This is a genomic window from Paenibacillus sp. ov031 (assembly GCF_900143165.1).
GTDB lineage: Bacteria > Bacillota > Bacilli > Paenibacillales > Paenibacillaceae > Paenibacillus > Paenibacillus marchantiae.
The window spans coordinates 288,358-346,028 of sequence record NZ_FRDO01000005.1; the positions used below are offsets into that span (position 1 = coordinate 288,358).

Consider the following 57,671-nt stretch of genomic DNA (forward strand, 5'->3'; position numbering starts at 1 on the left):
CACAGCGATTGGGGAAGTTGGATTGCCTTATTACAACCGACAGGAAGCCGAACAGGCAGGACAGTACTTTGATCAGAGCGGCTATATCGATCTGTTGGAGCGATTTATCCAGCTAGCGAAACGGCACGGTAAACCGATCGTACTGCACGCTGTATATGAGGATGCCGATATCGCCTGTGACCTGCTGGAGCAATATCATCATCGCCGGGCACATTTTCACTGGTTCAAAGGCTCCAAGCGGACCGTCCAGCGAATGGCTGACAACGGATACTTCGTCTCATTTACACCTGATATCATATACGAAGAGGAAATTCGCGAATTAGCTCGCCAGTATCCTTCCGAGCAGGTTATGGCAGAGACTGATGGACCTTGGCCTTTCGAGGGACCTTTCCAGGGAAGAATGACGCACCCTGCCATGACCAGACAGGTCATTCAAGCGTGGAGTGAAGTGACCGGTATGGGAACGGAGCGGGCTGCGCGTCTCTTTTATCAGAATACGAAACGCTTCTTCGATCTTCCTTAGGTCCGAATTGACATCCATTCTTGTGCTGGTTCCTCAACTAAATAGATATAGTATGCAAAAAAAGAAGTCAGTCGGCATCTGCCGAACTGACTTCTTTTGGATTTACACTTAACGTTTCAAGAATCCTTTGCCTTCGAGGAATGGCTTCATCTGTAGACGTACCGGTTCTGTGAGGCGTTTCGCCATCATTTCGGACCACGGTGTAGAACGTTCCCCTTGAGTGCGCTCCTTCATGTATGCAGCAGTCGTTTCGTCATAGCTCTCGACGCCTTTGAGGGTCTGCTCGGCGTTATAGCGGCCATGGTGTAAGACCGCATCCAGTGGTAGACGCGGACGAATACCCGTATCCTGATCAGCAACACCAATGCACATTCCATATACTGGATAGACGCCGTCGGGCAAGCCCAATACTTCGCTCACTTCCTCAATACGGTTGCGCAGCCCGCCAATATATACAATTCCGAAACCTAGTGACTCTGCTGCAAGCGCAGCATTTTGCGATGCGAGTGCAACATCAATTGTGGCCACCATAAAGTTCTCAGTGGAGTCCTCATAGGATTCCTTTTCAGGCAAATGACGCTTGGCAGCATCACTCAGGCGATAAAGGTCAGCACACCATACGAGAAACACAGGGCATTCATTGACGCAAGACTGATTGCCTGCCAATTCAGCCAATTTGTCCTTCTGCTCCTGTTCGGTAACAGCAATTATAGTATAGGCCTGCACACTACTTGAAGAGGAAGCCATCTGCCCGGCCGCCACGATTGCTGCCAGCTGCTCCTCACTTACAGGGTCTGGCTTGAATTTCCGCACAGAGCGGTGTTTCATCATCAATTCAATGGTTTCGTTCATTGCTATTCACTCCCAATCCTCGTAGTACGAATTCAATGGTTTGCTCAGCCAGCTCATCTGTGTTCATATCCTGATAATCAAAGCTAAACCGCGAATTCTTAGCCCGTTTGTGCGCCAAAGCCACACCCATGACCTGAAGCATCGCATAAGATACGGACTCGATCTGAAACACGCCCTGCTCCTTGCCTTCTTGCAGCAGTTCTCTCACTCTGGTCCAGACGGGGTCCAAAAAACGAAACACGGTAGCTGTGCGATGGGTACGCAGTGTAATTTCAAGCTGCACAATATCGCTCATCTCCCGGTCCGTCATCGTGAATTTTACGACTTCACCTATGATTCGTCGGATACCCTCCACGGGGGAGGACATGGACTCTTCAGCCAACTCGTTCATCATATGATCAGGAAAAAAGTGCTCAAATAATGCTTCGAACACCTTTTCTTTTCCACCAAAATGATACGAGACCAGCGATACATTCGCACCCGCCTCATCACAGATTTGACGAACACTTGTCCCGTCATACCCCTGCTGTGCAAAAAGCTTCTTGGCTGCAAGCAAAATCCTCGTTTTTATATCCAATTCCGGTTCCGTCATTCCGTCCGCTCCTCTTGTCCGTTCTATTCATTTGCTCCAGCTCACCGGGCTGCAGCGAGACTACTCTATCGTTTCATTATGAAAGTTTGTGCATCAAAGCGCAAGGTGTGCCGCCTGTGGTTCTGCAAAGCTAGCCACCTCAACCTACTATTAAACCAAGCACCCCGGTGAAAATCACCGGGGTGCTTGATCATATCCTATGAAGAACAACCATGATGACTGGAATATTAGCTGTTCATTTGAGCCGGGCTTGGTGCCCCAGCTGGCATAGGTTGTTTTTTCAACAACGTCACCACCAGGGAGAGGGCTACAGCAACCAGCAATACAATGGTAATTGAGCCAGCCGCGGATTGAACTCCAGGTCCACCCAGTTGAGCGCTCAGAACACCTTGAACGGCATATGTGGCAGGCAGATACTGACCAATACCACTGTAAAAGCTGTTCAGCAATTCACGTGGCACCATTGCACCGGAAGATACCAGTTGCAGCGACAGTGAAATGATGTTGAACAAACTTCCCGCTGGTCCAAAGCAGATCAGGAAGAACTGGGAGAAGAACATGAACGTGCAGAGGAACAACGCCTGGAACAACCAAAATGCGATAAATCCTTGCTCGATCTGTCCGCCCAGCGACACGATCAGTGATGATCCCAGCAGGGAAACCACAAGAGCAGACCCCAGATTAATGACTACTCTGGCGCCAAACAAAGTCCAGCGGGAGTGAGTAGCCGACAGCATACCCATCGCTGTCTGCAGGTTCATACCCATAATCATGGCTCCCACATAAGAAGCGAGTACCATCATCATCGGCACCATCTGATTGTTCATACCGTTAACCGGATTAATGGAAGTGGTTGTACCTTCCACTCGTGTAGTCAGGTTGGCAGCAGCTTCAGCTGCCTGATCTGCAGGCGCTCCAGAAGCCGTCAACACAGCTTGCACACCTTGAGCGGTTGCTTGCTTGTTAATCGTGTTCGTCACGCTCTGCGATACACCTTGCATCATGCTTTTTATCGTAACCGGGTTCGCCTCGTTAATGGTGTACTTGATTTCGGCAGTGGAACCGGCTGTCTGAATCAGCTCGTTAAACCCTGCAGGAATATTCAGCACCATATGAATCTTGCGATGATTTAACTGGTCAAGTGCTTCGGCAGCACTCAGATTAGTTACGGTATGAAAAGGAAGCGTCTCAGCCATACGATCTGCGATCCCCTTGGACTGCTCTCCATCCTCATTGACAACGGCAACCGTCAATTCATTCATCCGGTCATTCACTCCGGAATATGCTGTCATCCAGATCACGCTGAAGATCACTTGGAACATAAGTGCCGTCACGATCCCCACAATTACTGGCGGTTTTTTCAACAATATACGCAAAGCCTGCAACATAAATGATGTCCTCCATTACTCATTAGTTCGAATTTGATGTAAACGATTGTTTGAATCAAACAATCGTTTTAAATTTTAAGTCTATATGTCTATATTGTCAATCTATTTCTGAAAGGTTCAGAAAGATAAAGATGTGTTTCGCAAACAATGTATTCCATTTCATAAGAGGACATCACTTCACATGCTCACCTTCTAATAACAAGGTAAGGACCATTCCCTTAACATATCTCAGACATCTTTCCATAACAAAAAAAAGCACGGTCCGCCGCAGCGGACCGCACCCTATGCTTACTTTTGAGCATAATGCAAAGTTGAATCACGTCCCTCAATGGACATCAGTCATTGCTTTTCAGTTTCATCCGTTGCAGACGCAGCGAATTCAATACAACCGACACAGAGCTGAACGCCATGGCCGCACCTGCCAACCAAGGAGCTAGGAAGCCCACTGCTGCAATTGGAATCCCAATCACGTTATAGCCAAGTGCCCAGAACAGGTTCTGCTTGATATTGCCCATCGTGCGCCGGCTCATCTCGATTGCATCTGCAATACTGTTCAGATCGCCGCGCATTAGCGTAATATCCGCTGCTTCCATCGCTACATCGGTTCCGGTTCCGATGGCCATACCAATATCGGCTGTAGCAAGGGCCGGAGCATCGTTGATACCATCTCCAACCATCGCTACCTTGAGGCCACTCTCCTGAAGTTTTTTCACTTCTGCCGCTTTACCCTCTGGCAGTACCTCAGCCAGAACTTTATTAATTCCGGCTTGCTCCGCTACAGCGCGTGCTGTCCGCTCATTGTCTCCCGTAATCATGATGACATCAATTCCCATAGCATGAAGCCGCTGAATGGCTTCCCGTGAAGTTTCCTTGATGGTATCCGCCACCGCAACAACCCCAGCCCATTGACCGTCCACGGCGACCAGCATCGCTGTGCGTCCTTGTTCCTCAAGGTTATTCATCTGTTGCATCGTTTCCTCGGAGACATTCACCTTCGCATCCGTAAGCAGTCGGCGTGTCCCGACCAGGACCTCTTGTCCCTGAACCCGAGCTCGCACACCATATCCCGGTATGTTCTCGAATTGCTCTGACTGGACCAGTTCCAGACCTTTACCTCGGATTCCTTCTACAATCGCCTCAGCCAAAGGATGCTCCGAACTCTGCTCTGCTGCTCCCACCCGTTGCAGCAAGTCTGCTTCCGTCCATTCTGGAGCCGTCACCACATCCGTAAGCACGGGCTTGCCTTGGGTAACTGTACCTGTTTTGTCCAGTACAACGGTCTGGATCTGCTGTGCCGATTCCAGATGTTCGCCGCCTTTGAACAACACACCATATTCCGCCGCACGCCCTGATCCAGCCATAATGGACGTTGGGGTTGCGAGTCCAAGCGCACAAGGACAGGCAATGACAAGTACAGCAATCGCCTTCTCCAGCGAACCAGCAAAGTCACCGGGACTGGCGAAAAAATACCAGATCAGGAACGTGACTGCTGCGATGCCTACAACAATCGGAACAAAGATACCTGAGATCACATCGGCAATCCGCTGAATAGGGGCCTTGGAACCCTGCGCTTGTTCAACCACTTTAATAATTTGGGATAACGCCGTGTCCGAGCCCACGCGGGTCGCACGCAGTCTTAATACTCCATTTTTATTCAACGTAGCACCTGTAACGGCGTCCCCTGGTTTTTTATCCACGGGCAGGCTCTCTCCGCTTAACATGGATTCGTCGACAGAAGACTGCCCCTCCTCCACGACGCCATCGACAGGAATGCTATCTCCGGGTTTTACCAGAACGAGATCACCTACCGCGACATACGCAGACGGTACAATAACCTCCTGTCCATCACGAATCACTCTGGCTTCACGCGGAGCCAGTTCGATGAGGCTCTTGATTGCCTGAGAGGAACGCCCCTTGGCTACGGCCTCAAACCATTTTCCCAATAGGATCAACGTAATCAGAATTGCACTCGTCTCATAATAAAGCTCCACGGTTGGCATGGCTGCTGTAGCCATTCCCGTCCCACCATGATCCATCATGGTCGAAGCTGCATTGCCACTGGTCAGGGTCAGATACAGACTGTAGAAGAAAGCCGCACTTGTACCCAAAGCAACCAGTACATCCATATTGGCACTGCCATTACGGAGCGCTTTATAGGCTCCCACATAGAATTGCCATCCAATCACAAACTGTACTGGCGTTGCCAACACCAGTTGGAACCATGGGTTCATGAACAGATCCGGTACCCAGATCCACGAGGTAAATGAAAAGTGACCCACCATGGCCCAAAGCAGTGGCAAAGATAACAGGGCGGAGATCATCCATTTCCACTTTTTACGCTGTAATTCACGCTCACGCACTGATTGGGTATCTTCCTGTGTCTTCTGCAACTCTGCTCCATAACCGAGCTGTTTGATCTTCGCCGTAATATCGGTTGCCTTCAGTACTCCTGCTGCAAATTCCACATGTCCCGTTTCCAGCGCCAGGTTCACGTTTGCACGGGATACACCCGGCAACCGGGAAAGACCTTTTTCGATTCGAGTAGAACAAGCAGCACAGGTCATGCCTGTAATGTCCAAATCCACGGATTCCGTTACTGTACCATAGCCAAGGGCCTCCACCTTATCCCGCAAAGCATTGATGTTCGTTGTCTTCGGATCATAGGATACCGTTGCTTGTTCTATAGCGAGGTTAACATTCGCCTGATTGACCCCTTCCATTCGGGACAAACCCTTCTCAATCCGGGTAGAGCAGGCAGCACAGGTCATGCCTGTAATTTGCAGTGTTGTCTGCAATCCCGCTGCTTCCTGTGAAGGTACGGGTTCTGATGCTGTTGCGTTTTCCGTTGTTGATGACTTATCCATGTTGTTAGCTCCTTTCTCTATGAAATATCCCTACACATTCAATACCCCCAAGGGGTATATAAAAGACAGAAAATCAGGCTTAAACAATGAACTCATTTAATGGAAAAGACCTGTTGAATTCCTTTCCATGCAAAGGGAAGTTCAGTTTAAGCCTGCGATGATTAGACTACGTCATACCCTTGATCTTCGATGGCTGCCTTGATCTGATCCACATTGACTTTTTGCTCGTCATATTCAACTGCGACAGTTCCTGCTGCCAGATCAACCTGACCATTCGCTCCCGCATTCTTCACAGCTTCTTCAACCGATTTCACACAGTGATTGCAAGACATTCCTGTAACGTTCAACGTAATATTAGACATGGGTAGTTCCTCCTTAGATATATAAATGATGAGTTCATTCAAAAATAATTACTTCATTAACTTTCTTACCGTTACCAACAATTCATCCACAACCTCATGCTCTCCGGCCTGAATGCGCTCAACGATGCAGCTCTTCATGTGGCCTTCCAGCAATAGCTTGCCTACTGAATTAAGAGCGGACTGAGCAGCCGCGATCTGTGTCAGCACATCATCACAATAGGTATCCTTCTCGATCAATCCCTTGATCCCGCGAATCTGTCCTTCAACACGGTTCAAGCGAGAAATCAGGTTGCCCTTCATCTCTTGGGAGTGATGGCTCTTGCGCACATGCTTTCCATCACTGCCTGACGTATGACATGCATTGGCTTGCTGATCATCTGTCTGTGAGACTTCGTTCACCTCTGTTACGGATGACTCCAAAGGTTCCTTGGGATGGCTCTGATGTTCCATCGCGAACACCCCTTTTCTTTCGTTCTGTAATAAGAGTAACATACCCCATGGGGGTATGCAAGACTATTTCTTTATTTTACTCCAAATGGATGTATTCCATGCTTCCTACGACTGCACTAACGCACCAGACATCTCATCAGTCTTCGTACAGGCACATTATAGTATGTATTCCATTCTGCTGCTGCGTACAGCCAGACCCATCTGCTCATAGAAAGCTTGAGCACCAGTATTAAATGTAGACACGGTCAGTTCAACACTGTCGACCTGCATTTCTTTGCCAAGTTCGATTAACTCCTTCATCAACAGTTTGCCTGCCCCATGTCCACGATGTTTACTACCAACGATGATCTCATGGATATATAACATCTTTCGATCCTTTAACAAATCCACTTTCTGAATAACATTCAACTGTGCGCTCGCATATCCAACAATCTCACCCTGTTCCAGCAATTCCGCAACATAGAGATAACGATGATCCGTTTCCAGTAGTTCTTCATATTCCTTATGACTCATTCTCGTCTGCAGCTCTCTGTATACGTCTGGCCTGGCCTCCACATGCAAGTGATGCAGTTCATCCATTAATGCAGATACTCCCGTGTAATCTCCGATGACAGCCCTTCTAATGTTAATCTCACTCATCTTCACATTCTCCTCTCACAAACGTTTCCCATGATTATACAATAAGACATCAGGAAGATGATGCTCCGAAACATGCTTAACCATTCTGATATAAAAAAGCAGATACCTTAACGGTACCCGCTTCTTTTAAAGCTATATCTGGTTCCTCTTATTCTTTGGATGATTTACCTTCATCAAATGCTACAGGTGACGGTTTAGCAGACCATTCGTCCGCTTGCGGCTCAATATCCACACCGCTCAAAATTTTCTTTTTCTCCATCAAGGAATCCCCGTCTTCATCCAGTTTGTTGCGAATTGCCGCCTCATCCTGAGGTTGATTGTTCTGTGTCATGCTGGAGTCCTCCTCTTCGTAATCATGGTGATGTTCCTATATATAACTTACCCATTTTTTGCATTGTCATTCTGAATGTATACAAGGGTTCAACAACCACTTGAAGAAAGTTCTCCGTATAACTTTATATTTTCGCGACTTTACTGCCTTTCACTTTAACATTCACAAGCAGGATGCTGGCAATAATCATAACCAGACCTGCGATCAGATTGACCGTAACCGACTCTCCGAGGAACAGCACACTGCATAACAGGGCGATCAGCGGAATCAGGAACGTAAACGATCCTACTTTGCTGGCTTCGCCGGAGCTAACCAGTTTGAAGAACGCGAGCCAGCCCATTGCAATGACAAACACCGAAATAAACAGCGTATCCAGTATAAAAGGAAGCACCCACTGCACATCAGCCCAGCTCTCTGTGACCGTACCTGTCAACGTCAGAACAACTCCGCCGATCAAAATCGGAATGGCTGTCATCCAGATTCCATCGACCTTCATTGAATTTCGCTTCATATATACGGTCCCGATCGCCCAGCTAATTGCACTGAACAGCCCAAGCATAACCCCTTCAGGGGATACTTTGCCTGTCATGCCGCCAATACTGATCGTAGCCACCCCTGCAAAACCGATCACCAATCCGGCAATCTTCAGTCCATACATGGACTCACCCAGCCACAACCATGCCCCGATTCCGAGCAGCACAGGCTGTAGGAACACTATGGATGAAAATAATCCTGCTGGCACTTCCGTCAGCCCCACGGTCTGAAAACCGTAGAAGAAGATGATGTTAAGCACCGCAGATATGGCATAAATATGCCAGGTTTGCTTCAACCGCAGCGTTTTGTAGCGGGGAAAAGCATACAGCCCCAGCACCAGACCCCCAATTAACAGGCGCATGCCTGCGAATATGAGCGGCGGTGTGAAATTTAATGCGTATTTGGTCAGGGGCCAGTTTACTCCCCACATGAGTACCAGAAAAGCCAGGACCCAGCCTGCTTTTGCACGTGATAAAGCCATATGTTTATTCTCCTATCCGGCACACATCTACAGGCGCAGTTTAATCAATCGTACACATTATCCTGCGCTCTTTCTGTGCCTGCAAACCATTTGGAATCCGATCCAGATCCGTTTTACATCCGTTCTTTGATCGTTCCGTGTCTTCATGATACAATAATGATCGAAATAATTGAAATGCATGTTAATCATAAGGAGCATACCATATTTGTTATGAACAACTCACAGTTGCAGTTATTTGTGAAAATTGCGGAGACGGGAAGTTTCACCCGTGCAGGCCAGGAACTGAATATGACACAGCCCGCAGTCAGTCGGGCCATCTCTTCGCTAGAGAATGAACTGGATGTCACTCTAATCATACGGGATCGCAGGAACGGCATCGTGCTTACGGATGTGGGACAGCGAATTCTGGTTATTTTCCGCCGCATTTTACAGCAATTTGATAAGGTACAGCAGGTCGTTGCGGCCGAAAAAGGGTTGGAGATTGGTACGATTCGTATTGGCTCTTTCCCTATGTCATCCGCCCATCTGCTGCCAAAAATCATCCGCTCGATTCGGGACCGCTATCCTCAGATTCAGTTTGAGCTGCACGAGGGGAACATCCTTGAAATTCAGGAGTGGCTAAGCTCACGCGCCATTGATGTAGCTCTCATTATTGCCACAGATAAAGAACCAGTAGATGTGTCTTATGAGACGCTTCCACTCTATAGCGAGGAGATGCTCGCGGTGTTTCGGGACGATGAACCTTTTGCGAATCAGGAAATTCTGCCGGTACAAATGCTGGACAAACACCCCATGATTATTTGCAAAGGCGGCTATGAGGTACCGATTGTTGATCTATTCAATCGAGCAGATGCAGAATTACATTTCGGATTTGTCGTGTATAACGTAAACACTTGCCTTAGCATGATCGAGCAGGGACTCGGGACCGCCATGCTGCCTGCGATCTCACTATCCTGGCTGCCTCCGGGTGTCAAAGCACTCCCCACAGAGCCGAAAGCCTACCGCAATATCGAGATTGCCGTTCCTTCACTTGTCGATGCTTCTCCCGCATCCCGGTTATTTATTGAGACGGCACAGCAATTGTTCGGACAACGCTAACGAATCGATTGCACCTTCCAATCTAGCGCCAGTCGCTTCTATCTCAAACTCAAAAGGGCATCCCAAAGTCATGAATATGACCTTATGGGACGCCCTTTTATATTGTCCACCTCAGATGAACATCATTTACGCGTTTAGCTTTTTACCAGCAATAGTACTACAAAATACCCTGATGATCTCAGCTTTTACGCCTGATCCTGACGAGCCAGTGCAGCCAGTGCACGCAGTGCCGCTTCGATCTCCCGCTCAACTGCATCAGCTACCGCATTTGTATGCGGATCATACTCGGCTGCCAGGTCGCTGTCTGCGAAACCGTCGATAGCGACAATAGCTCCGGCACGAGCGCCGCGCAGTGTGCTGACGATGTAAAGTGCGGCAATTTCCATCTCAGCGGCAAGAGCACCCGCCTGCTTGTACTTGCGGTGAGGAATCTCTTCAACGCCTGTGAAGAATGCATCCAGCGTAACGGTAATGCCCACGCCAACTTTACCCGCACTTGAAGCTTTCGCTGCACTTGCATGCTCACGAGTTGCCTCGATTAACGCTTGTGTAACACCAAGGTCCGCTACCGCAGGGAAACCATCTGGTACCAGCTGACGTGTCAGCCCGTCCGTACGCACAGCGGCCGTGCTGACGATTACGCTGCCCGCTGGATAATCCGTTGTGTACGAGCCCGCTGTACCTACACGAATCAGGGTCGTTACCCCTGCCCGGATCAGTTCTTCGAAGCAGACAGCTGCTCCTGGTGAACCTACGCCATGGCTGACCACGGCCATTTGTACACCTTCATACAATCCTACAAACGTGCGATACTCCCGACTGAACGCCAGTTCTCTCGCCCGCTCCAGCTTGCGGGAAATTTTCTCCGCACGTGCCGGATCACCACAGACAATGGCATATGCAGGCATATCTTCGGAATGAATTTGCAAAATAGGCATCAACATCTTAATCAAACTCCTTCTTCGTCCATTCGTCTTCCGGAATCGGAATATCTTCACCAGAGAAGCGCTGCTCCTTGAACGGATCGGCAAAATGATGGAAACCATTGACTTCCCAGAAGCCATTGCGATCTTCTTTCATGAATTCCAGACCCCGTATCCACTTCGCACTCTTCCAGAAGTAGAGTTGTGGAACAACCAAGCGCAGCGGATAACCGTGCTTCGGTGTGAGCGGCTCACCGTTAAATTTAAAAGCAAGCAATACATCATCATGCATTAGTTCTTCGAACGGAACATTCGTTTCATAATCATGATCCGCGTGGATCATAACATATTTTGCTTCCGGTTTGACGCCAAGTAGCTTGATGAAATCCGAGAACCGTATGCCTTCCCATGGTGTATCAAACTTCGACCAGCGGGTAACACAATGAATATCGCTCACCGTGTTCACTTGAGGCATCCCCTGAAGCTCGGCGAAGGAGAACACCTTCTCCTCTTCAACTTCACCGAATACCTTCAAATCCCAGGTGGAAAGGTCGTATTCCGGCACTTCACCTTCATGCAGAATCGGGAATTTCTCGGTCAGTACCTGCCCCGGTGGCAGTCGGTCTCCGTGCTCAGCACCCGCTTTGGGTGCCGGGCTTTTCGTTTTTTTCAGACGTTCAGCCTTATTATGCAAGCGTGATTCCTCCTTCTTTATATGCTTCCAGCATAACATTCAGGATTTAACGCGAGCTTCCGCCCGCTTTCAGTGCGTCTTGTGCATAAGTACGGTCCTTGAAGAAGAACATCGCCACCAGTGTCACAATATACGGCAGCATCATGGTAAAGTGAGTTGGCAACGCGAAGCCCTGTAGTCGGATACTAAGAGCTTCCATGAACCCAAACAGCACACTGGACCCCATAACGCCGAGCGGATTCGCTTGACCCAACATGGTCGCTACCAATGCGATGAAGCCGCGACCTGCGGTCATGCCCTCGGTAAACATCGTAACCTGACCGAGCGATAACTGTGCACCCGCCAAGGCGCACAATACGCCGCACATCAGAACTGCACCATATTGAATACCGCGCACCTTGATGCCGATACTTTGTGCCGCTACCGGGTTCTCACCCACGGAACGAAGACGGAAACCGGAGACACTTTTGAACAGATAAAACTGCAAGGCAATTACGATAATAATCCCGAGATACACGAGCGGGCTATGCCCTGAGATAACATCGCCTACCCACGGAATGTCCTTAATAAGAGGAATGTCCCATTTGGGGAGTCCCACCATATCCTTGTCATAGTAAGCACCTTTTACATCAAAAATCGCCCGCAGCGCAAAAGTCGTCAGTCCTGTGGCCAGAAAGTTAAGCGAGATCCCGACCACAATGGCGTTGGCTTTCAGATTAATACTGATAAAGGCAAATAGCGCAGAGAACAACATGACGATCACAATAGAAAATATTACAGCCAACAGTACATTGCCGAACAGATAGTTACCGACAATAGCGGAGAAAGCACCGATCAGTACGAGTCCTTCCAGACCCACGTTGAACAGACCGACACGAGAGCATAAAGCCCCACCGAGCGCTGCAAGCAGGATCGGCGTCATAATCCGCAAGGTAGAGCCAAACATGGCTGCATCAAACAGTTGTTGCATTGGACTTTTTCTCCTTTCTCCGCTTCAGGAATGAATATCCGATCTGAGCCGATACAAATAACGTCAATACTGCTTGGATGACACTGCCGACTTCCAGCGGCACATCCGTATTCCGTTCCATCCCCATGGCACCTGTCTGCAACGCTGCAAGCAGGATTGCCGCCACAGCTGTTCCTAGCGGATGCGAGCGGGCAAGCAATGTCGCCATAATGCCGCTCCATGCATAACTTGCAGATGACAACGATCCATCAAGGAAACGATACTGTGTCCCTAGCACTTCCCCTGCACCCGCAAGACCTGCAAGTCCACCACTGATGATCATGGACAGCATCATCATGCGAATGCGTCGCACGCCACCATACGTTGCAAACGAAGGATTGCTTCCCAACATGCGAATCTCATAACCAGTTACCGTCTTGTGTGTGAACCAGTAGATGAGAATCGCCGCCACAATAGCAATGATGAATCCAGCATGCAGTCCCATACCCTGGAACAGCTTCGGCAGCCAGACACTCTGATCAATCATTGGCGTCTGGGCCATTGCCGCTGATCCTGTACGGTCTTTAAACGGGTAGGATACCATGTATCCTCCAAAATAAATCGCAATATAGTTGAGCAGCAGTGTTGTGATCAACAGATTCATGCCAAAGCGGGCATCCAGCCAACCTGCAAACAGCGACCAGACCCCACCGGCGATGATCCCCGCCACAATGGCTGCAATACAGACAAACCAGCCTGGACCCGGCAGGTAGAGCGCCGTCAGCGCTGCACTAAGTCCGCCCAGAACCATCTGTCCTTCTGCACCCATGTTGAAAAATCCGGCGCGGAATGCCAGTGCTACGCCCAGCCCCGCAAGAATAATGGGCGTCGAACGTGCCAGTGTGTTAGTGAAGAAGTAGAAGTTGCCGAAGGCCCCTTTCCACATCTCCGCATACGTATCCACCACGGAACCGCCAACGATCAGAATGGCTACAGCACCTGCCAGCAAACCGATGAATACGGCAAGCAGCGGCTGTATGAGTCCGCGAAGTGTTTCTTTTACCCGATTCATATCCGCTCTTTCCCTCCTGCCATCAACAAGCTGATCTGTTCTTCTGTTGCTTCATCTGCCTTCAGTTCCCCGGCAATTCCGCCTTCATACATGACAATGATTCGATCCGATAATTGCAAAATCTCGGACAATTCCGAGGAAACGAGCAGAATACCCGCACCCTCATTCCGTTTGCGCAGCAATTCAGCGTGGATGGTCTCCATCGCTCCGATGTCTACACCCCGCGTAGGTTCAGCCGCAATCAGAAACGGCGTATCCTGGGCAAACTCACGCGCAGCAATCAACTTCTGCAAGTTACCGCCAGATAGGAACTGCGCCTTCGTTTCCGCAGAACCGGTTTTGATGCTGAACTGCTTGATCCAGTTCTCCACCATGGTCCGTGCTGCCTTCGCTTTAATGATACCGCGTGATTGAAGCCGGTGATGGTGGCCCATCAGTCCATTTTCACGAACGCTCGCATCTTTCGCCGCTCCCCACATATAACGGTCTTCCGGGATATGGGCAAGTCCATGCTCCCTAATGCGCCGCACTGGCCAATTGGTTGTATCCTGCCCTGACAGTAGGACGCGGCCGCTATCTGCCTTGCGTAGTCCCGCAATGATCTGGATCAGTTCAGACTGGCCGTTGCCGGAAATACCCGCGATTCCAACGACCTCGCCTTTCCGAACTTGCAAATGGATATCCTTGAGTGCAGAACGGTCCTCTGCCCCTGACAAGTTTACCGCTTCCACCTGAAGCACAGCTTCTCCCGGAACGGATGGCTGCTTGTCCATGCGAACCAGCTCACGCCCTACCATCAGGCGGGACAGTTCCTCTACATTCGTGTCTTTTGCTTCCAATGTACCTGTCACCTGACCATCACGAAGAACCGTGATCCGGTCTGCCACATCCATAACTTCCTGCAGCTTGTGCGTGATCAATACAAAGGTTTTGCCCAACTTGGCAAGGGATTTCATATTCGCGAGTAGTTCTTTCACTTCCAGCGGTGTCAGTACCGCTGATGGTTCATCCAATATAATGATGTCCGCGCCCTGATGCAGCACCTTGAGAATTTCAACACGCTGCTGCATGCCCAGAGGGCATTCAAATACTTTTTTCCACGGATCAACTGGCATGCCATACGTTCTGCCCAATTCATTCACCTGGGCCGCCGCCTGTTTGCGATCAAATACCCCTGCCGCAGACGGTTCACGGCCAATCACGATGTTCTCGGCAACCGTAAAGGAAGGAAACAGCATGAAATGCTGATGCACCATGCCGATACCACTTGCCATGGCCTGAGACGGAGTTGCGAAGCTGACCTCGCGTCCACGAACTTTGATTGTGCCTGATGTCGGTTGCTCCATTCCATACAACATACGCATCAGGGTTGTCTTACCAGCGCCGTTCTCACCCACGAGGGCATGAATCTCTCCTTCTCGCAAATTAAAACGGATGTCCCGGTTAGCGGTGAAGCCGCCGTATTTCTTCGTAATCTGCTCCATCTCCAACAGCATATCTCGCGTTCTCTCCTCTCGGTCTTAAATAGCAGCAAAACCGGCTGCCTGATCGGGCAGCCGGCTGATCAACTCAATTACTCAATCCTATGAAACAAACAATACTACTGTTGCAATGGATCTTTCACAACGATTTTGCCGGATACGATATCATCCTTGATTGCTTTAACCTTGTCGATAACTTCTTGTCCAACAAAAGCATTCAATGGAGTTTCGCTATCACGTGTTACGTAAGTCAGGCCTACGCCATCTTCTTTCAAGCCATAGTTCACAGCGCCCGCCTTGAAGTTTCCTTCAACGAAGTCTTTCACCGTCTGGTAAGAAACTGTATCAGTCGACTTTAATTGAGATAATACGATATGTTCCGGATCTTCAACGGTACGGTCCGTATCCTGACCGGAAGTATAGAAGCCTTTTTCTTTCGCGGCTTCGAACACGCCCAGATCCCCTACAGCGGATGCTGCGGCAATGAAGTCAGCACCTTTGCCGAATTGTACCAACGCAAGCTCTTTGGCTTTGGCCGGGTCGTTAAATCCACCAACGTAGTTCACAAGGAATTCCGCTTTCGGGTTAACCGATTCCAGACCAGCTTTGAAACCTTCTGTATATTTCTTGATCAATGGAACGTCCATCGCGGCAATCATACCGACTTTGTCTGTTTTCGTAGACAGTCCGGCAGCTGCACCAAGCAGGTATGCTCCTTCATATTCATGGAAACCAACGCTACGTACGTTCGGTAGATCCACCGTTGTGTCTACAACGGCAAAGGACTTGTCCGGATTTTCGGCAGCCACTTTTTTCAGTGCATCTTCTGCCTGGAATGTCGCTGTAATGATCAGATCATAGTTCTCAGCAACTGCAGCACGCAGGTTTTGCTCAAATGCTGCCGGGTCAGTCGATTCAATCGTTTTGGTATCTACCTTGAATTCCTCGCCTGCTTTTTTGAAACCTTCATCCATCTGTACGAAGAACGGGTTTACCCCGATTTTTTCAGGAAGTACAAGCGCCATGCGCAGTGATTTTTCACTGTCGCCATCTTGGGCCGATTGTTCGTCTTTGGAAGCAGAATTTCCACAAGCCGCCAGCAATATAGCCAACATGATGATCGATAAGACGAACGATAAACCTCTTTTCATTTTGAAAATTCCCCTTTTCACTATTCTTTTTTTATAATCCTAGCGGATACTGTCGATCCTTGTCAATAAATCTTTGAGCGTATACACTAAATGGAATATAATAGTTGATTTGCCTTCGACAGAGCCTCCGAAGCCTCTCTATACCAAGGTTTTTTCCGTTGACATCCAGAGCTGCTCCATGCTAAAGTCAATCCAATTATTATATTCAGATAGGATTTGTCAGAATTATAACGCAATCTTATTTATTTTCCAACCCTATTTTGAGGAGGCTATTCATTTGAAAAAAATCACCCAGATCACACTGGCCGCTCTGCTCGCCGCTCCGGTTACACTCGGCAGCCTCAGCTTGCCCGCTTCGGTATCCGCAGCATCCGCCACTTCCGCTGGACAAACGACCTCACAGGCTGTTAAAGGACCCGTAGCACAAGCTCCTTCAGTTTATACCGAGAGTGCAGCTGATTACGCCCAATTCCTGCAAGCTAAATACAATATCCAATTGCCGAAACAGTTAACGAAGGGTGACTTCATCAAGGCGATTGCTACCATTCTTGAAGCCGATCAAGCTGCTCCTGCTACAGATGAAGCAAGTGACAGTTTAGTTAAGGCCCCATCCTTTACTGATCTGAAATCGAATGATTCAGCTTATAAAGCTGCCGTTTCCTTATATAACAATGGTATCCTATCCGGTTCGGAAGTTCGTGCCAATGACAAACTGAGCACTTATGCCGCTGTCTTCATCGCAGTCAAAGCAGCCGGATTCAAAGAGCTGGCCTATACATATCCTGAAGACAAAACAGCAAAGGCACTTGCAAAACTGGGCATTAGCCCAAGCCGCGTGCAGGGACAAGCCGCGCAGGAACTGGCCGCTGCCATCGATACAGGTCTGATCCCGGAAAGTCTGTACCCCGCTCTCCGTAAGGGTGGCGAAGCGAGTTCCGATTTTGCCAACATTTTGCTTGGACGGGTATTGACCAGTCAGGGTAAATATAAAAATGAAATTGGCCGTTCCGGCGACGCTGACATTTACTCCAAATTGTACGCTGCCTATCGCACTGCTGATTTAATAGAAGCACCGGATCTTCGGACCATTGTGGATCAAGCTCTGCGGAATGATCTCGTCACAGGTTACAATCTTAAGGATAGTCGCTTTAATTCCAACTTCATCGATGAACTGACTTTAACTTACGGACATGATGATATTAAACATGCGGTGCAGTTAATTGGACTGTTGCGCAGTGAAGGCATCGATGCTGATGTACAGTTCCAGCCGAAGACATCTGCCTTCATCTATTTGAAGGAATGGGGAGAGCCCAAAGAAACACCGGATTACAAAGTAACCCAGATCGAGAATGGCAACTACATCGCCTACGCCAAAGAATATGACATTCAGTTCGAGTTCAATAACACAGCGGACAAAGCCCGTTTCAACGACATTATATTGAAGTATGCAAAAAAGAATAGCGATGACACCTCTGCCTTAATCCATGCTTCCTGGTGGCAGCCGCTGTATTATTCACCGACTGCTCTGGCGGAATATCCGGTCATTGCTAACAATAAAATTTCACTTGGCAACTATTACGCACAATCCTTCTCCCTTAAGGAGAATTCCAAGGCAATTCAGGAAGGATTCCGTAAGCTCGCCCCTGATGCGGATATTTCCAGTTACACCTTCTGGGTTGACCACCCGTTCTTCAATTATCTCAACGGGGAATCGGAATAAATCGAACATATGCTAGGTGCATTAAAGCTCGCATTTTGACATAATATAAAGCCGTCTTTACCGAACTTTTCAATGGATTCGACCCATTGGTTCGTAAAGGCGGTTTTTTGTTTATTTTTTTTGCAAATTTCTTCTCAAAAAAATATTTTCCATTGAAGGATTTACCAGTAAAAGGTCGAATAACATAGATACACAAACACGCAATCACATTTACACATATCTGTAAGACAGGAGTTAATCATGGTATACGACGGCATTCTGCTAGGCTTGATCGTTGGACTGTTCCGGGGAGGATTTCGGTATGGTCTCCACCAGTTTGCAGCACTCAAGCTGCGAGGCGGATGGATATTCCCGCTGTTGCTGCTGGCCCAGTTCTTCATCTTTTTCTTGCAGGAAAGGCTTGAGTGGGTTGCATCCATCAACGGGTACCTGTTTGCTGCCGTTTATGTCACAGGTCTAGCATTTTTGTGGCTTAATCGACATTACAAAGGTTTTACGTTGATCTGGATCGGTGTCTTTCTCAATTTCATCGTCATGGCAGTGAACGGTGGGCGTATGCCGGTTTCCGTGGACGCCTCTGCTGTTCTTGGGCCCTATTATGTAGATATGCTGCGCGAAGGCGGGGCGGTATCAAAGCACTATATGATGGATGCTTCCACACATCTTTCATTCCTAGGTGATATCATCCCGCTGTCCAGCCCTTATCCGCGGACCCAGGTGATCAGCATCGGCGATGTGGTCATGAACATTGGCATATTCCTGTTTATCCAGTACATGATGGTGAATCGAACCGGAGAAGCTTTGCAGCCAGTGAGTTCCATCAGGCCTGAAGACATTCGGACAGACTCCAAGGAAGGGAGGTCTTTTCCATGAAAAAATTCGAAGGCATTAAATATTCCCGTCTCGTCATCAACGCAATCATCGTAGCTTCTGTCGTTGTTGCATTGACTTCGGGATACAAGCTGGGCGGCTAGTACATATACTTCGCCAACCAAGACAAACAGGCTGCCAGCGGCCTGTTTTTTCTTTCTGGATTTTTGGGAGGTAACTTGTTATGTTATACATCAATATAGTACAAGCCGATATATTCACATCAAGAGCAGACTAAACCAAGCAGGAGAATTTTTATGAACTTTATTCGTAACCTTATCCATAAAGCAGATCGGAGCAGCATGTATGTCGTCTTGCTTAGCTGCACCGGCATCGGTATTTTTCTGTATATGAACAAGTGGTCTTATCTCCATCTATCCTCTGACGAATGGGTAATGGTATACACGATGCTTGGTGCGGCGCTGATTTTGGATTATTTCACGTTTCAAATTCCGCCCAAAGGCAATCAGCAATCCATGGACTCTTCCGTGTACCTCGCCTCTATCTTCATGTTTGGTGGTGCATTCAGTCTGTCTGTACTGCTGCCTGTTTCCCTCATTCTGTTAATCAAGGATCGCAAACTCACCTGGTGGAAACATATCGTCAATTTCAGCATTTACAGCCTCATGATTGCTGGAGCGGCTTATGTATTTACTTGGACTGGAGGAATTCCGGGAGCACTGGATGGATATAACCTGCTGCCCTATTTTGCGGCACTTGCAGCCTACTTCATCATTAATACAATCACGCTTGGCCTGTTTTTTCATTTCTCAACAAAGGATGCATTACAGCAGATGAAGCGTGTGTTCGTTACCGAATCGCTGCTCGTCTATTTATGTACATTGATTTTGGCACTCGTGCTGACCATTCTCGTTGTGCATAACGGCGTTCTCGGTCTGCTGCTCTACCTCAGTCTTAGCATTCTGCTATCACATGCGTTCAAACAGCTGTTTGTGATGTATCAGAGTATTGAGGAAAAGGCGAATACGGATCAACGCACAGGTTTGTTTAACCACAGTCATTTTGAAAGTATGCTGGAGACCGAGCTTGGTAACGCCCGTTCTCAGGGAACCCCGCTTTCACTGGGACTCATCGATATTGATGATTTCAAAAAGTATAACGACCGCTTCGGTCATCTCCAGGGTGACAGCCTGCTGGCTCTTCTCGGAGATTTCCTCAGTCGGAAGACGGAAGGCACTTCGGTCACCGCCTTTCGTTATGGCGGAGAAGAGTTCACCCTGCTCATGCCGAGCATGGGTCTGGACGAGGCTTATGCTTTCATGAACAAGCTGCGCAAGCAGCTGAACGACACACCTTTTGAAGGGGTTGAAGTGTTTCCGCACGGTTGTCTCTCCTTCTCCGCAGGTGTTGCGCGTTATGAAGTCGATATGTACAACAAGTCACAACTTGTGGATCAGGCGGATAAAGCGCTGTATTATGCCAAAAAGCAAGGCAAAAACAATGTGCATCGCCACGGCAGCAATGATGGCATGGAGCAAGAGATTGATCTGGTCCAGGATGTGCGTGACATTGAGCAACAACTCAACTTGTTCAGGTATAAGGATATGGATACATTCAAACATTCCAAACGCGTATATAAGTATGCTCTCGATATAAGTGAGTTGCTGGAACTCGATAATGTGGAGAAGCGGAATTTTGTACTGGGCGCACTGATTCATGACATCGGAAAGCTCGAAATTCCATGGTCCATCTTGAATAAGAAAGAAAAGCTTACCGCTGAAGAATGGGAAACGATCAAGGGCCATGTCACCTGGGGCAAAAAAATGGCCATGACGAACGAGCGTTTTGCCGATCTCATTCCCTATATTGAATTGCATCATGAACGATATGACGGGGCAGGCTACCCTTATGGTCTGAAAGGCTGTGAGATTCCACGGTTGTGCCGGATGCTCACGGTGATTGATTCCTTTGACGCAATGACGACAGAGCGACCGTATCAGGAAACGAAAAATGTCGATGAAGCAATCAAGGAACTACAGATGTGCTCCGGTTCTCAGTTTGATCCCGAGCTAGCCGAGCTGTTCATCCGATATATTCAGAAACGAACGGTGCAGCAACAACTTGTGTAACACCCACAGAATTCCCCCTTACAAAGCCAAAAGCGCTACCCCCGGCCTAATCGGGGATAGCGCCATTTTCATGTTCATCATGGAATGAATCATGCACGAGATTACTTCATTCTTGTGCAGATTCTGCGTTATCGAGTGGTATTCATCTCATGTGAAGTCTGATGCAGCTCTTTAATCATCTGCTGCAAAAACATGTTATCCTGACGACTGATTCCGTGCTGATTGTCTTGAAGAAGCATTTGATGAATGTTCTTCTTGAGCAACTCGCTGCGACGTTCCAATACCTCTTGATTCATGTTGTTGCGTTCACTCCTTAACATCTTTTGTAATGAATTTCTGTTCTATATAAGTATAGAGGACCTTCTCCAATAGGGAAAATGGATACAGCCCCGCTCATCTGTACTCACCAAGGCTCACCCTGCGTGACATAATTTCACCCCATGTTGTTCTTAGATATCCTTCTAAATGCTCCCTTATCCACCCGAGGTTCCCCCGAAGAAAGCCAGACTAGGGTCTGAAGCAAGCATGCGTTATAATGGTGCCAGCCCTTGAAACGGATACATATAAATGGACCTTATCTCAAAGGAGTTCTGTATTCATGTCATACAAACAGATTAAATGGATGATTCTGCTGGTTCCCACATTCACGGTTGGTCTCTGGGAATACATCCGTCACCAATTCCTAATGCCCTACCTTTCCATGGATGCGGGCAACTGGCTTACCCCACTTATCCTGTACCTCATAAGTGTCACCTTGCTAAGTCGCTTATTTAAGATGCTGGAAAGTGCCAGGGCTGCTCTGGAGCAGGAGCGTGCTTCCAAAGTGGCACTCGAAGCTCGGGATCAACTAGCCCGCGAGCTTCACGATGGTATCTCGCAGTCTCTTTTTCTCCTGTCGGTAAAAACAGACAAGGCCGAGCGCAGTTTGGCTGGAAGTGGTCACGAGAATGAAATTCAGGAAATACGCAAAACCGTACATGAGGTCAACGCTTACGTACGGCAGGCCATCGCCCAGCTCCGCTACGTCCCTGGACAAGCGGCAGTACCGGAGGGAACTTCCCTGTTGTCACAGGTAGAATTACTTATAGAGGAGACGGTTCCTTCGGCGCGTCTGGAATGGGATCTCGACAGCACCTTCTTCTCCCCAAAGGAGCAGGTAGAGCTGCTCGCCTGCATTCGGGAAGCACTGCTTAATGTACGTAAACATGCCCGGGCCACAGATATTCGGGTGATTGCAGAAGGAACCCCTTTTGTCTGGTCCATCTTCGTTCAGGATAATGGTGTTGGTGTGAGCGGGGATCCACTGCATCTGAAGGATCGGTACGGCTTGCGAATTACGAAGGAACGTGCAGCTCAGATGGGCTGGTCTTTCGCTCTTGATTCAAGGCCAGGTTACACTCGAATAACCATTGGAAAGGGGCATGCTTAATATGGAACTTGTACGGGTATTGGTTGTCGATGATCACGCGCATGCGCGTGAGGCGATCTGCAGTATTTTATCCGAGGACAGCCTGTTTGAAGTTATTGGTACCGCTTCGACTGGACTAGAGGCGCTGGAGCTTACCGGGCAATGGATGCCCGATCTTATTCTGATGGACGTGCAGATGCCGGATATGGATGGGCTGGAAGCCACCCGCCAGATTAAACTGCGCTTTCCTTATGTCATTATCGTCATGGTTACTGTATCGGATGATGTCACGTACCTGTTCGAAGCGCTGAAGCAAGGGGCTCAAGGATATTTGCTCAAAAATCTATCTCCGTCCACTTGGCTTGAATACCTTCGCGCCATCGTCAGTGATGATGCACCCCTGAGCAAGGAACTTGCCTATCGAATCCTTCAGGAGTTCCCAGCACCTCGCACGGAAGATGTACCTGATAATCCGCTGACTACGCGGGAGCTTGAGATCCTGCAATGGGTATCTGCGGGATATACTAACCGTGAGATTGCCGACCAACTTGGCATTTCGGACCAAACAGTGAAGAATCATCTGAAGAATATTTTACAGAAACTGCATCTCGAAAATCGTGTGCAATTAACCCGCTATGCATTGGAAAGCGGACTCGCAGGCCGTAAGCTGCGTAAATAGCGGCACATTCATGTTTTTGTCACAATTCCATGGATCATTTCGTTTTTTTATAGCCCAATGTAGTCATACAGTGTTATTTTGGACAAAGTTATAATGGTATAGATTGTGCTCGGTTAACAAAGAATGACTTACAATTCTAGACCTAAGGGTGATGATTTTTTGATTTTGAGTAGGTTCACCATGAAATTGGGCAAACGGCACTGGGCACTTATGGTCGCCCTGATGTTATTGTGTTGCCTTGTTATGCCACAATGGGCATCCGCCCATGCTTATATTGTGCAGGCCTCACCAGGTGAAAATGAACTTGTTGCGACAGCACCTGAACGCCTGACTCTGGAGTTCAACGAGTCTTTACAGACGGCCTTTTTTGATATTAAAATCACCGGACCTGACGGAACACAGGCAGATGACGGCAATGTGCATGTCGACGAGAACCGTCCTCATATTCTGGAGACCGGACTGCGGACCGGACTTGGAAACGGAACCTACGCCGTGAATTGGAAGGCCGTGTCTGCTGATGGTCACCCCATTCAAGGGGCCTATGTGTTTCATATTGGGGAACCATCTGGCGCTCCTGCTGGTCTCGCTGATTTAACCTCAGGTTCAGGCCAGGTTGGCGGACCGTTAAAATGGATTTTGTCGCTGACAGACTGGATTCAATATCTGGGGTTGTCTGTGATTCTGGGCACACTTGCTTTCCTGCTGTTCCGAATTGCACCAGCTTCCATGGCGAGAGAACCACTGGAAGTGCCAAGGAGCTACAAGTTGTTATGGATCAGTTATGGCGCCGCTTCTGTTGCCGCTCTGATCAGTCTGCCCCTGAACACATTGTATGAATCAGGCGTCTCCATCGGGGAGTTCAGCTGGGCACTGATGGGCAGCGCACTCAAATTGACGTCATTTGGGCAGATCTGGATGGTACAGATGCTTATTGTGATGCTGCTGGCGGTTACCATCCTCTCCGGATATGACCGGGATCGCTCGCTGCGTATCCGTATCTGGTCATCATACGGATCACTGGTCCTCGTTCTTGGCTGGTTGTTTACCCATGCGATGACAGGACATCCGGCTGCAGCAGAACATCGCGCGCTCGCCATTGCAATGGACTTCGTTCATCTGATCGGAGCCGCTTTCTGGATCGGCGCTCTAACTGCCATGGCTGCCTGTCTGCCTCCGCTCGCGGATAAACTGCCTTCCACGGTGCGAGGTGAGGTCTACTGGACGGCGATCCGACGCTTTACAGCTTGGGGCATCGGCGCTGTTGCTGCTCTCGTCGCTACGGGGATATACAGCAGCCTGATCATTTTGCCTGCACCTATTCTTACGTCTTTGTTCACAACGGCGTATGGTATCGTGCTTATCGCTAAAGTTGTCTTGCTTGTGGCGATGCTTCTATTGGCCTGGCGTCATGCCAGAATGGCACGTGCAAGCAGCGGCAACCGACTGGCTGGCAGCCTGAAGGCCGAACTGATTGCTGGAGCCGTCGTGCTTGCGTTGGCCGCCGTGCTGACACACCTGTCTCCCGGACAACCGGCAGCCGCAGGACCCTATAAAGAAGTGCAGACCATGGACGACGGGACTACAATTACGCTTCAGGTAAGTCCCAATCGTACCGGAGAGAACCAGTTTAAGGTCGACGTGAAGAAACCGGACGGCAGTACAGTCAACGATCTGGAACAGATCACATTGTCACTGACCCACCTGGATATGGATATGGGCATTTACGAGATCACGATTCCGAAAAATGATACTGGCGTTTACGAAGCAGAAGAATATATCTCCATGCCAGGACGCTGGAACATCAAGGTTCATCTGCTAACCCGATCTCTGGATTCGCTGGATACCGAATTTGAGATTGACACCGCTAATCCGTAGGTATAAACCGATTAATGATTGGCCTTATATGTTCAACTAAACATTTACACAATAACGGAGAGGACAGAAAAAACCTGGAGAAGCGCAGCGTTCGCCTTTATCCCCGGATTTCCCCTTTGAAGAAGAGGATCAAAAAATCTGGGGATAACAGCGATCAGAAGGTTGTTCTGTCATTGTAGTGGCTAGTGTAAATATTCTTTAGTTGAGCTTATATATTAGAAGATTTGAGAGGGGTAAATTATTTTGAAGAAAACATCATGGACTTCCAAACTGACATCCAGCCTAACTGCTGGAGCCGCTGCGCTGATGCTGTTCGCGGGATTCGCCAGCGCACACGTTACCGTTAACCCAACCGTAGCACAAACAGGTGCATGGCAGACGTATAGCATCAAGATTCCATCCGAAAAAGAGCTGCCTACCACCAAAATCACGCTGAAAGTACCGCAAGGCGTTGCATTTAAGCAATACCAACCACTGTCAGGCTGGAAAATCACTACCGAAAAAAATGATTCCAATGAAGTAACATCAATCACTTGGGAAGTGGACGGAGATAACGAAGGAATTCTGGCTGGTCAATTCCAGCAATTCAACTTCGTAGCTCAGAATCCGGATGCCGAAACGGAAGTAGCTTGGGATGCGTTCCAGTATTATAGCGATGGCAGCATCGTGGAATGGACAGGCGGACCAAGTGACAGCAACCCGCACAGTATTACGGCAATCAGCCAAGATCCTGCTGCTGCAGGTAATGCTGCTGCAGGCGGAGGTCATGATAGTGCAGGCACAGCCGGCAATGCTGGCCATGATGATAAAGCAGCAACGGGCGATGATAAGAAGGCAAACGACGATACCACACTGGGTGACGCGTTAAACGACACCGTTACTGGTGAGCCAAACAACACGGATTCCGACCCAGGCACATTGAAGTTGCAACAGGCAACATTGATCGTATCCATTCTGGCGTTGATCCTGTCCTTCCTGGGTATCGCTCTGGCAACACGCCGCAAAAAACGTTAAGAGCTAACATAGAGTCTTGTATGTAGACTGAAAAAGAAAGGAGCCTTTGGCGAACGGGATCTTTCCCGATGTGCCGAGGCTCCTTTTTCTTATCTGTATGCATGAGCTAACTTCGATTTCAAACTTCCATGCTTAAGTTCACTGATTAAGAACAGCGTCCCTTACAACTTTTCCCCTATCGTCCCTGATCCGTCTGGATCATGATTTCAATATATTGCAGCAAGCTCTTCTTCTGTTGTTCAATCGACTGTATTCGTCCAGACAGACCCGCGAAAAACGCTTCGATCTGCTGCCTTGTATAATCGGCCGATTGTCCCTTCCAATCGTCGAGACGGTTGTATAGGCTTCTTGCCTCCTGCTCATCTGCCTGGAGACGGGCAAGCAGCTGGGTCAATTCTTTTTCAGCAATCCGAAGATCATTTAGCTCTACCAGCAATTGTCCGCTCACTCGTGTTCCCTCCCTTATGTAAGTTCCAATCGCCAGGCCCTTCACGCAAAATTCTATTTAAAACTGACCTGACTCTCATCCGCTTGACGGAATGCTTCCGCCTTCTCTTCGATAAAGTTCAAGAATTGACTCGTATGCTTCATATGCCATGTGCTCAATTCGTTAATAGACGCATCCAGATGAGTGACGATAGGCTCAAGTCTGCGACTACGGCTGGAATGCAGGTAATGCGCCATTCGGCTCCGTACCGTATTCAACTCTGCATTACACTGTTGTGCATTTTGCTTCCACCGGGCAGCGACACTTTTGAGTTCTTCGGGCGTTACCTGAATCAGGCCAGATGCTCCTGCTGCTGCGGCCATACCTCTTGCAAGGTTGCCTGCTTGCCCACCCAGGTTCCGCATGAATGCTGCGAGATCAGATAGGACATTGGATGGCTGACGTGGTGAATAACTGATTTGCTCGCCTGTAACCGGATCGTATAGATCGTTGGAAATATAGCCATTCTCGAATTTGTACTGTTTCAAACCGTGATACTCTTCACCACCAAAGGTGTTACTGATTTTATCGAACATGCCCATGTCATCATTCATATCCTTGTAGTTGGAATTGATGTAATACATGGAACCTACATGACGATCATATCCACCAAAAAATCCGCTGGTTACAAAATCTCCGGGATGTCCGTAGTTAATGATTTGGCTATCAAACCCACCCTCTTCAGCCTTTCGTTTTGCCTCTGGCGTGAGGCTGGAAATCACGGATGGCGCACTGAACGTCACCGCGGAAAGTCCCGTGTATGCGGCCGCATACTGGGCATTGCCCCCTCCAAGCGAATGCCCTGTCAGCGAAAAATCCAAATCCTTATATTTTTTCTGCATATCTTTGGCGTAATCTTCCGCTTCATACATTTGGTTGGGACCCAGCCCGATTGTCTTATCCAGCTTTTTGTCCAGTTCTCCCACAGCATTCTCGACTTTAGTGATTCCGGTCACATCTCTTACCTTCTGAATTCCATTAGCTAACCAATCTGGCGTAAGGTCAGTACTTTGTTCGATTTTTCTGCCAAGCTCAGGCAAACCGATTTGAGCATCCGCGTAATAATCAGGGGCGCTGCGATCCAATGATGCACTTCCCTCGGTGCCCCGATATGCGATAACCGCCTGTTTGGTCTCAGGATTGTAGAAGGTCACCGCATCAAAACCCGATTTTTTATTTCCATGAGTGTCCTCAAGAACTTGCCATCCGGGAAGATTGTCAAACTCAATACCTGATTTCAGATTCTCGTAAGCTAATTCAGACATCTTGTTGTATGTTTCATCATCAATTTTTGGTGATTTACTCACAACCGTTGCACCTCCAAGAAAATCAATCCTGAATTATGATTTATTTGTTAAACGGATCATACCCCTTAGCTATAATTGCTTCCTTAATTGCTGGACTCATGCCAAAGTTTTTGATTTTTTTATCCTCATAGTCGTACGAGATCGTAAATTCTTGCTCTTCATGTTCAACCACATGCCCTTCCATAGCAATAGAATCAAGCGCCATCTCAGGTAACAGCTCTTTATTTGTGATCACGACATCCAGTTCATATTTATCTTTCAGATATTTTACGGCTTCCGCTTCGGCTTCTTTAAAATAGGCCTGTTTTTCACTTTCCTTCATGTTCTGACACCCTCCCAAAATGAAAGTAGATAGTATGGTCAAAAAAAATATACATGCGAGTCGTCGCTTCAACCTCATATCAATCACCTTTTCTTTATCATTAAATATATTCGTATACCCACTCTTTTCTTCTGTTATCTGCATCATAGTACAAAATCAACATGATGACATCGGCTGTTGGCATCGTTTTTATGTAACTTTGTTCCTAAATGATTCCAATAGAGCATTCGGGTGTACATTACCCAATCCAACTGTTTTTGCATCATTTCTCTATTTATCATTTGCCCAGACAAAAAAAGAGCCTGCTCCAGAGAGCGGCCCTAATCTTGCCATTATCAATGAGTTATTCCAATACCATCCGCAGGGCGGTCAGTGCAATCCCGATTATAAATCCGGTAACGGCCCCGTTAATCCGAATCCACTGCAGATCCTGTCCTACCTTATCCTCAATCAAGGAGATCAGTGAGGCATTATCCATTTTGTCGACATTTTCGCGTACGAGGTTGCCGATTTTGGAATGGTTTTTCTCTAGCAGCGTCGTTACACCTTCCACAATCTTCGCATTCAATCCAGCCAATAAAGCATCGTCTGACCGCAAATCAGACAATACCCGCTCAATCGCGGGTAGAGCAAACGTCTCCACATACTGGCCATCTTCCATTGCAGCGAGCGCCTTTTCCCTCAATTCAGTGAGTTTGTTCAGCACGGTTTCCTCTGCGTTCCATCCATCCAGCATGTTGTTTTTCCAGCCGTTGACTCCATCCTGCACACTTTCACTCATCGCCAGCCGGATAGCCTGGGTTCGCAACAGATCTAGCACTTTGTAACGAAGAGCGCTACCCTCCCGCTTCATGTCCTCCACCCGGTCAAACAGATATCCTTGCAAAATACTGCCCAGACGCTCCTCGTTCAGATAACCCATGAACGCATTCATCGCAAATTGCATTAATCCGTTCATCTGGATACCACTGATTGCCTTTAGGCCGCTTTCACCCAAAAACATGATCGTCTCCGGCTTCACCAGCCATTCCTCTGCCTGCTTCAGACCATAGTCCAGTGCTTTGGCATCATAACCACGCTCACTCATCTGGATCGAAGCACGTTCCAGAATCGGACCCAGGTCGAAGGCTCCCGCCTGTGATTTGATCTCGCCCGCAACCAGTGGAGCAATCTGCTCCAACGGCAGGCCTGCAAGGATTCGTTTGCAGAGCGTATCGATCATGGTTTTGACTCCATCGTTGTGAAGTTCCCTTGTCATGGTATCCAGAACGATTTCTGCCGCCTTGAAGCCCGCAATTTTCTCGGTGATGCTATCCTTGTTCAGCAAGTTGTTTTCCACCGCGGAGACAAGGCCTTCAGTCAATTTGTCCCGATTCTTAGGCAGCAAAGCCGTATGGGGAATCGGAATACCCAGTGGATGACGGAACAACGCTGTTACGGCGAACCAATCCGCAAGTCCACCTACCAATCCCGCTTCAAATGACCCTACCAGCAGTTTGCCTACTACACCGCCTTGAAACGGCAATGATGCGGCAAATCCCGCTCCCATAATAACGAGAGACCAAGCTGCTGCTTTTTTGGTTTGTTTAGGTTTAGCCATTGTATTCTTACTCCTTTATCGTTAATCACACGGGTTCAATAACACCCAACTTTCCCGTGCTCTTCTGTTCTTCCTGTGATTGCTTCCATAGGAAAGCTTCGGTTTCCATATTTCGTATACTTCATCTTATCACCCGTAAGCGTCAAAACCAAACCTCTGGCTGGCGAAAAAGGATAAAAGAGGGGTTTTTCCTATCGAAATGGTCGTATTCTTTTCCATTACCAAAAAGGTTTTAGTATAATCAATACAGACGGCCCTCCATTTAGGATTGGCCGGCGGTCAGCAGGGTAATTACATAATGGAATAATGAATGAATCAGAGGAGGAATTTCGGACCATGAAACACGTGCAGGACACAACGACACTTTATAACGGAGTCAAAATGCCTTGGCTGGGTTTTGGTGTATTCAAAGTTAAAGATGGAGAAGAAGTGGTTGAAGCCGTCAAAACGGCTATCCAGGCAGGTTATCGCAGTATCGATACAGCGAAAGCGTATAACAACGAAACCGGTGTAGCTCAGGGTATTCGTGAATCCGGAATCGCCCGCGAGGATCTGTTCATTACCACCAAAGTGTGGAACGGGGACCAAGGCTACGAATCCACACTGGCGGCTTTTGAAGCAAGCATGGAACGACTCGAACTGGAATATCTGGACCTCTATCTGATCCACTGGCCTGTCAAAGGCAAGTATAAGGATACCTGGAGAGCGCTGGAGAAGCTGCATAAGGAAGGACGCATCCGCGCCATTGGGGTGAGTAACTTCCAGATTCACCATCTGGAGGACCTGATGACCGATGCCACCATTAAACCTGCTGTGAATCAGGTGGAACTGCATCCGCTATTGATTCAAACGGAGCTACGGGAGTATTGCAGCAAACATCAGATCCAGATTGAAGCCTGGTCTCCACTGGGTCAGGGACATCTGCTGGAGCATCCGCTTCTTCAGGACATCGCTGCCAAATACAGCAAGTCACCGGCACAGGTCATTCTGCGTTGGGATCTGCAAAATGGCATTGTGACCATACCTAAATCCGTTACACCACAGCGCATTCGCGATAATGCGGACCTGTATGATTTTGAGTTGACCACGGAAGAAATCGAGCGCATCAATCAATTGAACGAAAATAAGCGCTTTGGTTCCGATCCGGACAATTTTAACTTCTAACCTCAATATATAATCAAGCTAGAAAACATCAAAAAATCCCGATCTGGACGCACACGCACCTGGATCGGGATTTTGCTTATTCATTTATAGTTATATTAGCCTTTGGAAACCAGTTTGAAATCATCAAAATGGAAACCTGGTGCTACAACACACGTTACCAGTACAGGCTCATCACCCAGCGGACGTGCTGTTTGCCATACTCCGGCTGGAACGAGTACCTGCGGCGATTGCCCCGCAGCAATATCCATACCCAACACGAGCACTTCTTCATTTTCGGGGTTTTCCCCGTTGCCGCCCAATTTCAATTCTACTGGACTGCCGCTATGCCACAACCAAAGCTCATCGGACAAAACGGTATGCCATTCCGAGACTTCATGGGAGTGCAGCAGGAAGTACGTCGAACTTGCCGAGAATCGAGGGCCTGAGTATGTATCCGGCAGTACGGATTGTGGAATTTGGTACGATGCCTTCCATTCTTCCTTATACCAACCACCTTCAACGTGCGGCTGCATATTCAATGCAGCAACGAGTGGCGATAATTCATGTGTCGTCATATTCTGTTTCCTTCCTTCCAAATCGAATTGGAGACACCCCTATCCAGAGGTTAGTCTCACTCCCCCTACTGTAAAACATGAATAGACTTTTGTCACCTTTACAGCATATATAAGCTTGCCGAAAATCATTCCACCCGTATGCTATTCATTTCGTCTGGTCGGACCCCTATTCAAATGATAGCGTTTACAACAAACTGGATTTTCCGTTATGATATGGATATTAACCGTAAATCAGCTGGCGCAGAGGGGAGACGTGTTATGAGTGTTATAGAGGATCGGATTGGACCCAAATATCGAATTGGCGAGAGTTCATTCACCATTGAACACATGAGCAGACACGAAGGGAACGCCATGCCACAGCCTCACGCCCACCCTTTTTATGAACTGTATTATCTGCTTGAAGGAGAACGCGTCTATTCCATGAATGGTCAGCTTCTTACCGCCCGCAAAGGTGATTTGATCCTGATCAATCCCCATGATGTACATACGACGTCCAAAGGAAGTATTCCCGGCTTTGAGCGAATCCTGATCGGATTCTCGCCTTCTTTTGCCACCGGGATGGAGCTTGGAATATGTGGTCTGCTTCCCTTCGATCGTTCAAGGCTGCTGCACTTTCCTGATGCGGAACAGCCCGAGATCGAACGAATGTTATGGCAGATGCTGCAAGAATGCAGGGAGCGCCGACCTCATTATGACATCGTGGTGAGAAGCCTGCTTGCCCAGATCCTGATTCAGATCCACCGGGTTGAAGAAGATACTCGGCAATCCTCTCCGGTCCCGCATCATCCCATGCAGGATAAGATCAGTGAGATCGTCACTTATGTAAACAATCATTATACCGAGCCCCTTACGTTGGAAGAGGCCGCAGCGCGATTTTATATCAGTCCATCCTATTTGAGCCGGATGTTCAGCCGTTTTACCGGATTTCGCTTCAGCGAATATTTACGTGTTACCCGGGTTCGGGAGGCACAGAGACGTTTACTCTCCACTCAGGAACGGGTGCAAATGATTGCGGAGAAGGTCGGATTTGAGCATACAGCCCATTTTAATAAAACGTTTAAACAGGTGACCGGGACCACGCCGCTTCGCTATCGCAAAGAACATCGATAGATCTTGGAAGCGCCTGGGGAAGCCGGACACCTGTCATATGACATCCTATCATGACACCGCGCGCCAGGAGATGCCCGCGGTGATATGCTAAGCGTATACTAAGTTGAACCCTTCTTACCTGCGGATAATTACACCACTTCTTACCTCAGGACCAATGGAGATTTGGCGTCCCTCTGTATCTGCATCACTTTCCCGGCATACGATTCCTGCCGATTCATGTCCTGTCACCATCAGAAGCCGACCGTCCGCGCCTACACCCTCAATCGCTTCCAGTTCCGCACCCTTACACTGATGCAAATGAATTAACGATCCATCGGTAATATGTGCGTTCATTTCGGCGATTCGCAGGTGCTTCGCATGAGCGCATTGCACCCCATTACGAGCCGTCACCGTATATCCCTGAATGACCAAACCATCCAGAGGCATTTCCGGCAGTCCACTCACCAATAACGCGGTTTCCGCTCCTGCACAGACCACATCCGATATCCGAATATCCCGGAACACCGGAGTCTCCTCACTGACCTCCTGAGTCAAGTCGCTACCACGAGCGGAACCCTCCTGATTGGCATAGAAAAAGGAAAACGAAATAGCTTCCATAATGATATCTTTCATATAAATGCGCTCCACCTGAATATCCTCAACGACCCCGCCGCGCCCACGCGCGCTTTTAAAGCGAAGCCCAATATCCGTTCCAATAAACGTACAGTCCGAGACCCGGACATGCCGCACACCACCAGACATTTCACTGCCAATAACAAAACCGCCATGACCGTGATACACGGTGCAATTGCGAATCGTAATATATTCCGAGGGCAGACCGAGTTCACGACCTTCTGCATCCTTGCCGGATTTCAGGCAGATCGCATCATCACCAACATCGAATACACTCTGCTCCACAACGACATGACGGCAGGATTCGATGTCCAGCCCATCACCATTCTGAGAAAACCATGGATTCCGCACACTCACGTTACGAATCGTGACATGCTCGGATGCCCAGGGGTGCAGATTCCATGCAGGCGAGTTCTGGAACGTCGGTCCGTCCAAAAGCACTCGTTTACATTGACGCAAGCTGACCATGTTAGGACGCAAAAAGTCTCTGACTTCGTCATAAGCAGCCACATCACACACTTGCTCCAGATGCAGACGATTCGCAATCGCACCGCCTTCAAGAGCAGAAGTCGAGGGCCACCAAATGGCTTCGTCTCCGCCAGTCTGCTCCACCACACCGCCCGAAGAAACCAGTCGATTCCACTGCGAGGCCGTCATCTTGGATCGTTTCACCGGACGCCATGCCTCTCCACCGCCATCCCAAATCCCCTCACCCGTGATCGCAATATCCTCCAACTGCTCACCATCAATAGGCGACTGACACCGCACTGCCTGCCAACCTTCGAAGCTGGACGCAATCAGGGGATATTGATCGAAATTACGGCTGAACGTAACCAGAGCACCCGCCTGAACATGAAGCTCAATTCGACTGCGGAGAACAATCGGACCCGTTAACCAAACACCCGCCGGAATGACAATTCGGCCACCGCCCGCTTCTGCACAAGCTGCTATAGCCAGTCGAAACATCTCGGTATTATCGGTCAAGCCATCCCCTACCGCACCATAATCCGTAATCTGAAAATCCCGTGCAGGGATGACAGGTAAACTCACTTCATAAGCTTTCGTATGGGATTCAACACCTTCTCCTGTACCCAGTGGGGAGTAATATGTATTCATCGTTCAGAACATCCTCTCTACCTATAATTGGATCGGACTGTTTTTAATATTGCATTACTTACTGGAAAGCGCATTCTCGCTCCATCATATCAATGCCATAGGGCATAAGGTTGAGCTTTTTTGCCATGTACGATTCAGAATTTGATGTTATTTGTTTTTATGATCAGAGTCATAAAGTAAACATCCCTTCCAGTATACTCTATACATCTATTCCAATGGTTGTAAAACAACTAGGAGAATGGATTCATTTTTCTGTCAGGATTCGTCACAAAGAGGCTAGCAATATAACAAATATATAACATAATTACTGGCTATAGCCCTATAAAACCCATTACTTATGTCATGTTTTATCACAAACCAATTGCCTTCAGCAGGATGAGTATGTATGATTAAATAACTAGTTTCAATTTATTCCTTATTATTCCTTTTACAAACAGACGTTGCAGAAAGGATGGGGTCTCTTGATTGAATTTAGGGGTGTTCAGAAGCATTTTGGCCATTTTCATGTCCTCAAAGATATTCATCTTCACATTGAAGAAGGAGAAGTCGTTGTCATTATCGGCCCTTCCGGCTCAGGCAAAAGTACATTGCTCCGCTGCATCAATCGTCTGGAGACGATTACCGAAGGTGAACTTGTCGTCAGTGGTGTCCCTTTACATCAGAAAAAGGTGGACATCAACCTCTTCCGCCGTGACATCGGCATGGTATTTCAACACTTCAATCTCTACCCTCACAAAAAAGTCATCGATAACATTACCCTTGCACCCATGAAGGTGCGTAAACAGCCCAAAGCACAGGCAGCCTCTACGGCGATGAAGTATTTGACCCGGGTTGGCATTGCCGACAAGGCAGACAGTTATCCTTCCCAGTTGTCCGGTGGACAACAGCAGCGAGTAGCCATTGCAAGAGGTCTTGCCATGGAGCCCAAAATCATGCTTTTTGACGAACCCACTTCTGCACTAGATCCCGAAATGATCGGGGAAGTTCTGGATGTCATGCGGTCTCTTGCACATAACGGGATGACAATGGTCGTTGTTACACATGAGATGGGATTCGCCCGCGAGGTCGCAGACCGAGTCATCTTTATGGATGAAGGCCGAATTGTGGAAGAAGCCTCCGCCGCTGAATTTTTCGACAACCCGAGAGAAGAACGGGCCAAGCAATTTCTGAGTCGTCTGATTCACCACTGAGAATAATCCATTTTGAAAGGGGTCTTTACCAAATGAAAAATGTATTAAAGTGGCCGTCGTTTATGCTTGTCTTGATTCTATCCCTTGTCTTGTCCGGTTGTAGCACTGGAGAGGAAAGTAGCAACAGCGGTGGTTCTGGTGGGAGTACCGAAGCCAAAGGCACAATTGAACAGATTAAAGAGCGTGGCAAGCTCATTGCCGGCGTGAAATACGACACCAAATTGTTCGGTTTGAAGGACCCCGCAAGTGGCGAAGTCGAAGGATTCGATATTGATATCGCCAAGGCACTCGCCAAACAGATTCTTGGAGACGAAACGAAGGTAGAACTGAAGGAAGTAACATCCAAAACGCGCATTCCGATGCTGCAAAACGGCGACATTGATCTCATCATCGCAACGATGACGATTACGGATGAACGCAAGGAACAGGTGGATTTCAGCGATGTCTATTTTGAAGCCGGGCAGTCCCTGCTTGTGAAAAACGACAGCGCAATTACAGGTCTCGAAAGTCTCAGCGGTGTGAAGGTACTTGCCGTCAAAGGCTCGACTTCTGCGCAAAACATTCGCGAAAAAGCCCCGGACGCCGAGGTGCTGGAATTCGATAACTATCAGGATGCCTTCACAGCCCTCAAAGCGGGTAAAGGCGAAGCTCTGACGACCGATAACATCATCCTGATCGGCATGCAGCAGACGGATAACAACTACAAGCTGGTTGGTGGCAATTTTACGAGTGAACCTTACGGCATAGCAATTCGTAAAGGCGACACAGCCTTCGTCGAAGAAGTAAACAGCCTGCTCAAAAACCTGAAGGACAGCGGTGAATATGATACGTTGCACGAAAAATGGCTGGGCAGCAAGCCAGAGTAACCCGATTAATGATGGTTAAGCGGCGACTTCGCCTGTGATATGCAATACATGAGCAGACGCAATCGCCGCTTCTACATCTGGAGAACGGAGGCTTCGCCTACATGGGCAAATTGGACTTCAGCGTACTGATCAAACATTCGGATCGATTTCTGGAAGGGTTCCTCAACACCATTCAGGTGAGCATCATGGCCTTGATTGGCAGCTTTATTCTGGGTGCAATCTTGGCTATCTTTCGGATATCCCCCATCAAACCGCTCAACTGGATCGGCACGGCTTTTGTGGAGTTTATCCGTAACATCCCGCTGCTGCTTGTCGTGTTCTTCTTCTATCTCGGATTGCCGGCACTCGGCATTTCACTGGATGGATTCATCTCGGGTACACTCGGTCTGACCATCTATACGGCTGCTTTCATTGCCGAAGCGATTCGAGCGGGTATTCAGACGGTCCCTCGCGGGCAGTTAGAGGCTGCGAGATCTTCCGGTCTGTCCTACGTACAGGCCATGAACCTGATCATTTTGCCACAAGCGATCAAGATTGTATTGCCGTCCCTTGGCAACCAGTTTATCAATCTGGTCAAAAACTCATCCATCCTTGCGGTCGTGGCTGGCATGGATCTGATGTATTTTGCCGATCTGATCAACTCGGATACGTTCCTGCCGCTCAGCGTCTACACCATTGTTGCACTGTTCTACCTGGTGTTGACTTTGCCGCTCAGCTTCCTGGTTCACTATATGGAACGCCGTTTTGGACAAAGTGATGCTGACGCCAGCCGTACCAAAGGCAAACCAAAAAAGACCAAACCAACGGGCCAGGTCACCATGTAAAACAGACATCCACTCTAAATCTTGTCCTACTCACAGAAGGAGGCCGATGATCCATGGACTTTAGCGGGGCCTACGCCTGGCCCAACCTTCGTTTCCTGCTGCACGGATTCCTGATCACTCTGCAAGTGGCAGGTTTGTCGATTATATTCAGCTTTGTACTCGGCACCGTGCTCGGTACCGTTCGATACACCCGAATTCCGGTCCTGTCTCAGATTGTAGCCGTCATTGTGGATACGATCCGCAATCTGCCGCTGCTGCTGATCATTTTCTTCATTCATATCGTACTTCCCCAGCTCGGGATCAAAATGTCCGTCTTCTGGTCCACGGTTGTTGGACTAAGTCTGTTTGAAGGCGCCATGATCGCAGAGATTGTCCGCAGCGGACTCAAATCGATCGAACGCGGACAGGTGGAAGCCGCCCGCTCCTCCGGCCTGAGCTATATGCAGACACTTGGCGGCATCATCATGCCCCAGGCTTTGCGGCGCATGTCGCCACCGATGGTGAGTCAGTTCATCTCTTTGCTGAAGGATACTTCACTAGCGATCATCATCTCCCTGCCGGAGCTGATGCACAATGTGCAGATCCTCGGGGGTCAAAGCTTCGATTACGTCATCCCTGCCCTGCTGCTCGCAGCCGTATTGTACTTCGTCATCAACTACACGTTGTCCATTGTGGCACGGCGGCTTGAAGCACGAATGACTTGATGATCTGATGACCGATGCTTCCATTACAACCCAAAGAAGACTCCAGCTCCACTTCAATAGTGGTTTTGGAGTCTTTTTTGGATTTCATGATAGTCTACTTGCACAGGAATCATTCCTCATATCGCTGCTCCGTTACGGCGTAGTTCCTTTTGCAGCACCGCTACCGGTAGCTCCAACGGATCTAGCTTCATCTGAACAGCTAAAGCAGCGGCTGTTCCCGCCGCCTGCCCCGTAGCCATGCAGCTTGGAGTCAGCCTTGTCGTTGCGTGGGCCTCATGTGTGGTGGAGATGCAACGTCCTGCCGCCAGCAGATTGCGAATATTTCGGGAAATCAGAGAGCGGTACGGAATATCGTATGCTCCGTCTCCTTCTATAAAAGCCGCTACGACGCCTTGACCGGAGGGATCATGAATATCAATCGGATAGCCACTTCTGGCGATTACATCGTCAAACTTTTTCCCTGCAACCACGTCGTCCTTGGTCAATGCATAGTGTCCGATGATTCGCCTGGATTCACGGATACCGATCTGCGGTGCTACCGCTGAGATCGAAGCCCGCTCGAATCCAGGCACGTCACGCTGCAGAAACTCAGCGATCATCAGCACCTGTTTCCTGCCTTCCTGTTCAGCAGAGGTCAGATCCTCTGCATCTGTAGCATCCAACCCCTGCACCCGGGTGCAGTTAATCAATACTTCATCTTCAGCCGGTCCGGTAAAAAACAATACCTGATCACGATTAATCGGTACACCTGCTTTTTTCCATTGGGAATAGAAGCCGCTCACCCCGGTTAACGGAATACTGTCCAGTTCGGAGAAAGGGGTTTTGGCATAGAAATCCTCCGGGTGCTCCTGCATGTATTGCTTCACTCGTCCAAGGTCCACACCACGCATTCGGAATTTCATGGTCATCGGCTGTGACTGGTGATCGCCATCTCGCCCCTTTGCAACAGAAGCGCCCGCAAGATACGCCGCATCCGCATCACCGCTGGCATCCACGAATACGTTCGCTTGGAGCTCCATTCGACCAGACTTGTTCGTCAGGCGTACCGCTTCTACCCGATCATCCACCATAACCACTTCATCCACGAAGCTGTGCAATAACAACCGGATACCCGCCTCCTGCAGCATCTCCGCCGCAACCACTTGATAGATCGCCGGATGATAGGGCGTAACGGTATGCACAAATCCAACCGTATCACGAAGATGCCCCGGAGAGCCGCCGCGCGCCTGCAGTCGGTCAACGATTTCCTGGGCGATACCCCGAATCACCTGTTCACCACTCTCCGTATGGAAGGTCATCCAAGGGTAGACCATGGCAGCAGTCGACATTCCACCAACGAACCCGTACCGCTCCACCAGCACTGTTCGAACACCTTGTCGTCCAGCAGCAATGGCTGCTGCTATTCCCGCCGGACCTCCTCCCACAATAACCACATCCGCTTCTTCCTTTTTCATACTCATACTTATCCGTTCACTCAAGTTATCACTCCTTCCGTTCTATTACATGGACTACTCTTTCAGTCCTGTCATAGCAACTCCCTCAATGAAGCGCCGTTGTGCCAGGAAAAAGACAATCAGAAGTGGCAGGGTCGCCATGACGGTGGCACTCATCAGATATTGCCAGGCTGTACCCACTTCATCCGTGAACAGGGATAACCCAAGCGGAAGCGTCATCAGTTCTCGCGAGTTAATGAAAATCAACGGATCGAAAAACTCATTCCAGATTGTCACAAAAGTAAAGATCGTCAGCGTAGCCATACCGGGCTTGGCAATTGGGAGCATAATTCGCGCATAGATCCGGAAGCGGTTGCAGCCGTCAATCATCGCCGCTTCCTCCAGCTCGGTGGGTACCGTAATGAAGAACTGCCGCATCACAAAGATGCCAAACACACCGCCCGCCCCAAAGATCGGCAATAAAATCAGCGGAAGATGTGTATCAATCCACCCCAGCTGCCGCATGAACAGAAACATCGGGATTGCCGTCACCTCATGGGGAATCATCATCGCACTCAGCAGGATGAGAAATACCACATTACGTCCCTTGAACGGAATTTTGGCAAATGCGTACCCAGCGAGAGATGCAAAGAACACCGTACCCAGCACAACCACAGCAGCAATATATACACTGTTAAAATAAAATCGATGAAACGGAATCAATCGAAAGACATCGATGTAGTTCTGAAATCGGAAGGTATCCGGTATCCACTGTGGTGGATAGGTAAATATGCTCTGAGGTTCCTTGAATGACGTCGATATCATCCAGATAAATGGAACAATCATGATCAGCGAGATCAGTGTCAGCAGCAAATACGTCCCAAGGGCACTCCATGTCTTACGAACCGAAGGATTAGGCATCGCCTTCATTGAACACCCACCTCTTTCGAAGCTGCCATTGCAGCAGCGTCAGAATTAGCACGATAAAAAACAGCACATAGGCAAGCGAAGAGGCGTAGCCGAACTGAAATAATTTGAATGCTTTTTCCCAGATGTAATAGACCAATACCTTCGTGCTGTTGCTCGGCCCTCCCTGTGTCATGACGTAGATCTGTCCAAACACCTTAAGCGAGCCAATCACGGTCATGACCATGGTTAGAAACACCGTTGGCGTAATCATGGGCAGCGTGACGTGAAAGAAAGTTCCCCTTCTGCCCGCGCCGTCCAGTGTTGCCGCTTCGTAAAGTGAACGCGGCACCTGCTGAATGGCTGCAATGAACAGCACCATATTCAGCCCCACATTTTTCAGTACACTCGTCACAATAACCGCAGGCATCGCCAGATCCTGATTGTAGAGCCAGGCCGGACCCTTGATGCCTATCATTAACAGAAGCTGATTGATCAGTCCCGACTCTGTCGCATACATCAGCTTCCATACGATGGACCATACAATCAGCGAGGTCATGACCGGAACGAAGATGGCTGTTCGAAAAATTCCGATACCGCGCAAACTTCTGGATAGCAGCAACGCGAGCAGTAGAGCGAGCACAATGTTAAGCGGCACAAGCCCCGCAGTGAAATAGACTGTATTGGCAAGCACCTTCCAGAACATGGCGTCTGTCATCACATTCCGGTAATTCTCCAGTCCAATAAAATGATGATCCCCCAGCAGCGGCCAGTCGGTCAGGCTCATGTATAGCGCCAAACCCATTGGAAACAGCAGCAGCAGGGTGAACCCGAGCACCATCGGTGATACAAACAGCCATCCCGCGATCTGGGCCTCTCTGGCGAGCGGACCTCTTCCTGTACGCTTGCGTGAATGGGTCACAGTCAGGCCCTCCCCTTTATCAAATTTCTTCCCTCTAGTCTGGACGGTTCAGATTGTCCACCGCATTACGGAAGGCGTTAACAGCCCTTCGCAACTGCTCCTCCGCTCTGCCTGTTACGACCGCTCCAAGCATGATCGCCTTGACCCCGGTATCGTGCAGCACCCGAACATCCTCCGGCACCAGCTTACGCTGAGAAGGAACCAATACCGGAATTTGCGCCTGTAAGACCAGACGGCGATACTTGAGCACGTCCGCAAAGCTTAGCGGTGTACCATATTCATTCCCAGGCACAATGGATGCCTCCAGGGCGGTGAAGCCGTAATGAGCCGCTGACGTTACGATTGAAGGTTCATATTCGTCGTTGATCGCAAACGTAGGGTCCAACCCCAGGTCATCCAGCATGAAGGATGGCAAGTGATGTGCATAGATGGAATAAAAGTCAAAACCCAGCCCGGAGAGACGCTCCACGTCCTCCCTCCGTGCTCCATCTATACTACCGGATGGTACGACCCCAAGCGGGCCGCCAAACTCGCTACGGATCGCCTGAAAAACTTCGGCATAGTTGTCCAGTGGACCAAAATGATTCCCGCTGGCGCGATGACCGACATTATAATGCACCTTCAGTGCATCAGCGCCCTCTTCAATTGCTGCCCGGGCCAAAGATAGATCGTTCTCGGGTAAGCTGACCACAAGTGACAGGGATTTCCGATCAAGCAATTCCTTGAATTTGCCCATCATGCTCACCTCCTGTTTCTATAAGATTATTTATTGTTGCAGCACGCTTTGGACCTCTTCCTGCATTTGCTTCAGATTATCCTCGGGTGTCGCTGAACGGGCGAACAGTCGGTCAAATCCCTGCAACACCGCATTGTCGATATCCTGCCAACGGATATGACCTGGAATCAAGCGCGCTTTTGGCATTTCATTAATCACCGCCTGCACAATATGCTCCTTGCTCGGATTATTGGGCTGATTAATGAACGCATCGGAGTTCAGCACAGAGGTACGCGGAGGCACAAAGTAGGTGGCCGTCTCCTGAATGCCCTGCTCGCTGGCAAAATACTTCAACAGCTTCTTGGTTTCCTCCGGATGTTTGCTGTCGTTGAACATGGCATATCCAGCCTGCCCCAGCATCGGTACGCTGCCCTGTGAACCGGAAGGCATGGGAGCGATACTCCACTCAAAATCCGTAATTTCTCTTGCTTTGGAAACATAGCTGTAGTTATCGAAGAACATGCCCACATTGCCAGCATCGAAACTGACCTGCTCGCCTGCTTTTGGATGCGATTCATCGGTGAACATCATGCGCTCCAGCAGTTCAAAGGTCTGTACGCCATAGGCATCGTTCCAGGTGAATTTCGTCATGCCTTCGTCGAACGGGCCGCTGCCATTGGACCAGGAATACGAGGAGAGCACAGCCCAGGTCTTCCAGTCGCGAAAAAAGTTAGCGCCATAGATCCGGTTGGTCGCCTCCTTGCTGGTGATCGCCTTAGCGGACTTCTCGAACTGTTCCCATGTCCATTGCCCTTGGCTGGCAAGTGTATTCGGGTCGGTCAGGCCTGCTTTGTCGAACAGCGTTTTATTGTAGAACATGACCACCGGAGGTGTAGAAAAAGGAAGCCCCAGCAGCTGATCTCCATCACGGAACAAATCCAATGTACTTGGTATATAATCATCCAGCTTGAACTGGGCATCATCCTTGAACTCGGATACATCAGCCAGGATGTGATTGGATTTGAATTGTGGCACCATCCGCTCCGATACCCATGCGATATCTGGGAGAGAGCCGCCAGCGGCAAGCACCGAAATTTTTTGCTGGTATTCTGCGAAAGGAACGGATTCCATCGTCACCTTGATGCCTGGATTTTCCTGCGTGAAGCTATCAATCAGCTTGTTGTATACATCCATATGTGCCTGATTGCCCCACATCATGAATTTCAGCTCAACCTCTCCATTCTCCCCGGCTGCTTGCCCAGGATCACTTCCGGAATTGGAGCTTGTGCACCCGATTGAAGCAATCATCATGAGTAAGAGTATCAATATCAGTCCTGCTTTTTTCATGAAAATCCCCCTTATGGACTTAGTGGTATACATGTGCAACCAAAGTATAACGAAGACATCGCCCGCTCATAAATCACGTCAATTACAGAAATGGTATGGTATTTCAAGAAATGCTGAATCGGTCACGATATTCCCCTGCTGTCCATCCCACCTGCTGCTTGAATACCAGCATGAAGTGCTTGGGACTCTGATGCCCGGATAACCTTGCAACATCATAGATTTTGAGCCCTGTGTTAACCAGCAGCCACTTGGCCCGTTCCATACGAGCCTCAGCGATGTATTCGGAGTAATTGGTTCCTGTTTCGTTCTTGAACAGTTGGCTTAGATAGGTGGGGTTCAGATGAACCAGAGCTGCTATGGTCTGAAGTCGCAGATCCCCATCGGGGTGCTGCTTGATGTGCTCCTTCACATCTCGGATAATCTTCCGCGTATCTCCGCCGGAGTGCTCTGCTTTCCCAGATGGCTCAGTGACTGGAAGGGTTGAAATGCCATACCTGCGATCCAGCAGCAATTGAATTTTTTGGATGCATAATGCCAGTTCATGTCGTTCAATCGGCTTCAGCAGATAGTTCAATACCCCGTATTCCATCGCCCTGCGTGCATATTCAAACTCTCCGTACCCGCTAATGATGATCATCAGCAGTTCAGGGTACATATCTCTTGCTTTGGATGCCAGTGTCAGCCCGTCCATTTCACGCATGCGAATATCCGTGATCAACACATCAGGTACTTCACATCTCAGAAAATCCAGTGCCTCGGCTCCGCTCGAAGCTTCACCTGTTACCTCGAACTGAGGAGCCGCCTGTACAATCAGCTCTCTCAGTCCCTGACGGATGACCGTCTCATCCTCCACAAGCAATACTTTATACATGCGCTTCATTCCCCTTTCGGTTGAAGTTGAATGGATATCGTCACCGCCAGGCCCTGCCCGGGACTGCCATCGACGCTCAGGCCGCTGCCTTCTCCATACATGAGGCGGAGCCTTTGAGAGATATTGTTAAGTCCCAGCCTGTCCCCGGCATGACAACGCAATGCCTCATTGGAAGGCTGCCGAGCAATGGATTCATTTAATTCATCAATCTCCGCCTGAGCCATGCCTTTGCCATTGTCACGCACAATAATCAGCAGCTCATCATCGAATTTCAATGCAGATACCCAGATCACCCCGCCATCCGCCTTCCCTTCAATGCCATGGTAGACAGCGTTCTCCACCAGCGGTTGCAATACCAGCTTAGGAATCAGACACTCTGTAATGGCTTCATCGATGTCATAGATTACCTCCAGCTTGCCGTCATAACGTACTTGTTGAATGCGTACATAGGATTGTACAAAAGCCAGTTCTTCCTGAAGCGGAACCCTCCGGTCCACCTTATCAATCGTATAACGCAGCAGCTTGCCAAGTGCCGTCACCATATCAGACACCTCAGCGTGCTTCTGGCGGACCGCCATCATGTTGATGGACTCCAATGTGTTGTATATAAAATGGGGATTAATCTGGCTCTGTAATGCTGACAACTCCGCCTCTCGCTCTTGAATGCCCAACAGAAATACCTCGTTGAATAGTCGATTGATCTCTTCCATCATTCGGTTAAAACCCCGGCTAATCTGTCCGAACTCATCATTGCTAAAGTGCACTACGCGCTGGCTAAAGTCTCCCTGCTCGACCCGAATCATATTGTGTTTCAATCGAATTAGCGGCCTCGTTATACGGTAGGATAAGAGAACAGCGAGAACTGCTACGGCCGCCATACACAACACAGCGAATCCAAACGTAAACGTGAGCATCTCGCCCGACTCCTTCTGAATAACGGCAATAGGTGTAAGGCTGATCACCGAAAGTCCTGAATAGCTGGAATGGTGCTGTACGTAGAGATAGGGCTTCCCCTCAAGGACAACCTTCTGGTTGCCTGCGTATCCTTGAAGCTGGCCATGTTTTAACAGTTGGTCGTATGCGGACAGACCTCCGGCTGAGGTGCGTTCGAACAGGAGACGCTGCGTGCTGTCGACAATCATCAGGCTCGCATTTTGCTCAAAATTCAGATTGGATAAGAGTTGGCCGAAGGCTTCCAGCCGGATGTCGATCAGAATGTAACCCAGTCGCTGGAGTGTACCCGGATCACGAATCTCACGGGCAACCGATATATACGGCTCTTCACGACTGCCCGTGTAATAGCTTGGTTCGTGTGGAGGAAGCAGACGCCATTCCCCTTCCGAGCCGTTAAGCTCTGCAAACCAGTCATCCTGCCTGCTGTCCCATACCGGATTCACTGCCAGCGAATCCAGATTGGAGAACAAAATGCCGCTGTTGCTGATCAGATGCATGCCACGGATTTCCGGTCGGTCATACGCTTGACCGGACGTGTAGAGCTTCATTTTCAGATAATCATCGGACCGCGCCCATGTACCCGATCCCATCGGAGCATTGTATTTGCCCAGAATGCCAAGCACCATCTGATCATAGAGCGGCAAGAGCGACAAACGTTCGAAGTCCTTGAGCAGCCGATTCAGATTAGTATTAATCTGGCGAACAATATCAATGGTGAACTGCTCCGTCTTGCGATCAATCGTCTGCGAGAAATGCAGGTAATTCACCACTCCCTGCAAGCTTAGCGGCAGCAAGGTCAACGCCAGGAACAACAGAAGCAGCTTGGTGCGCAGATTTATATTTCTTCCGAAATAACCTAGTACCTTGTCCATCATTCCGTTCATCCCTCCCTCTCCCGATCATTGTATGAGCCCCCTTCACAGATCAATCTGAATATAACTGGGGTCATCATATTCAGTTTTAATGATCGTTGGCTATCCTGCCAACCATGGGATTGGTACGGAATTTCAAGATTGAAGCGCAGGTTTCGACGAAACGCAAAAAAGCCGACTGTATGGCTACAGTCGACTACTCTTCTATTGCATAGAAAAACCGACTGCATTATGCAATCGGCTGTCTATTCATAAAGTGTTTATTATATTTGAAGCGATTATATTCATTAATTAACTCGTCCAATACCATCGATTGTTGAAGGACTTTGTAGTCTTGCATGCCATGATATTCCGCCAAACGACTTAACTCATGCCTGTTCTGTTCGATTTGGTCTCTAATCTGCTTCGGTTCTCTCACAGCATGCACCCCCTCTTTTTAAAACATTTTAGGATACATTGCCAAAAAATTCATATTTTATTCCTTTGCAAAATAAAATGTTTTCTTACATAACAATACTTTCATAACATAGCATTTTGCATTAATCCGTGAAAATCGTCACATCTACAGCATATAGATATATTCCACTCACAATAAACTACATATCGTACTCATGAGAAAATGGGAGTCCCTTTACGCAAAGACTAAAGACAGAAACACATTATAAATTATGTTCCAATCGTATGCTGTACTTTGCTCGCTCTGGAGCGGATTAGAATCCCTGCTACACGCACCAAAACCATAGCTGCGGTCATTAATATAAATGCAGGGCCGATATTCTGAAGATCCAATTGATGCTCATTTGCATACTGGTATGCTTGCTGCGGATGATGCGTAATCCATTCCACCGGAATGATGCGTAGCAGGAATGCCACCGCCCAGACAACCACACTACCTATCCCCACTCGGGTATACCACTTACCTGCCGTCGCATCGAATTCCATACGCGTTATTCCCAGCACAATCATTCCGAACAATGCCCCTACAATCACGGCCACCAACAAAAACAGCACATTATTGCCTGTAAGAGTCATGTCTTTAAGGAATTTGACTGCATAATAACCCATAATAACGAAAGGCAGCAATAAACGATAATAACGTACTGGCTTTCGTCCAATTGAAGTGAATACTAAAACCGCAAACATGATGATCATCTGAACCCACATGCTCGTCGTCATACGTTGTTCCCCCTGTAATTTGCTTGATTTGATGCTTTAAGCATAGCAGGGAGAACACCGCTCTAGCGTCCACAACTGGGTTGATAAGTAGGTCCACCTATAGGTGGATTACAGAGGAAGATAAGAGCGTTAACAAATTAGTGTTTCTCTCTTAGTCGAATATATTTATTAATCAGTTCATCCAGCACCATAGACTGCTTGAGAACTTTATCATCATGCATGCCATGTTTCTCCACCAACCGACGCAAATGTTGCCGATTCTGCTCGATTTGATCTTTGATCTGCTTGATTTCTCTCACAGCATGCACCCCTTTTTCAACCTATTTTAGGGTACATTTATCTAAAAATTCATAATGGAATGCTTTGCAAAATTTTTGTATTAGATCTTTTAGTAGAGGTCGTTATATTGAGCAAGATTAGATCTCAGTAGTTATACACTTTTAATTCTAATTCCAAAATTTTGTGAGCTCTGGCCTTCTATTAACCTATTGTATTGTTCTTCCTGTTGGTTCGTTACATGCCTTCTGAATTTACCATATAAATCAATAGATTTAATAGACATTAGGTCATCGTTACTTGATGATGAGAGTTCCAGGCTCGTGAGTAACGTGTCAATCCCCGTTGCGTATCTTTGTTGGTTGAGCCTGTACTTCGCTAACTCATAATAAAAACATATATATCTATAATTCAACATTTGCATATTGTACGTCCCTTTTAAATGTATATCCGTGTTGAATTGTTTAATATAAGGATCGAATCTATCCAATGCAGAATCAATATCCAGTGAGTGCCGGTTAGCTGCTTGCACAATATTCACGAATGCTATTAAAATCTCATGTGGATTAGCATCAAGGTAATTCAGATAAGGTTCAATAACCTCATGGTTCCCATTCATCAAATGGTATAAATACCGATTTCCCTCCGCCCATCCTTTGAAACGTTCTATTAATTCTTGCTCTTCTTCTGTTGGATTAGAGATTTCAATAACAGTCACGTAAACATCTGTATATTCCAGAGCTTTTTCATATTGCTTACGCGCTTCACAGACACTTGCCTTCAATAAATTCGCATATGCTTTATACGTAAATATGGGGTAAAAGGCGGTTCTTTTTCTATTTTTCCGTCTTCGAGATTGAAGTTCAAGTTGAAAATCAACTTTTCGTTCCAGTTCCTCTGCCAGATCATAAACCTTATCCCAGAGATGTATTGTACTATAAACATTCGCCAAGTCTTTAATAGCATCCAGTTGTATTTCTTCATCCAATTTCTCAATATAAGGTTCCAATTGGGCTGCTGCAGCCAGATTATCGAATTTACTCATTGTTTTATGAAGCAAAAAAATACGGTACTGGCATAACGCCAACCGTTCCGAGTGCTGATATTTCTCACCTGCGGCTACGCATCCATATAAAATAAGCGCCGCTTCATTCATTTCTTTGAAATATAGATTTTCTGCCATTTGAAACAGTTCTGAAATATAGGATCGATCATCTGTAACCTGATAGACTACCTTTTTAATACAGCCTAGCTTGTTAAGTTCAGCGCAGCGATACAGGAACGGTTCCAAACGCCTCCAATGAGGTGCGGCTTCCACAAAACATTCCACACTGTACATCTCGTAGAAGTATCCCTTCTCCAACCCCATACCAGATGTGATTTGATCCAACTGATTCATAGCTAGAGGTCTGCTGCCCTTGAGGATAGCACTTAATGTGCCAACGTTGACACCTGTGACATCTGAGAATTGCTGTAGTTTATATCCTCTTTCTCTTATGTGATTCTCTATATATGTGCGTATCGTAGGTGCAAGTTTCAATTCTCCCACCCCCATCAACCAAACTAACTTAAGATTCATCAATACTTAATAAATGTAATTTTAATCCTGAATTTTACAATGGTCAATCTGCGCAAAAAAGGCTTATTTCCGATCTCGGAAATAAACCATTTTAAAAGCTGATAATTCACTACTTAAATACTATAACGTACCACCACCATGTGTAGTGGTAAGCGATGTTACAAAAGGGATCCCATGATCAAATGAACCTAACTGGGTGACATTAACGACTAGCAAACTAAGCAAGATGAAATAAACGATTTTCTTTTTTATCATAATTACGCTCTACCTCCATCATTATCATTTTATACTGTTGTGCATGATCTGGAGTAGATATGTGTCTATATCTCTCATATAACGCTACACAATGTATAGTCTCTTTATGGTTATTAATTTTAACTGCTTCGTTCAAACAATATAAAAGTTGATTCATACCCTCAGAGTACTGACCACGATTGAGGTGATAAACACTTTGTCCAAATAAAAATGTGATATAGATATCCGACTTGACCTGATCGGTATAATCTTTTAATTGATCAATTTCCGAATAGATTTGGACACTAAATTTATGGAGTATTTCATTGATATCTTGGTCAAAATTATTAGCCACTTTCAAAATATTAGTCATAGCAGGAAGCACATCTGATTCGTTAATTTCAATAAAATCAACGTATGCTGGCAAAATACTCAGATCACCCATCATTAATTTATAGACATACGTGTTCGCTTCTGCCCAAAACTTAAACTTAGATATATATAACCGATCTTCTTCGTTAGAATTATGAATATCCACTACATCTGTATATACCCCTGTATAATAAAGCGCATCTTCATACTTTCCCTGCCCCTCACAAGCAGCAGATTTAAGTAGATTTGAGTATGCTATATATACAAATAATGGGTATGCGGTTAACCGCTCACTTTTATCCGTTTTTTTCTTTGTGTATAATTGTAAAATTTTAGTTTTCTGATCCAACTCATCAGAAAGGGAAAATAACTTGTCCCAATATCTCAAAGCCAAATATGTATTCGCCAGATCCTTGATCGCATCCAGTTGCCGCTCTTCATCCAGCCTATTAATATATGGCTCGAAGTGCACGGCTGCCCTGAGATTTTCATGCTGATCTTGACCCAGAGATAGTGTGAAAATACGATACTGACACAATGCGAGACGTTCCGAATGTTGGTACTTCTCACACTCCGCAACGCATTCATATAACATGCGGGCCGCTTTCTTTTGTCCTCGTTCAAGCATGCCTTCTGCCATCTCAAATAATTCGGAAATATAGGAGCGGTCATCCGTCACTTGCTGGATTACCCTCTGAATACATTCGAGCTTGTCCAGCTCGGCGCAACGTTGCAGAAAAGGTTCCAGTCTTCTCCAATGTGGTGCAGACTCCACAAAACACTCAGCGCCGTAAATTTCGTAGAAATGGCCTTCTTCCAGCTTCATGCCTTTGGTAATCAAATCCAGTTGAGCCATGGCGATTGGCCGCGTTCCTTTGATGATCGCACTTAACGTTCCAGCGTTCACACCCGATATATCGGCAAAGTATTGCAGAGTATAGCCCTGTTTCCTGATGTAGTCCTCAATAAAGGAGCGTATCGTAGTTGTAGGTTCCATGTCTCCCACCTCCACAATGAAAATCCATAAATTTGAATTTATATGATATGCACAATTTTAATCCTAAATTTTACAGCGGTCAATAAAAATCGTGGCAATTTCCTGCCCATTTGTCTAGGTTTGAGCGGCTTTAATCCGCCTTATAGAAAAAATCCATTAGAAGAATGCATGGCAACATGGTAAAGTTAGTTTTAGCTTGAATATCCTACTATTTCCATAGGATTAGACAACCCAGTGATTTTCCAATCCAATCCAAGGGGATGGTTAGATGAAATTTGCCTTATTTAGTCTCATGATGAATCTTCCAAATGCCGTAACTGGTGAATCACTAACAACACAACAGAAGTTCCACAATATTTTGGAACAAGCCAAGCTGGCCGAACGGCTGGGGTTCGATGCATATGGGATCGGTGAGCGGCATGGCGCACCTTTTCTGTCTTCCTCACCTCCCGTTGTGCTGACCGCCGTCGCTGCTGCGACTTCACGTATCCGGTTGCTAACAACGGTCACTGTTCTTAGTATACTTGATCCGGTACGGGTTGCCGAGGATTATGCCACGCTGGATCAATTATCGGGCGGACGGCTGGAGATGATCATCGGGAAAGGCAATGATCCTCGGCACTATCCCCTGTTTGGCATTAGCGAGGAGGAACAATGGGATTCACTCGGTGAACGCTACGAACTGCTGAAACGGCTGTGGACTGAAGAGAATGTAACCTGGCAGGGAACGTATCGCCCTCCCCTTCAAGAGGTTACTACTCAGCCGAGACCGCTTCAGCAATCCATTCCGATCTGGCATGGAAGCGCATCGAGCACCCGCTCTACCGAGCTTGCAGCTAAGTATGGCGAACCGATATTTAGCTCGAATTCCTTCCACCCGCAGGCAAAATACAAAGCGTTAATTGACCATTACCGGGAGCGTCTCGATTATTATGGTCATGATGCGAAACGAGCGGTGGTTGGCTCCGGGGCAGGCAGCCTATACCTCGCGAATACACGCGAAGAGGCGATCCGTCGTTATACGCCTTATTATGAGGCATTTCATGCTACGGCCGCTGCGCAGCACAACCAGTCACCCTTTAAGGACCTGGAGGATAACATTGCGCATGGTCCTGTACTGATTGGTAGTCCAGAGCAAGTCATTGAGAAGATCCTCAATTACCATGCCGCATATGGACATCAGGTACTGAGTATCAGCGTGGATGGACTCAGCCATGCAGAGCAGCTGGAGCAGGTAGAACGCTTTGCCCAGGATGTAGCGCCGGTGTTACGACGCGAAATACCCAGTTTCATATGGAACGAGCCCCCGCTCTTGAACGAGTCTCTTCCTTCTTCCACTTCGCATTCTCCTGATTCATGGCCCCCAGCCATCTCACCGATCTTCCAGGTATAGTTCTCAGTTCTCCACACAATCCCCATTCATCCACAAGCCTTTATGTATCCAGGGTGATTCTTAAGAATCGCCCTATCCCTCCCCCAAGATGTCTTTCTCTATGATCCAGATTTAATACCCTCAAACAAGGAGATCAACGAACGCTGCACGAATTCAGTATCTATCGCTTCGCCAGTCACCAGCATGCGATAGAACATCGCTCCATAGACGAGGTCTATGCACAGTCCGATGTCACAATCCTTTTTCAACTGTCCCCGTTCTATACCTTTTTCAAAAATCCCCCACGCTTCGCGCCGACGAGGCTGAATGTATCTGGTTCGGTATTCTGCTGCAAGCCCTGGATCAGACTGTCCCTCTCCGACAATCTGTGTGATCACTTTTCCTTCCCGGCTGCTCAAAAAAACAACCAGATTGCTCGCATGAATGCGCACATCCTCAAATACCGATCCTGTATCCGGTACAGGCAATCTTGCCTTTGCCGCAGACATGTACCCATCCATAATGACAGCACCTTTATTTGGCCACCATTTATATATCGTTGCTTTGCTCACCTTAGCACGTTCAGCAATTTTTTCGATCGTAATCGCTCCGAATCCGTGTTCCAGTAATAATTCATAGGAAGCTGCAAGAATCGCATTCTGGGTTTCCACATTGCGGGGACGCCCTCTTTTGGCTGTCATCATAAGCCCTCCTTGGTGTAACCAATGCATCTGTAATTCATAAAAACTATACGTTCATTATACTAAAACACCGATACATTAAACAATTTCGTTCTTACCTTACTTCGACATAAAAAAAGTTCCCACGCCTATTTACAATACTAAACGTTTAGTTTATTATATGCTTACGATTAGTAAACGCACCGTTTAGTAATTAACAATTTCAATACAAGTTCACTTTAATAAAAAATAATTTGAGAACATGTGGAGGGTGATACTCATGGATATGCAAACTGATGTGAAATCAAATTCAGTTTCCAGTTGGTTGATTTTACTTTTGGCTGCGGCGTGCGGGCTGATTGCGGCAAACCTGTATTATGCACAGACGGTTATAGGACCAATCGGCGTGACAACAGGGCTTTCCTCTGCTGCTGCGGGACTGATTGTGACGTTAACACAGATCGGTTATGTTATTGGCCTGCTGTTTATCGTTCCGCTCAGTGACATTCTGGAGAATAAGCGACTGGTAACTTTTTTCCTCATCATTCTAGTCGTTGCATTGATTGCCGCTGCCTTCTCTTCCCATGCCGTATTATTTCTGACTGCTTCCCTCGTCATCGGGATCAGTTCAGTCGTTGCGCAAATTCTGGTTCCCTACGCCACCTACCTCACTTCTGAGGAGCAACGCGGACGGGTTGTCGGCAACGTGATGAGTGGTCTACTGCTGGGCATCATGCTGGCTCGGCCAGTCGCAAGTTTTATTACAAGCCTGCTCGGCTGGCAAGCGGTCTTTGTCTTCTCGGCAATCATTATCGTATTGCTTACATTGCTCCTATCACGTGCACTTCCTGCACGTCAGCCACAACCTGCGATGAAGTACGGACAATTAATTCTGTCATTGGGCTCCCTGCTCAAAACATTTCCCATGCTCCGCCGCCGAGCCCTCTATCAGGCCAGCCTGTTTGGCGCTTTCAGCTTGTTCTGGACCACAGTTCCCTTGCAGCTCGCCAATGAGTATGGCATGTCCCAGCAAGGAATTGCCTGGTTTGCACTGGCTGGTGTTGGGGGTGCCATCGCAGCACCTATTGCCGGAAGATGGGCGGATAAAGGTTTAACCCGTATATTAACCGGACTCGCCATGGTCATCGCGGCTGCATCTTTTGGGCTTGCCTATCTGTTCCAGGGTCACTCTACCGCTACCCTTATTTTGCTTGTGGTCGTTGCCATCACGCTGGATATGGCGGTTTCGGGTAATTTGGTGCTGGGACAGCGCATTATCTATTCGTTGAGCGAAGCAAGAGGACGCGTAAACGGGATATTTATGTCGATCTTTTTTGTAGGGGGCGCAATTGGATCATCTCTTGGCAGCTGGTCCTACGCACATGGAGGTTGGAGTCTCACCACACTGATTGGTCTGTTGATGCCTCTACTGGCACTCGTATACTACTTAACGGAAAAGAAAGTTACCGTCGTCAGTAACCCGTAACCATCCTTCCATATGTAAACAAAACAAAGGGCAGAGTGATCTTGAGGATCAGCTTCTGCCCTTTTCTTGCTACATTCACACCAACACAGTCAAATGTGCATTGGCATCGTACTCGACCAACTGCTGCCCCGAACGCAATTTTTGCACCAGATCGGGATTGGCGATAAACGGTCTGCCGAACGCTGCCAAATCAATGCTCCGATCTTGCACTGCCTGCTCTGCGGTTGTTGCCTCAAGATCCCCTACGCCAATGATGATTCCATCCCACTGCTGGCGAATCGCTTCATGGAAATTGTGCTCCCCATCCCAGACTGTGGTGTATCGATCTGTTGAAGGATGCAAGATTGTAATACCTGTCTCGCGGAACAGATTCAGATAGGCGTTCAGCACTCCAGCCTTGTCTGACCAGACATAGGAAGGGTCATCATCTTTTTTCTCGGAAAATCGTACCGAGATGCGATCCACACTGATCTCTTTTTGGACTGCAATAATGATCTCCTTCAGAAAACGCAATCGTCCCTGGATATCGCCTCCGTATTCGTCTGTTCTGTGGTTCGTCTTCTCATTAATGAACTGGTCGATCAGATAACCATGTGCTGCATGCAGCTCAATTCCGTCGAATCCAGCCAGTACCGCATTGCGGGCAGCCGTTTGAAATTGTTGAATGCTATCCTTGATATCCTGCGCACTCATGGCTTGAGGTATCTGATATGACTTATGCAATTTATGAACTCTTCCTTGAGCCGGGATGCTTGAAGGTGCCAGTGGCAGGGTACCGATCAGATCGGAGTGAGACAGCCTGCCCACATGCCACAACTGAGCGATGATGGTTCCTCCGTGTTTATGGACGGCATTCGTTACCTTTTTCCATGAAGCGGTCTGTTCAGCCGTATATAATCCGGGGATACCGTAGGTTCCTTTGCCTGCCAGCGAGGGATTAATCCCCTCTGTAATGATCAACCCTACGCCATCCCTGGCACGTCGCTCGTAATACGCCACCATCTCTTCCGTCGCAGTCCCATCCTGATAATTGGCAAACCCTCGGGTAAGAGGTGCCATCACTAATCTGTTTCTCAAATGCCATTCGTTGATCGTCACCGGACTCAGTAATGTAGACATATTTCTCATCACAACTCCTTCTCCATTGTCAGCGTTTTGCATGATTCCATTGCTCTGTAAAAGCTGTTGATAACGATATTGTAAGCCGGCATATATATATCGTAAAATGATTGAAATATATAGTTGTATCTCTCATAGAGATACCTAACACTTCACTTTACTTCATTTCATTACAACTCAGGAGGCCAGAGCCATGGAACTCTCGGATATCGATATTATTCTCGCGGTGGCAAGGTCCGGCAAAATCTCACAGGCCGCCAAAGAATTGAATTATGCACAATCCAACGTCACCACACGCATCAAAAAACTGGAACAGGAATATCAGGTTCAGTTGTTTAACCGTTTTCCCAAAGGGGTGGTACTGACTTCCAAAGGAGAACAATTTATCCAGTATGCAACACGCATCCGTGACCTGTTAAACGATCTAGAGCAGGATATGACTGATCCCGGTGAGCCTTCAGGCACGTTAAAAATCGGGATTGTGGAGACGGCAGCATCCAGCCGGTTCATGGAGATTCTCAATGAATACCAAGTGACCTATCCCGAGGTCTCCATCTCGCTTGTGAATGCCACTTCACCCAAAGTGCTGCGCAAGAAAATACAGGAATACGAGATTGATGGTGCCTTTATTAGTGGTGCGTGTGTAAAAGAGGGTCTGAAAGTGGAATATGAAATGCAGGACACGGTGCATATCATCTCCAAAAGGATGGACGTTCCACCCGAAAGCCTGTGTCAGGTTTCGTGGGTCGTTTTCCCAAAAGGCTGCCCATACCGTGAAATTACGGAGGAATATTTGCAGGAAGAAGGTTTGTCTGCTCGCAATATGATTGAAGTCAGCACGATGGATAACCTGCTTAGCTGTGTGGAGTCGGGGATTGCTTTTACCATTATGCCTTGCAGCGTTATTCACAAGAAACCAGATGAGTTCTCTGTATTTGATCTGGCCGAACGATTCACACATACCACAACGACCTTTGTCCGGGGTGAAGATCGATACGTCAGCAGCGCGCTGGATCGATTTGTGAAGCTGCTGAATCAGAAGTGTATTACATTTTGAAATAACATTGCGTTGCTCTCGGGTTATAAGAATTTTTAATGTTAGCCGAGCCATACGATAAACGCCTTACAAGAAAATCTTTAAACTCAAAGAGAAGGCAGGCATCCATTGCACTGCACCTCCTCTCTAACAAATGGGGTGCAGTTCACCATGGGGATGCCTGCCTTTAGCTGTTTTACATTTTATTGTAATGTGAATCCTTTGAATTTACCCGCGCAGTCTGCGGGAACTCAGCGCGTGATGACCATTTTGCAGAAACGTGCTGCGTGTATTTTTCATCAGTTCAATGCGGCGTTCAGCCAGGCGATCCGCAGCAATATACGTTGCGATGCCTTCGGTCCGTGACGTGTCGAAGATTTTCTCCAGATTATTGTAGATCTCCCCAACCTTGCTCCACGCACGATCTGCGTTATAGCCGTTCAGCTCATCCGCAATATTAATTACGCCACCTGCATTGATCACGTAGTCTGGTGCGTATACGATCCCCATTTCATGCAGCTTGTCACCATGACGCGGCTCCAGCAGCTGGTTGTTGGCACAGCCTGCCACAACCTTGGCCTTAAGCTGCTTCAACGTATCATCATTAATTGTACCGCCCAATGCACATGGAGCATAAATATCACAATCCACTCCAGTAATGTCGGCAGGGTCCACCGCCTTTGCACCGAATTGATCCACAGCCTGCTTCACGGAATCCTTATGGATATCGGTAACGATCAGCTGCGCACCTTCTTCGTACAAATATTTGCACAGACGCATCGCCACGTTGCCCACACCTTGTACAGCCACGGTTTTGCCTTCCAGCAGATCCGTGCCGAATGCTTGCTTCGCTGCGGCCTTTATGCCCCGATATACACCCCAGGCTGTTGCCGGGGAAGGATTACCGGAGGAGCCGTAGCTTGGCGATATACCTGTGACATAGTCGGTTTCCTGATAGATCAGATTCATATCTTCTTCTGTCGTTCCCACATCCTCTGCGGTGACATAACGTCCGTTCAGTCCTTGAATGTATCGGCCAAAAGCCCGGAACATTGCTTCATTTTTGTCACGGCGCGGATCCCCGATAATTACAGCTTTGCCTCCGCCCAGATTCAGTCCGGATACAGCATGTTTATATGTCATTCCCCGCGCAAGGCGCAAGGCATCTTCAATGGCAGCTTCCTCCGAAGCATAGGTCCACATCCGTGTGCCTCCCAACGCTGGACCGAGTGTTGTATCGTGAATAGCAATAATTGCTTTTAAACCAGAGGCTCTATCCTGGCACAGTACCAGTTCCTCATAATCGTGATGTTCCATTGCATCAAACCAGCTCATGTGTTAACCGTCTCCTCCAACCATTTTTGCGATCAATTCGCCTTCTTCAGTTCGTCTTCCATCCTCTATTGTACCCATGATGATCAAGTTTGT

At 48.0% G+C, this 57,671-nt stretch carries 55 protein-coding genes (1 of these 55 running past the window's edge); 18 read left to right on the forward strand and 37 right to left on the reverse strand.

All coding sequences use genetic code 11. The features are described from left to right. Positions 1-523 carry the 3' portion of a TatD family hydrolase gene (locus tag BUA17_RS21640; protein WP_072734949.1) on the forward strand. 284 nt of this gene lie to the left of the window's left edge, so 523 of the gene's 807 nt are visible here — the last part of the coding sequence; its start codon lies beyond the left edge, outside the window; it ends in the stop codon at positions 521-523. A 108-nt stretch (positions 524-631) separates the two neighbouring features. On the opposite strand, the gene nfsA is transcribed toward BUA17_RS21640, so the two are convergent. From nfsA to BUA17_RS21685, 9 genes are all read right to left on the reverse strand, one after another. Beyond that, positions 632-1,375, reverse strand: a complete 744-nt coding sequence (nfsA, locus tag BUA17_RS21645) for an oxygen-insensitive NADPH nitroreductase (RefSeq protein ID WP_072734950.1) — start codon at positions 1,373-1,375, stop codon at positions 632-634. Then, positions 1,359-1,967, reverse strand: coding sequence for a TetR family transcriptional regulator (locus BUA17_RS21650; protein ID WP_063566247.1), 609 nt, complete (start codon positions 1,965-1,967; stop codon positions 1,359-1,361). The genes nfsA and BUA17_RS21650 overlap by 17 nt, the downstream gene beginning before the upstream one ends. 227 nt (positions 1,968-2,194) lie before the next feature. Next, positions 2,195-3,355 (reverse strand): YhgE/Pip domain-containing protein, encoded by a 1,161-nt coding sequence (locus BUA17_RS21655; RefSeq protein WP_072734951.1) that lies wholly within the window; start codon positions 3,353-3,355, stop codon positions 2,195-2,197. 335 nt (positions 3,356-3,690) lie between these two features. Further along, on the reverse strand, positions 3,691-6,219 hold the full coding sequence (locus BUA17_RS21660; protein WP_072734952.1) for a heavy metal translocating P-type ATPase: 2,529 nt from the start codon (positions 6,217-6,219) through the stop codon (positions 3,691-3,693). A 161-nt stretch (positions 6,220-6,380) separates the two neighbouring features. After that, the gene (locus tag BUA17_RS21665; protein ID WP_053779829.1) at positions 6,381-6,581 is read right to left on the reverse strand and encodes a copper ion binding protein; all 201 of its coding nucleotides are present in this window, start codon (positions 6,579-6,581) and stop codon (positions 6,381-6,383) included. A 48-nt stretch (positions 6,582-6,629) separates the two neighbouring features. Continuing rightward, positions 6,630-7,031 carry a metal-sensitive transcriptional regulator gene (locus tag BUA17_RS21670; protein WP_083584811.1) on the reverse strand — a complete coding sequence of 134 codons (402 nt, stop codon included), beginning with the start codon at positions 7,029-7,031 and terminating at the stop codon, positions 6,630-6,632. A 156-nt stretch (positions 7,032-7,187) separates the two neighbouring features. Then, on the reverse strand, positions 7,188-7,670 hold the full coding sequence (locus BUA17_RS21675) for a GNAT family N-acetyltransferase (protein ID WP_072734953.1): 483 nt from the start codon (positions 7,668-7,670) through the stop codon (positions 7,188-7,190). 148 nt (positions 7,671-7,818) lie between these two features. Continuing rightward, positions 7,819-8,001 (reverse strand): hypothetical protein, encoded by a 183-nt coding sequence (locus BUA17_RS21680; RefSeq protein WP_063566250.1) that lies wholly within the window; start codon positions 7,999-8,001, stop codon positions 7,819-7,821. 124 nt (positions 8,002-8,125) lie between these two features. Next, on the reverse strand, positions 8,126-9,016 hold the full coding sequence (locus tag BUA17_RS21685; RefSeq protein WP_063566251.1) for a DMT family transporter: 891 nt from the start codon (positions 9,014-9,016) through the stop codon (positions 8,126-8,128). A 210-nt stretch (positions 9,017-9,226) separates the two neighbouring features. Here BUA17_RS21685 and BUA17_RS21690 point away from each other — a divergent pair, with 210 nt between their 5' ends. Next, positions 9,227-10,114, forward strand: coding sequence for a LysR family transcriptional regulator (locus tag BUA17_RS21690; protein WP_063566312.1), 888 nt, complete (start codon positions 9,227-9,229; stop codon positions 10,112-10,114). A gap of 185 nt (positions 10,115-10,299) precedes the next feature. Here BUA17_RS21690 and BUA17_RS21695 read toward each other — a convergent pair whose 3' ends face one another. The 6 genes from BUA17_RS21695 to BUA17_RS21720 all read right to left on the reverse strand — a co-directional run bounded on the left by BUA17_RS21695 (position 10,300) and on the right by BUA17_RS21720 (position 16,384). Next, positions 10,300-11,058 (reverse strand): nucleoside phosphorylase, encoded by a 759-nt coding sequence (locus BUA17_RS21695; RefSeq protein ID WP_072734954.1) that lies wholly within the window; start codon positions 11,056-11,058, stop codon positions 10,300-10,302. Position 11,059: 1 nt separating this feature from the next. Further along, complete coding sequence (locus tag BUA17_RS21700; protein WP_063566253.1) at positions 11,060-11,731, reverse strand: sulfite oxidase-like oxidoreductase; 672 nt, start codon at positions 11,729-11,731, stop codon at positions 11,060-11,062. A 46-nt stretch (positions 11,732-11,777) separates the two neighbouring features. Then, a complete protein-coding gene (locus BUA17_RS21705; protein WP_024632282.1) occupies positions 11,778-12,701 on the reverse strand; it encodes an ABC transporter permease in 924 nt (307 codons plus the stop codon). Next, positions 12,685-13,752 carry an ABC transporter permease gene (locus BUA17_RS21710; protein WP_063566254.1) on the reverse strand — a complete coding sequence of 356 codons (1,068 nt, stop codon included), beginning with the start codon at positions 13,750-13,752 and terminating at the stop codon, positions 12,685-12,687. Before BUA17_RS21710 ends, BUA17_RS21705 begins: the two co-directional genes overlap by 17 nt. Next, a complete protein-coding gene (locus BUA17_RS21715; protein ID WP_063566255.1) occupies positions 13,749-15,248 on the reverse strand; it encodes an ABC transporter ATP-binding protein in 1,500 nt (499 codons plus the stop codon). The genes BUA17_RS21710 and BUA17_RS21715 overlap by 4 nt, the downstream gene beginning before the upstream one ends. Before the next feature lie 104 nt (positions 15,249-15,352). Continuing rightward, positions 15,353-16,384 carry a BMP family lipoprotein gene (locus tag BUA17_RS21720; RefSeq protein ID WP_072734955.1) on the reverse strand — a complete coding sequence of 344 codons (1,032 nt, stop codon included), beginning with the start codon at positions 16,382-16,384 and terminating at the stop codon, positions 15,353-15,355. Between the two features lie 277 nt (positions 16,385-16,661). Here BUA17_RS21720 and BUA17_RS21725 point away from each other — a divergent pair, with 277 nt between their 5' ends. The 3 genes from BUA17_RS21725 (at position 16,662) to BUA17_RS21735 (ending at position 21,064) form a co-directional block, all read left to right on the forward strand. Then, positions 16,662-18,104 (forward strand): hypothetical protein, encoded by a 1,443-nt coding sequence (locus BUA17_RS21725; protein ID WP_083584812.1) that lies wholly within the window; start codon positions 16,662-16,664, stop codon positions 18,102-18,104. A 240-nt stretch (positions 18,105-18,344) separates the two neighbouring features. Beyond that, the gene (locus tag BUA17_RS21730; RefSeq protein WP_072734956.1) at positions 18,345-18,977 is read left to right on the forward strand and encodes a DUF5317 domain-containing protein; all 633 of its coding nucleotides are present in this window, start codon (positions 18,345-18,347) and stop codon (positions 18,975-18,977) included. Between the two features lie 254 nt (positions 18,978-19,231). Next, complete coding sequence (locus tag BUA17_RS21735; RefSeq protein WP_072734957.1) at positions 19,232-21,064, forward strand: bifunctional diguanylate cyclase/phosphohydrolase; 1,833 nt, start codon at positions 19,232-19,234, stop codon at positions 21,062-21,064. Between the two features lie 128 nt (positions 21,065-21,192). Here BUA17_RS21735 and BUA17_RS31310 read toward each other — a convergent pair whose 3' ends face one another. Continuing rightward, entirely contained in the window at positions 21,193-21,360 is a 168-nt protein-coding gene (locus tag BUA17_RS31310) for a hypothetical protein (protein ID WP_162842449.1), read from the reverse strand. A 302-nt stretch (positions 21,361-21,662) separates the two neighbouring features. Between BUA17_RS31310 and BUA17_RS21740 the strand changes: the two genes are divergently transcribed. The 4 genes from BUA17_RS21740 to BUA17_RS21755 all read left to right on the forward strand — a co-directional run bounded on the left by BUA17_RS21740 (position 21,663) and on the right by BUA17_RS21755 (position 26,040). Further along, a complete protein-coding gene (locus BUA17_RS21740; protein WP_072734958.1) occupies positions 21,663-22,493 on the forward strand; it encodes a sensor histidine kinase in 831 nt (276 codons plus the stop codon). A gap of 1 nt (position 22,494) precedes the next feature. Beyond that, a complete protein-coding gene (locus tag BUA17_RS21745; RefSeq protein ID WP_063566261.1) occupies positions 22,495-23,151 on the forward strand; it encodes a response regulator in 657 nt (218 codons plus the stop codon). Between the two features lie 180 nt (positions 23,152-23,331). Then, positions 23,332-25,026, forward strand: a complete 1,695-nt coding sequence (locus BUA17_RS21750; protein ID WP_170867909.1) for a copper resistance CopC/CopD family protein — start codon at positions 23,332-23,334, stop codon at positions 25,024-25,026. 243 nt (positions 25,027-25,269) lie between these two features. Then, positions 25,270-26,040 (forward strand): YcnI family copper-binding membrane protein, encoded by a 771-nt coding sequence (locus tag BUA17_RS21755; protein ID WP_244552203.1) that lies wholly within the window; start codon positions 25,270-25,272, stop codon positions 26,038-26,040. A gap of 175 nt (positions 26,041-26,215) precedes the next feature. On the opposite strand, the gene BUA17_RS21760 is transcribed toward BUA17_RS21755, so the two are convergent. The 4 genes from BUA17_RS21760 to BUA17_RS21775 all read right to left on the reverse strand — a co-directional run bounded on the left by BUA17_RS21760 (position 26,216) and on the right by BUA17_RS21775 (position 29,756). After that, positions 26,216-26,488: a hypothetical protein gene (locus tag BUA17_RS21760; protein WP_053780102.1), complete on the reverse strand. Its 273-nt coding sequence runs from the start codon at positions 26,486-26,488 to the stop codon at positions 26,216-26,218. Between the two features lie 53 nt (positions 26,489-26,541). Further along, positions 26,542-27,834 carry a Tle-like phospholipase domain-containing protein gene (locus BUA17_RS21765; RefSeq protein WP_244552204.1) on the reverse strand — a complete coding sequence of 431 codons (1,293 nt, stop codon included), beginning with the start codon at positions 27,832-27,834 and terminating at the stop codon, positions 26,542-26,544. Positions 27,835-27,874: 40 nt separating this feature from the next. Next, on the reverse strand, positions 27,875-28,156 hold the full coding sequence (locus BUA17_RS21770) for a hypothetical protein (protein ID WP_072734960.1): 282 nt from the start codon (positions 28,154-28,156) through the stop codon (positions 27,875-27,877). A gap of 343 nt (positions 28,157-28,499) precedes the next feature. Then, on the reverse strand, positions 28,500-29,756 hold the full coding sequence (locus BUA17_RS21775; protein ID WP_063566265.1) for a DUF445 domain-containing protein: 1,257 nt from the start codon (positions 29,754-29,756) through the stop codon (positions 28,500-28,502). A gap of 336 nt (positions 29,757-30,092) precedes the next feature. Between BUA17_RS21775 and BUA17_RS21780 the strand changes: the two genes are divergently transcribed. Further along, positions 30,093-30,920: an aldo/keto reductase gene (locus BUA17_RS21780; protein ID WP_063566266.1), complete on the forward strand. Its 828-nt coding sequence runs from the start codon at positions 30,093-30,095 to the stop codon at positions 30,918-30,920. Positions 30,921-31,015: 95 nt separating this feature from the next. Here BUA17_RS21780 and BUA17_RS21785 read toward each other — a convergent pair whose 3' ends face one another. After that, a complete protein-coding gene (locus tag BUA17_RS21785; RefSeq protein WP_063566267.1) occupies positions 31,016-31,474 on the reverse strand; it encodes a cupin domain-containing protein in 459 nt (152 codons plus the stop codon). Between the two features lie 258 nt (positions 31,475-31,732). Between BUA17_RS21785 and BUA17_RS21790 the strand changes: the two genes are divergently transcribed. After that, positions 31,733-32,584 (forward strand): helix-turn-helix transcriptional regulator, encoded by an 852-nt coding sequence (locus BUA17_RS21790; RefSeq protein WP_064642722.1) that lies wholly within the window; start codon positions 31,733-31,735, stop codon positions 32,582-32,584. A gap of 114 nt (positions 32,585-32,698) precedes the next feature. Here the strand turns inward: BUA17_RS21790 and BUA17_RS21795 are convergent, their stop codons facing one another. Beyond that, entirely contained in the window at positions 32,699-34,312 is a 1,614-nt protein-coding gene (locus BUA17_RS21795) for a glycoside hydrolase family 28 protein (RefSeq protein WP_072734961.1), read from the reverse strand. A gap of 461 nt (positions 34,313-34,773) precedes the next feature. Between BUA17_RS21795 and BUA17_RS21800 the strand changes: the two genes are divergently transcribed. From BUA17_RS21800 to BUA17_RS21815, 4 genes are all read left to right on the forward strand, one after another. Beyond that, positions 34,774-35,502: an amino acid ABC transporter ATP-binding protein gene (locus tag BUA17_RS21800; RefSeq protein ID WP_076290684.1), complete on the forward strand. Its 729-nt coding sequence runs from the start codon at positions 34,774-34,776 to the stop codon at positions 35,500-35,502. Between the two features lie 32 nt (positions 35,503-35,534). Further along, a complete protein-coding gene (locus BUA17_RS21805; protein ID WP_063566271.1) occupies positions 35,535-36,368 on the forward strand; it encodes an ABC transporter substrate-binding protein in 834 nt (277 codons plus the stop codon). A gap of 101 nt (positions 36,369-36,469) precedes the next feature. Beyond that, positions 36,470-37,192, forward strand: coding sequence for an amino acid ABC transporter permease (locus tag BUA17_RS21810; RefSeq protein WP_063566272.1), 723 nt, complete (start codon positions 36,470-36,472; stop codon positions 37,190-37,192). A gap of 53 nt (positions 37,193-37,245) precedes the next feature. Next, entirely contained in the window at positions 37,246-37,896 is a 651-nt protein-coding gene (locus tag BUA17_RS21815; protein WP_072734962.1) for an amino acid ABC transporter permease, read from the forward strand. Positions 37,897-38,012: 116 nt separating this feature from the next. Here BUA17_RS21815 and BUA17_RS21820 read toward each other — a convergent pair whose 3' ends face one another. The 12 genes from BUA17_RS21820 to BUA17_RS21875 all read right to left on the reverse strand — a co-directional run bounded on the left by BUA17_RS21820 (position 38,013) and on the right by BUA17_RS21875 (position 50,550). Next, complete coding sequence (locus tag BUA17_RS21820; protein WP_072735018.1) at positions 38,013-39,350, reverse strand: FAD-dependent oxidoreductase; 1,338 nt, start codon at positions 39,348-39,350, stop codon at positions 38,013-38,015. Between the two features lie 54 nt (positions 39,351-39,404). Continuing rightward, positions 39,405-40,259, reverse strand: a complete 855-nt coding sequence (locus BUA17_RS21825; protein ID WP_063566274.1) for a carbohydrate ABC transporter permease — start codon at positions 40,257-40,259, stop codon at positions 39,405-39,407. Continuing rightward, a complete protein-coding gene (locus BUA17_RS21830; protein ID WP_079695868.1) occupies positions 40,243-41,157 on the reverse strand; it encodes a carbohydrate ABC transporter permease in 915 nt (304 codons plus the stop codon). Before BUA17_RS21830 ends, BUA17_RS21825 begins: the two co-directional genes overlap by 17 nt. A gap of 34 nt (positions 41,158-41,191) precedes the next feature. Continuing rightward, positions 41,192-41,896, reverse strand: a complete 705-nt coding sequence (locus tag BUA17_RS21835; RefSeq protein ID WP_072734963.1) for a beta/alpha barrel domain-containing protein — start codon at positions 41,894-41,896, stop codon at positions 41,192-41,194. A 27-nt stretch (positions 41,897-41,923) separates the two neighbouring features. After that, on the reverse strand, positions 41,924-43,219 hold the full coding sequence (locus BUA17_RS21840) for an ABC transporter substrate-binding protein (RefSeq protein WP_072734964.1): 1,296 nt from the start codon (positions 43,217-43,219) through the stop codon (positions 41,924-41,926). Between the two features lie 103 nt (positions 43,220-43,322). After that, the gene (locus tag BUA17_RS21845; protein ID WP_072734965.1) at positions 43,323-44,090 is read right to left on the reverse strand and encodes a response regulator transcription factor; all 768 of its coding nucleotides are present in this window, start codon (positions 44,088-44,090) and stop codon (positions 43,323-43,325) included. Between the two features lie 5 nt (positions 44,091-44,095). Continuing rightward, positions 44,096-45,928 (reverse strand): cache domain-containing sensor histidine kinase, encoded by a 1,833-nt coding sequence (locus BUA17_RS21850; RefSeq protein WP_083584814.1) that lies wholly within the window; start codon positions 45,926-45,928, stop codon positions 44,096-44,098. A 217-nt stretch (positions 45,929-46,145) separates the two neighbouring features. Then, entirely contained in the window at positions 46,146-46,334 is a 189-nt protein-coding gene (locus BUA17_RS21855; RefSeq protein ID WP_063566279.1) for an aspartyl-phosphate phosphatase Spo0E family protein, read from the reverse strand. Positions 46,335-46,582: 248 nt separating this feature from the next. Then, a complete protein-coding gene (locus tag BUA17_RS21860; protein WP_072734966.1) occupies positions 46,583-47,092 on the reverse strand; it encodes a DUF1453 family protein in 510 nt (169 codons plus the stop codon). A 137-nt stretch (positions 47,093-47,229) separates the two neighbouring features. Beyond that, positions 47,230-47,391 (reverse strand): aspartyl-phosphate phosphatase Spo0E family protein, encoded by a 162-nt coding sequence (locus BUA17_RS21865; protein ID WP_139295711.1) that lies wholly within the window; start codon positions 47,389-47,391, stop codon positions 47,230-47,232. A 131-nt stretch (positions 47,392-47,522) separates the two neighbouring features. Further along, on the reverse strand, positions 47,523-48,908 hold the full coding sequence (locus tag BUA17_RS21870; protein WP_072734967.1) for a hypothetical protein: 1,386 nt from the start codon (positions 48,906-48,908) through the stop codon (positions 47,523-47,525). A 256-nt stretch (positions 48,909-49,164) separates the two neighbouring features. Continuing rightward, complete coding sequence (locus BUA17_RS21875; RefSeq protein ID WP_063566282.1) at positions 49,165-50,550, reverse strand: helix-turn-helix domain-containing protein; 1,386 nt, start codon at positions 50,548-50,550, stop codon at positions 49,165-49,167. A gap of 268 nt (positions 50,551-50,818) precedes the next feature. On the opposite strand from BUA17_RS21875, the gene BUA17_RS21880 reads away from it, so the two are divergent. After that, complete coding sequence (locus tag BUA17_RS21880) at positions 50,819-51,943, forward strand: LLM class flavin-dependent oxidoreductase (RefSeq protein WP_072734968.1); 1,125 nt, start codon at positions 50,819-50,821, stop codon at positions 51,941-51,943. Between the two features lie 98 nt (positions 51,944-52,041). Here BUA17_RS21880 and BUA17_RS21885 read toward each other — a convergent pair whose 3' ends face one another. Next, positions 52,042-52,623 (reverse strand): TetR/AcrR family transcriptional regulator, encoded by a 582-nt coding sequence (locus tag BUA17_RS21885; protein WP_072734969.1) that lies wholly within the window; start codon positions 52,621-52,623, stop codon positions 52,042-52,044. A 259-nt stretch (positions 52,624-52,882) separates the two neighbouring features. Between BUA17_RS21885 and BUA17_RS21890 the strand changes: the two genes are divergently transcribed. Beyond that, on the forward strand, positions 52,883-54,088 hold the full coding sequence (locus tag BUA17_RS21890; protein ID WP_072734970.1) for an MFS transporter: 1,206 nt from the start codon (positions 52,883-52,885) through the stop codon (positions 54,086-54,088). A gap of 75 nt (positions 54,089-54,163) precedes the next feature. Here the strand turns inward: BUA17_RS21890 and BUA17_RS21895 are convergent, their stop codons facing one another. Next, positions 54,164-55,207 (reverse strand): alkene reductase, encoded by a 1,044-nt coding sequence (locus tag BUA17_RS21895; RefSeq protein ID WP_244552205.1) that lies wholly within the window; start codon positions 55,205-55,207, stop codon positions 54,164-54,166. Positions 55,208-55,400: 193 nt separating this feature from the next. Between BUA17_RS21895 and BUA17_RS21900 the strand changes: the two genes are divergently transcribed. Next, positions 55,401-56,264, forward strand: coding sequence for a LysR family transcriptional regulator (locus BUA17_RS21900; protein ID WP_072734972.1), 864 nt, complete (start codon positions 55,401-55,403; stop codon positions 56,262-56,264). 207 nt (positions 56,265-56,471) lie between these two features. On the opposite strand, the gene BUA17_RS21905 is transcribed toward BUA17_RS21900, so the two are convergent. Then, positions 56,472-57,578 carry a Glu/Leu/Phe/Val family dehydrogenase gene (locus BUA17_RS21905; protein ID WP_064642772.1) on the reverse strand — a complete coding sequence of 369 codons (1,107 nt, stop codon included), beginning with the start codon at positions 57,576-57,578 and terminating at the stop codon, positions 56,472-56,474. Between the last annotated feature and the right edge of the window lie 93 nt (positions 57,579-57,671).

Excerpts from the sequence above, each read along its gene's own strand:
- BUA17_RS21675 (WP_072734953.1), bottom strand. The coding sequence starts at position 7,670 with ATGAGTGAGATTAACATTAGAAGGGCTGTCATCGGAGATTACACGGGA.
- BUA17_RS21685 (WP_063566251.1), bottom strand. The coding sequence starts at position 9,016 with ATGGCTTTATCACGTGCAAAAGCAGGCTGGGTCCTGGCTTTTCTGGTA.
- BUA17_RS21715 (WP_063566255.1), bottom strand. The coding sequence starts at position 15,248 with ATGCTGTTGGAGATGGAGCAGATTACGAAGAAATACGGCGGCTTCACC.
- BUA17_RS21705 (WP_024632282.1), bottom strand. The coding sequence starts at position 12,701 with ATGCAACAACTGTTTGATGCAGCCATGTTTGGCTCTACCTTGCGGATT.
- BUA17_RS21730 (WP_072734956.1), top strand. The coding sequence starts at position 18,345 with ATGGTATACGACGGCATTCTGCTAGGCTTGATCGTTGGACTGTTCCGG.
- BUA17_RS21845 (WP_072734965.1), bottom strand. The coding sequence starts at position 44,090 with ATGTATAAAGTATTGCTTGTGGAGGATGAGACGGTCATCCGTCAGGGA.
- BUA17_RS21815 (WP_072734962.1), top strand. The coding sequence starts at position 37,246 with ATGGACTTTAGCGGGGCCTACGCCTGGCCCAACCTTCGTTTCCTGCTG.
- BUA17_RS21720 (WP_072734955.1), bottom strand. The coding sequence starts at position 16,384 with ATGAAAAGAGGTTTATCGTTCGTCTTATCGATCATCATGTTGGCTATA.
- BUA17_RS21820 (WP_072735018.1), bottom strand. The coding sequence starts at position 39,350 with ATGAAAAAGGAAGAAGCGGATGTGGTTATTGTGGGAGGAGGTCCGGCG.
- BUA17_RS21805 (WP_063566271.1), top strand. The coding sequence starts at position 35,535 with ATGAAAAATGTATTAAAGTGGCCGTCGTTTATGCTTGTCTTGATTCTA.
- nfsA (WP_072734950.1), bottom strand. The coding sequence starts at position 1,375 with ATGAACGAAACCATTGAATTGATGATGAAACACCGCTCTGTGCGGAAA.
- BUA17_RS21710 (WP_063566254.1), bottom strand. The coding sequence starts at position 13,752 with ATGAATCGGGTAAAAGAAACACTTCGCGGACTCATACAGCCGCTGCTT.
- BUA17_RS21650 (WP_063566247.1), bottom strand. The coding sequence starts at position 1,967 with ATGACGGAACCGGAATTGGATATAAAAACGAGGATTTTGCTTGCAGCC.
- BUA17_RS21695 (WP_072734954.1), bottom strand. The coding sequence starts at position 11,058 with ATGTTGATGCCTATTTTGCAAATTCATTCCGAAGATATGCCTGCATAT.
- BUA17_RS21905 (WP_064642772.1), bottom strand. The coding sequence starts at position 57,578 with ATGAGCTGGTTTGATGCAATGGAACATCACGATTATGAGGAACTGGTA.
- BUA17_RS21655 (WP_072734951.1), bottom strand. The coding sequence starts at position 3,355 with ATGTTGCAGGCTTTGCGTATATTGTTGAAAAAACCGCCAGTAATTGTG.
- BUA17_RS21745 (WP_063566261.1), top strand. The coding sequence starts at position 22,495 with ATGGAACTTGTACGGGTATTGGTTGTCGATGATCACGCGCATGCGCGT.
- BUA17_RS21740 (WP_072734958.1), top strand. The coding sequence starts at position 21,663 with ATGTCATACAAACAGATTAAATGGATGATTCTGCTGGTTCCCACATTC.
- BUA17_RS21735 (WP_072734957.1), top strand. The coding sequence starts at position 19,232 with ATGAACTTTATTCGTAACCTTATCCATAAAGCAGATCGGAGCAGCATG.
- BUA17_RS21670 (WP_083584811.1), bottom strand. The coding sequence starts at position 7,031 with ATGGAACATCAGAGCCATCCCAAGGAACCTTTGGAGTCATCCGTAACA.
- BUA17_RS21785 (WP_063566267.1), bottom strand. The coding sequence starts at position 31,474 with ATGACGACACATGAATTATCGCCACTCGTTGCTGCATTGAATATGCAG.
- BUA17_RS21680 (WP_063566250.1), bottom strand. The coding sequence starts at position 8,001 with ATGACACAGAACAATCAACCTCAGGATGAGGCGGCAATTCGCAACAAA.
- BUA17_RS21835 (WP_072734963.1), bottom strand. The coding sequence starts at position 41,896 with ATGATGGGCAAATTCAAGGAATTGCTTGATCGGAAATCCCTGTCACTT.
- BUA17_RS21795 (WP_072734961.1), bottom strand. The coding sequence starts at position 34,312 with ATGAATACATATTACTCCCCACTGGGTACAGGAGAAGGTGTTGAATCC.
- BUA17_RS21900 (WP_072734972.1), top strand. The coding sequence starts at position 55,401 with ATGGAACTCTCGGATATCGATATTATTCTCGCGGTGGCAAGGTCCGGC.
- BUA17_RS21825 (WP_063566274.1), bottom strand. The coding sequence starts at position 40,259 with ATGAAGGCGATGCCTAATCCTTCGGTTCGTAAGACATGGAGTGCCCTT.
- BUA17_RS21780 (WP_063566266.1), top strand. The coding sequence starts at position 30,093 with ATGAAACACGTGCAGGACACAACGACACTTTATAACGGAGTCAAAATG.
- BUA17_RS21860 (WP_072734966.1), bottom strand. The coding sequence starts at position 47,092 with ATGACGACGAGCATGTGGGTTCAGATGATCATCATGTTTGCGGTTTTA.
- BUA17_RS21690 (WP_063566312.1), top strand. The coding sequence starts at position 9,227 with ATGAACAACTCACAGTTGCAGTTATTTGTGAAAATTGCGGAGACGGGA.
- BUA17_RS21890 (WP_072734970.1), top strand. The coding sequence starts at position 52,883 with ATGGATATGCAAACTGATGTGAAATCAAATTCAGTTTCCAGTTGGTTG.
- BUA17_RS21895 (WP_244552205.1), bottom strand. The coding sequence starts at position 55,207 with ATGTCTACATTACTGAGTCCGGTGACGATCAACGAATGGCATTTGAGA.
- BUA17_RS31310 (WP_162842449.1), bottom strand. The coding sequence starts at position 21,360 with ATGAATCAAGAGGTATTGGAACGTCGCAGCGAGTTGCTCAAGAAGAAC.
- BUA17_RS21810 (WP_063566272.1), top strand. The coding sequence starts at position 36,470 with ATGGGCAAATTGGACTTCAGCGTACTGATCAAACATTCGGATCGATTT.
- BUA17_RS21880 (WP_072734968.1), top strand. The coding sequence starts at position 50,819 with ATGAAATTTGCCTTATTTAGTCTCATGATGAATCTTCCAAATGCCGTA.
- BUA17_RS21875 (WP_063566282.1), bottom strand. The coding sequence starts at position 50,550 with ATGGAACCTACAACTACGATACGCTCCTTTATTGAGGACTACATCAGG.
- BUA17_RS21775 (WP_063566265.1), bottom strand. The coding sequence starts at position 29,756 with ATGGCTAAACCTAAACAAACCAAAAAAGCAGCAGCTTGGTCTCTCGTT.
- BUA17_RS21770 (WP_072734960.1), bottom strand. The coding sequence starts at position 28,156 with ATGAAGGAAAGTGAAAAACAGGCCTATTTTAAAGAAGCCGAAGCGGAA.
- BUA17_RS21790 (WP_064642722.1), top strand. The coding sequence starts at position 31,733 with ATGAGTGTTATAGAGGATCGGATTGGACCCAAATATCGAATTGGCGAG.
- BUA17_RS21660 (WP_072734952.1), bottom strand. The coding sequence starts at position 6,219 with ATGGATAAGTCATCAACAACGGAAAACGCAACAGCATCAGAACCCGTA.
- BUA17_RS21840 (WP_072734964.1), bottom strand. The coding sequence starts at position 43,219 with ATGAAAAAAGCAGGACTGATATTGATACTCTTACTCATGATGATTGCT.
- BUA17_RS21850 (WP_083584814.1), bottom strand. The coding sequence starts at position 45,928 with ATGAACGGAATGATGGACAAGGTACTAGGTTATTTCGGAAGAAATATA.
- BUA17_RS21750 (WP_170867909.1), top strand. The coding sequence starts at position 23,332 with ATGAAATTGGGCAAACGGCACTGGGCACTTATGGTCGCCCTGATGTTA.
- BUA17_RS21665 (WP_053779829.1), bottom strand. The coding sequence starts at position 6,581 with ATGTCTAATATTACGTTGAACGTTACAGGAATGTCTTGCAATCACTGT.
- BUA17_RS21885 (WP_072734969.1), bottom strand. The coding sequence starts at position 52,623 with ATGACAGCCAAAAGAGGGCGTCCCCGCAATGTGGAAACCCAGAATGCG.